Origin of the sequence: Gilliamella sp. CG35 (assembly GCF_046635745.1) — a bacterium.
GTDB classification, from domain to species: domain Bacteria; phylum Pseudomonadota; class Gammaproteobacteria; order Enterobacterales; family Orbaceae; genus Gilliamella; species Gilliamella apicola_I.
In genome coordinates, this window is sequence record NZ_JBIDFH010000003.1 from 57,672 (window position 1) to 115,342 (window position 57,671).

A 57,671-nucleotide genomic window follows, 5' to 3' on the forward strand; every position below is an offset into this window, starting at 1 on the left:
AATCTTAAATGCGCTTGGTTGTGATGTGATTACTGAAGATTCTGTATTAGGTGGCATTAACCGGTTATCACCAGAACTTCAAATTTGTTCACAATGGAGCTACCCGAATCGTTTATATGCTGCCGCTTCATTCGTTGCAGAGCAACCCAATTATATCCAATTTGTTCAACTTAATTCATTTGGTTGCGGGCCTGATGCTATTGTTACCGATGAGTGTAAAGCAATTTTAGAATCAAAAGGTAAAACTGGTACGATAATTCGTGTTGACGAAATTACCGCAACGGGTTCTGTCAGATTACGTTTACGTTCCATTATTGAATCGATACGAATGAATTATCAGCAACCGCTAAAAATAGTTGAACGTAAAAAAACGGCTATTTTTAGCAAGCAAGATAAGCAACGTCGAACCATTTTAGCACCGTTTATCTCCGATTTTTATTCTCCGCTTTTAACGCCAATTTTTGCGTTATCGGGTTATAAACTGGAAACATTACCTAAACCAGATAAGCGTTCAGTCGAATGGGGATTAAAATACTGCAATAACGAAATCTGTTATCCGGCAACAATTATTGTTGGGGATATTATTAAAGCACTGCGTTCAGGAAAATATGACCGTAATGATGTAGCAATAGGGATAACTCAAACGGGTGGACAGTGTCGAGCGAGTAGTTATTTATCGTTGATCAAAAAAGCGATGATCAGTAATGGTTTTGAAGATATTCCCATAATTTCACTTAGTACTGGAAATATTCATGAAATAGAACAACCTGGCTTTAAGCTAAATTGGTTTAAAACATTACCGATAACTTTTTTTGCGATGCTTTTTGCTGATTCACTATCAAAAATGTATTACGCCATTGCGCCAAGAGCGAAAGTTAAACAACAAGCTGATCAGCTTAAAGCGCTTTATATGCATAAATTGCAACAACTTATTCAACAAAAGCAAGGTAGAAAGGCCATCTTCGAACTATTAACGCAAGCCGTTGTACACTTTAATCAAATTGAAACACACCATAAAGATTGTCCACAAATCGGTATAGTGGGCGAAATTTACGTTAAATATAATAGTTTTGGTAATCAACACAGTGTTGAATGGTTAGTCGAGCAGGGTATTGAACCGGTTATTCCACCAATGATTGAGTTTTTTGCGCAATGTTTTGTTAATTATGATAGTAATGTCAATAATTATCTCTCATCAAAGAGTTATATCTCTTATCTAATATCCTTTTTTGAAAAGATTGCATATCGGTATATTGATAAAACAAATAAAATTTTGTCTCAATTTAAGTATTATCAACCTTTCCATAGTATACGTGATATGTCTAAAAAGGCTGAAGAAATCTTAAATCTGGCGAATCAATATGGTGAAGGTTGGTTGATTCCTGCTGGCATCATGACATTTGCTGAACAGGGAATTAACAATGTTATTAGCCTGCAACCGTTTGGATGTATTGCAAATCATGTTGTATCTAAAGGTGTTGAAAAACGAATGCGAGATCTTAATCCAAAACTTAACTTACTCTATTTAGACTTTGATGATGGTGCAGGTGAAGTTAATGTGCTTAATCGTTTGCATTTTATGGTAAGTTCATTAAAGTATACCCAGTTACAACGGATTGTTTAAATGTTAAAGTACATGACGATTCAGTGTAAGTAATAGTAAAAAGATAATTTATAAAAGGATTGTTTGTGTTATCAATTTATCAATTAAAATCCCGATTTCAATCGTTACTTCGTCCCTGCGTTGAGAAATTCTATAGTGCGAACATTACCGCTAATCAGGTCACTTTATTCGCTTGTATAGGCTCTATTTTTATCGCCTTGATTGTGAGTTATTTTGTTGAATATCTTTGGCTATTTTTCTTAATTCCAGTATGGATGTTTATTCGAATGGCGCTCAATGCCATTGATGGCATGTTAGCACGAGAGTATCATCAAAAATCTAATTTAGGCGCATATTTAAATGAAATAGCGGATGTTATTTCCGATTGTGCGCTATTATTAGTATTTATTCAGCTTCCAAGTGTCAATACTGGTTTAGTGATATTGATTGTGTTACTGTCTTTTTTAACTGAATATAGTGGTGTTTTAGGGTTACTAATTGGTGCATCCAGACGGTATGACGGTCCAATGGGAAAAAGCGATAGAGCTTTTATTTTTAGCTTAATCAGTTTAGGTATTGCTACCGGTTTGTTACCATTGAATTGGATAAATGCGTTATTAGGGATAATTATTTTTTTACTCATATGGACGACTGTGAATCGAATTCGAAAAGGTTTGCAAGAAGCTAAAATTTAACAAGGAGTTGTCGATGCGTCAACAGCAACAAAAAACATTCACAAGCCATGATGGTTGCCAAATATTTTATCGCTACTGGCCTGCAATAGATGCCGATATTCAACCTAATCAAGCGATTGTGCTTTTTCATCGTGGACATGAACATTCTGGTCGAATAGCGCATCTTGCCGACGAACTTGAATTACCTAATTTTCACATTTTTGCATGGGATGCCCGAGGTAATGGACAATCAGAAGGTGAACGAGGCGATGCCCCCAATTTTGCTACGCTGATCAAGGATGCGAATGCTTTTATTGAACACATTACCCAAGAATATAGTTTAAGACAACAAGATATTGCAATTATTGCACAAAGTGTGGGTGCCGTCATTGCGAGTGCTTGGGTGCATGATTATAACCCCAATATTCAAGCCTTAGTACTAGGAGCGCCTGCTTTTCGTGTAAAACTTTATGTTCCTTTGGCCGTGCCTGGTTTAAAATTATTATATAATCTGAAAGGTAATTTTTTTGTTAATAGTTACGTTAAATCTGGATTATTGACTCATGACAAACAACGAGCAGAATCATTTAATCAAGATCCATTAATCACTCGACCAATTTCAGTCAGATTGCTACTTGATTTATATTCTGTAGCTGATCGTATTGTTAAAGATGCTAATGCAATAACAGTGCCAACTCAAATACTTGTTTCTGGTTCTGATTTTGTTGTCAGACGCAAACCTCAGAAACAGTTTTATGAAAATTTAGGTACTACTCAAAAAGAATTTCATATCTTGCCTAATTTTTATCATGACACGTTTGGTGAACAAGAACGCCATATCGCTATTGAAAGAGCAAGGCGTTTTATTATAGGGTGCTTTGCAAATCAACCGAATATTCCTTCTTTGGTTAACGCAGACCTTGTTGGTTATACTAAGCAAGAAGCCGATAATTTATCATTGCCTGCTAAGGGAATAGTTAAACCTCTTTACTGGAAATTCATCAAAGCTAATTTAAAATATGCCAGTAAAATTTCTGATGGTATCAAACTTGGAGTTGAAACTGGGTTCGACTCAGGTAGCACATTGGATTATGTTTATCGTAATCAACCTTCAGGAAGCTCAAAATTAGGTCAGTTTTTTGACTATATTTATTTGCAATCAATGGGTTGGCGAGGAATTCGGCAACGTAAAATACACCTTGAAGAATTATTAAAATTAGCCATATCGCAATTACAAAAATACGATAATATCGTCAATATTGTTGATATAGCAGCAGGCCATGGACGTTATATTCTTGAGACAATTAATCAGTTAGCCAAGAAACCTGATTCAGTACTCCTTAGAGATTATAGCGATATTAATATTCGTGATGGTCAAAATTTGATTAATGAATTGGGCTTAAGTCACCTTGTACAGTTTAAAAAGGGCGATGCTTTTAACAGACAGCAGTTAGCTGACCTATCGCCTAAACCAACATTAGCTGTCGTTTCTGGTTTGTATGAATTGTTTAGTGATAATTCATTATTACGTGAATCTTTATCGGGTTTAGCGGATGCTATCCCCAAAGGTGGATATTTAATTTATACCAATCAACCTTGGCATCCTCAACTTGAGTTTATTGCCCGAGCATTAACTTCACATCGTGAAGGGCAACCATGGATAATGCGCAGACGGACACAGCTTGAAATGGATCAACTTGTCATGGCAGCAGGCTTTCGAAAAGTCACAATGCGTATTGATCAGTGGGGGATTTTTACGGTGTCATTAGCTCAGCGCATTGATTAATTGATTAACGCCATGATGAAGCAGTGTTCTATTCAATTAAGCATTAACAAATGTTTATGGCTTATCGGGTTAACGGTATTTTTCTTTGCTAGTTACAATTTTAGCAATGCATTCACAGCTGAACGTAATGATGTCAGTAGCATGGTTTTTGATTGGGAAACGATCATACCACTTTGGTCATGGACGATTGTGCCCTATTGGTCGATAGATTTAATGTATGGACTAGCTATATTACTAGCAAAATCGAATCAGTCATTAAAAATACTTTGCTTTAGATTATTAACCGCACAAATTATTTGTGTCTGTTGTTTTCTTCTTTTCCCTCTCAAATTCAGTTTTGATCGTCCTGCTATGGACGGATTTTTTGGTTTACTTTTTGATATTCTAATGGGATTTGATAAACCTTTTAATCAAGCCCCATCATTACATATCACATTACTTATTATTTTATGGCAGTTCTATGCCTGCTATTTTCAGACTATTTTCCGTTATATTTTGCATATTTGGTGTTTGTTAATTGCGCTATCGGTATTAACAACCTGGCAACATCATTTTTTTGATATCCCAACAGGTGTATGGGTAGGTTGTTTGTGTATTTGGTTATGGCCTAATAATGGAATATCGCCATTAAAATTCACGTCTTTATCAAAACAGTATCGTTGGGCTTTTATTTATTGTTGTTTAACTCTGTTAACCATGAGTTTGGCCATTTATATGAGGGGTTGGGGACTTTGGTTATTTTGGCTTTCTGGAGCATTTTTGTTGGTCGCGCTTAATTATTTATTGATAGGTGCAAAAGGATTTCAAAAACAATCTAACGGACATTTTTCACTCGTCGTTATTATATTATATTTGCCTTATTTTATCATTATGTGGATCAATTCACGTTTATGGACGTTTAAGCACCAACCAAACAATTTCATTGAGGATAACGTTTTTTTAGGTAGAATTCCTTCAACCTACAATCTGAAACACAATCAATTTACAACTATTGTTGATTTATGTGCAGAACTGCCGATAGGTCAATTTAAAGGTAATTATATGCTAATGCCAATTTTGGATATGACACCGCTCACGCAAGTGCAATGTCAAATGACGGCTGAAATCATTGAACAATATCGACTGCAAGGTCGATTGTTAGTTTGCTGTGCATTAGGCTATTCAAGAAGTGCGACAGCAGTTATCGCGTGGTTGTTGTGGACTCATCGAGCCAAGAATGTTGATGATGCCATAGCTAAGGTAAGAACATGTCGGCGTAATATTGTTATTTCAACTAGACAACGGTTAATATTAATAGAATGGAGCAGAAATCTACATGCTGAAATCTGATCATAATAGAAAACAGTTTCACATCAATCAAACTGAAATTGTGACATTGTGTAGTTTGCTTTCTTTAAGTAAGCAAATTAATATTTTTTCTGGGTTATTAACAATTTCTGCGTTGGTCATTGGTTTTATTTATTTGGCAATTAATGATTCAAATCTGATAAGTTTAATCTGTTTTTTTGTTTTTATTTTAGGTTTAATAAGTCAATATTATGCACTTAGGACTAATTTCGATATCAAACTTTTTGAATATTTGACGCCATATATTCATGAACCCTCAATAGTGTTGAAAGAGTTAGATCATGCGCTTGTAAAATTAGGTTTAATTAAATCTGATTTTTCTAAATCTCGAACAATGTATGAGCGCGAAAAAGGGACATTACGACTTTTCAAAATTCAAATAGTGACAGTGATGATACAACTTTTACTCTTTATAGGCGGATTTGCCAGTCGTATTATTTATAATTTATTGTAAAATGATTTCAACATTCATTTTTAAAGTATTAAAAGAATCAGCAATTTGAGGAAATAGATGTCTAACTATCAATACCATACTTTATTGTTATTTTTGGGCGTTACTCTATTTTTAATCGTTGCGTCGTTAATTGGACTCATGTTAAAACATCGAATTCGATCACCTAATCGGGTTATTGATAATTTAAATACTCGCATTAATGCGTGGTGGGTCATGGTGGCGATTTTAGGTACTGCTTTTTTGATCGGAAAATTAGCCGTCATTTTTTTATTTTTCGTGGTATCGGGTTTAGCATTACGAGAGTTTCTTAATCTGACCAGTATTAGCCGAGATGATTATTACGTTTTAATATTTGCTTTCGGAATAGCGTTGCCGGTGCAATATATTTTAGTCGCTGTTTCATGGTATGGTCTATTTAGCATATTCATTCCAGTTTACGGTTTTTTAATTTTATCGATTTTAGCCACAATTACCGGATCCTCATTTAAATTCTTAGACAGAACGGCCGAAGTACAATGGGGATTAGTCATCACCGTATATAATATCTCTTGTGTACCTGCCTTATTGTCACTCCAAATTGATAACTATCACGACCGAAATTTATTACTTATTGCTTTTTTGGTGTTAGTTGTTCAAATGTCAGATGTTTTGCAGTATGTCTTTGGTAAATTATTTGGTAAACATAAAATTAGCCCAAATCTATCACCATCAAAAACAGTGGAAGGATTTATTGGTGGCATAATTACAGCCAGTTTTATTGGTAGTTGTCTGTTTTGGATTACGCCATTTAGTTTTATTCAAGCTGGTTTAATTTCACTCATGATCACCTTGCTAGGATTTTTTGGCGGATTAGTTATGTCTGCCATAAAGCGTGATAGGGGGGTAAAAGATTGGGGTAACCTAATTGGCGGACATGGTGGTGTACTTGATCGTTTCGATTCAATCTGTTTTGCTGCGCCTGTTTTTTTTCATGTAGTTAGATATTATTGGGCATAAAATAGTATTAAGTTTAAATTAATAAAAAGCTTTGTATAAATTATAAAAATTTATATCTAAAAATGAGCAAAACAGATTATTTTATGATATAAATACTAGGTATTGTATTAACTTAAGATAGAAAGAAGGACTTAGTATGTTAAAAGAGCAAATGGTAGTAAAAAATTCAACCGGTCTTCATGCGCGCCCAGTAACGGCATTAGTTAAATTAGCCGGTCGCTATAAATCATCAATTGAGCTTGTTTATAACGACAAAGCGATTAAACTAAAAAGTATGATGGGGCTGCTAGGAGCTGGTGTAAAAGGTGGTTCAACTGTTGAAATCATCTGTGATGGAGAAGACGAGCAAGCTGCAATGGATGAAATCCGCGAATTATTTGCTACTGGTTTTGGTGAATAATTGATAAATCTTTATCAAAACAGAATGTTATAAACATATATATTCCGTCGACTTAGGTCGACGGAATGGTTTTAAAAGGGCGAGAACTGAATACTTTTAAGTAGAACTATTTAAAAAAATTAAGCTAATCTTTGATGATTGAATTTAATTCGTGTGGATCAATAGATGGCAATAATTTTGTAAAACCCTTAGTTAAATATATCAGATAGAAAAATCCAATAGCGAGCCAAATTAAACCAACTATCATGGCTGTCGCATCTAAACTAGTCCACAACCATAAAGAAAGTAAAACACCAATTGCCGGTAAAAGACCATATTTGATGATTAACGCGAATGTTTTGGTTTGACCTTCACCTAAATAGCTTTTAATTACACATAAATTGACAAAAGTAAATGCGACTAACGCCCCAAAGCTAATCATTGAAACAACCAATGTTAAACTTAACACCAACGATAATAATGAAAAACATGCTACAAATATTATAGATAAATAAGGTGTTCTAAAACGAGGGTGGATACGATAAAAGATCTGCTTTGGTAATACGCCTTCGCGACCCATTGCATAAAAGATCCGTGAAACACTGGTTTGTGCAGTCATTGCAGAGGCAAATACACCAGTTAAATAAGCCGCTTGGAAGAAGTTATACATAAACTCTCCACCTAACCGGCTAATATCGCCCACACGACGAACAACTTCTAAACTTGCGGTATCTTTATTTTCTGCAAAATCAGTCCAATTTGGATAGGCTAAATGAGCACAATAAGAAACGACTAAAAAGATACATCCAGCAATAAGGACAGTCCAGATAATTGCTCTTGGTAGCGATTTTTGGGCATCATTCGATTCTTCAGCTAATGTCGCAATAGCATCAAACCCTAAAAAAGCCAAACATAATATTGCTGCACCAGATAGTAATCCGCTAAAATCGCCAGCATTAACTGATAATGGTTTCATCATAGCATCAGGCGTTAAATTAACGTTTGTAAATGTCAAAAAGATAAATAAACCGATAAAAATCATTTGAATGATGATCAAAGTGAAATTAACCGAATTAATTAGTTTAATTCCCAAATAATTGAGTAAACTTACGCCAATTAAAGATCCTAAAACAAATACGGGTGCAGGAATCGCTGGAAACGCTTCGTTTAAATAAATACCTAAAACCAAATAATTTAAAATTGGTAAAAAAAGGTAATCTAAAATTTGAGCCCAACCAACCAAAAAACCGACTTTTCCACCAAAAGTACGTTGTACATACGAATAGGCTGAACCAGCAATTGGTAGCTTATTGGCCATACGGCAATAGCTCAATGCTGTGAAAAAGATCATTGCTAGAGTGATAATATAGGCTATAGGTAAGTGTCCATTACTTGTAACAGTGACTTCCCCATAAGTGGTAAAGATCCCCAAAGGAACCATATAAGCTAAACCAAATGCAATCAATGCAGGTGTGGTTAAAACTCGTTTCATTTTTATTGCGGACATGACTAACTTTGCTCCTCTGTCCCAAAAAACAATAAAAAACTACTAAGTATAGTTTTGCCTTTTTACCCGCTAAAAGCGGCAGGGAATTCTCCCATATTATTATAATTATGCAAGTTAATTTTTATTATATTGACATTAAATTATGCAAATTTTGAATTAGATCATTCAATATGAATTATTTCTAAACAAATCTTAATAAAAATAGATTATTTAAACTCGTAGGCGTGACCTAGATTTATGTTCAGCGTTCTATTATAGATAAGCATAGAAGGATAAGAAATTGAAAAAGGCAAGGTAATTTGTTCATAAAATCTATTGTATTTTAAATTAGAGAAAAAAGAGATTATTGTGGATTTGATATGAAGTAGTGAAAAAAATATTTATAGGAAAATTATTGTTCAAAGTTATTTCTAATAACAGTGATATTTTGGATGAATGTTTTAAAATGTAAGAAAATTTAAATCAAAAGTAATTTTGATTTTCCTTGTTACAGATATGCAACCAAAGCATTTACCATTATTCTTACTTTCAGTACTGATTGCTAATGTATATAGTAATTAAATTATTAAATCTAACAAGAAACTAATTATCCGTTCTAGGTGGGGAACAGCTTGCTTATCAGCTAACGTACCTATTATTCATATAAACGATAAAGACGCAATGACTAAACAAAAAAAAGCCAACAGTTAGGTTGGCTCTATTTTTCAAACTATCTAAAGCTATAGTTTTTACGAGTCTTGTTGATAAACTGTTTTACCACCAACAATAGTCGTTAATACTTTCACATTTTGCATATCGGTTGCTGGAATGGTAAATGGATTGCGATCTAAGATGATCAAATCAGCAAATTTACCTTTTTCAATTGAGCCAATATACTCATCTTGTTTTAGCACATAAGCAGCACCGATGGTTGCGCAGCGTAAAACTTCGGACACGGTTAAATTACGGTCACTGTTTAAACGTGGGTGCTGTGCATCAATTTGTCGAGTCATGGCTATTTGAAAATCATACCATTCATTTAATGGATCAATTGGCCAATCGCTACCAAAGGCGCAGTTGACACCTGCATCGATATATTGCCCGTGGGCTTCTAAACCGTTATAGCGTTTTTCGCCAAATAGTGTTTGGTATTGTTCAACCATGGCGTCGCTACAGCCAGCCCATTGGAATGAAAACACTACACAAGCATTTAATTGCTTATACCTTGCATATTGATGCGCAGCACTAAGTTCATTGTGCGCCGTGCTAGGGCGGATATCGGCATCAGGTAATGCTTGGCGCATTTTTTCGATTGCATCAAGCACTACTTCAATGGCACCTTCACCAACAGTATGCATATGAGGATGAAAACCGGCACGAGAGGACTCTAAAATTAAAGCATTTAGCATCTCAGTTGAATAGTACAAATCACCATAACGATCTTTTTCATCTTCAAGCTGATAAGGTTGCAATAGTCTTGCTGTCATTAATGGTGCTTGCATTACCCCGTCAACAAACAGTTTAGTGTGTGAAATTTTAATACCGGGCTTAGGTTGCCAATTTTTATCATCATAACGGTTTGCAAACTGTTTAACTTTTTCGAGTAATGCCGGAATAGCTTCAATGGATGTCACATCATCTGGCGGTAACTCTCGTGCACCAAATAACCGAATGGTAAGTTGATCTTGCTGTTGCAACTTTAAAAAGGCATCGGCTTGCGTTTCAGTTATCCGAGCGTCCATCACGGCTGTTACGCCTTGTTTGTTTAATTCTGCTTGTGCTAATTCAGCAATATGTGCGGCTTGTTCTTCCGTCAATTTTGATATGCTGTCAAAAGCTCGCATAGCCGGTGCATCTTCTAAAATGCCATTAAGTTCACCGTCTTGTGTTCTGCCAATTTTTCCATCTGTCGGTTCGGGTGTGTTTCTATCCAAACCAAATTTTTGCAACGCAATACTATTAGCAACTAACGTATGACAATCGTTAGAAAAAAGGATTACAGGTCGCTGAGTATTGAGTTTATCCAGATCGAAGCGGGTAATATCGGTACCAATTGGTAAAACTTCTTGCCTTAACCAGCCTCGAACTTGTAGCCATTGTGTGTTATTATTCTGACTGTCTTTATCCAAGTGTTTTTGAATAATTGCTAAAGTATCCTCAACGGTTAAACTTTGATAATTCAAATTACATGATGTCAATTGCATGCCACCCCAAAAAGTATGAAGGTGTGAGTCGATTATCCCCGGCATCATCGTTTTACCATGAAGATCGTAAATTGCTGTATCATTATCAACATAGTGATGGCTATTTATTTCATCTGTGGAGCCTGTTGCTATTATGTAACCATTTTTGATTGCTATCGCTTCACAAACTGTATCTTTTTTATCTGCTGTATAAATATAGCCATTAATATAAATAACATCAGCTTTAACCATTATTTTTGATTCCTTAAATAAAGAACGATATAAAAGGTGAACGATACCAGATTTATAAAAAATTTGTCAAATGCAATAATTTTCTTTATTGTGTAAAACGATTATGCTACATATAATCTCTATAGTTACAGCGTCACAAGGTGAACAAATGAAATATCAACAACTCGAAAACCTTGAATGTGGTTGGAAGTGGCACTATTTAGTAAAAAAACATCTAGAGGGCGAGCCAATAACTCGCTATATTGAAAAAAGTGCTGCTCAACATGCCGTAAATGAATTATTACTGTTAGAACATAATCCAACAAGCGTTGTTGATTGGATAAAATCGCATTTGAATCCCGATTTAGATAATCGCATGAAGCAGACTATACGGGCAAAACGAAAACGACATTTTAACGCAGAACAACAATATACACGGAAGAAGTCCATCGATTTGGAATTTTTAGTTTGGCAACGCTTAGCGAATTTAGCTAAACGCCGTGGTTGTACGTTGTCACAAACCATTACGCAACTAATTGAAGATGCTGAGCAAAAAGAACAATATGCGACAAAAGTATCAACAATTAAAGATGATTTACTGTCACTTCTTGATGTGAAGCGCAACAGTAAATAACACAAACTACAGGATAAATAGGTTTAATTATGGGAAAATCCCTTGTTATTGTGGAATCACCAGCTAAAGCAAAAACAATTAATAAATATCTTGGTAAAGAGTATGTTGTAAAATCAAGTGTGGGGCATATTCGAGATTTACCCGTTAGTGGTAGTAGCCAACGCGCTGAGAAAACGACTAAAGATAAAGCCGAGAAGAAAGTAAAACGCTCAGAAAAAGAAGCGTTAGTCAGTCGCATGAGCGTGGATCCTTATCATGGTTGGAAAGCACATTATGAGATTCTACCCGGTAAGGAACGTGTTGTATCAGAACTTAAAAAATTGGCTAAAGATGCCGATATGATTTACCTCGCAACCGACTTGGATAGAGAAGGGGAAGCTATCGCCTGGCATTTAAAAGATGTGATTGGTGGCGATGACAATAAGTACCGTCGTGTAGTATTTAACGAAATTACGAAAACAGCCATTAAAAATGCATTTAATAAACCATCTATGTTAGATATGGATCGGGTAAATGCTCAGCAGGCTCGTCGCTTTATGGATCGGGTTGTGGGCTTTATGCTTTCGCCATTACTTTGGAAAAAAGTGGCTCGAGGTTTATCCGCGGGGCGTGTCCAATCGGTTGCTGTTAGACTTGTCGTTGAACGTGAGCGTGAAATTCATGCCTTTATTCCCGAAGAGTATTGGGATCTGTATGCTGATTTAATGACGCAGAATAAAGCGCAATTAACGTTACAAGTGACACATTATAAAAATGAAGCATTTGAGCCAAAAGATAAAGTAGCGATCGATATTGCATTGGCTGAACTTAATAAAAGCCAGTACCATGTTACCAATATTGAAGAAAAACCAACCAAAAGCAATCCGACAGCACCCTTTATTACCTCCACTTTGCAACAGGCAGCAAGTACCCGTTTGGGGTTTGGTGTTAAAAAGACGATGATGTTAGCTCAGCGTCTTTATGAAGCAGGTTACATCACCTATATGCGTACGGATTCAACCAATTTAAGTCAAGATGCATTGACTATGGTGCGTGATTATATTGGTCAGAATTTTGGGGATAAATACCTGCCAAAATCTGCTAATGTTTACAGCAGTAAAAAGAATTCGCAAGAGGCGCATGAAGCCATTCGTCCATCAGATGTAACAATACTGGCTGATAAGCTTAGCGATGTTGACGCTGATGCGTGCAAACTCTATCAACTTATTTGGCGACAGTTTGTTGCTTGTCAAATGACCGCAGCCGAATACAATTCCACCACAATCACCGTAAAAGCGGGAGATTTTATTTTAAAAGCGAAGGGACGTACATTACGCTTTGATGGTTGGACAAAAGTGCAACCTCAATTATCAAAAAATAGTGACGATAAAATTTTACCGGCGGTTAATGTTAATGATAAATTGGATTTAATTAGCTTAAATCCGAATCAACACTTTACTAAACCACCTGCACGTTATAATGAAGCGTCATTAGTAAAAGAGCTTGAAAAGCGTGAAATAGGACGACCATCAACTTATGCAACGATCATTTCAACTATTCAAGATCGGGGCTATGTACGTTTAGATAATCGTCGTTTTTATGCTGAAAAGATTGGTGAAATTGTTACAGATCGCTTAAATGAGAATTTTAATGATCTTATGAGCTATGATTTCACGGCACGCATGGAAGATGCACTGGATGAAATTGCCAATAAAAAACAAGAATGGCGAGAAGTACTCGATCAGTTTTTTAGTGATTTTAGTAAACATCTGGAAATTGCTGAACAAACGCCAGACAAAGGAGGAATGCAACTAAATCCTTTAGTCTTAACGCCAGAAATAACCTGTCCAAATTGTGGACGTGAAATGGGCATTAAAACGGCTGGGACGGGGGTGTTTCTTGCTTGTTCCGGTTATGCATTACCGCCTAAAGAGCGTTGTAAGCAAACAATTAACTTAATCCCTGAACATGAAACCCTAAATATTTTAGAAGAGTCAGAAACAGCCGAAACTGATGCGTTAAGAGCCCGTAAGCGTTGTCCTAAATGTCACACGGCAATGGATAGTTATCTGCTTGATAATGAGCGAAAACTGCATATTTGTGGTAATAATCCAATTTGTGATGGATCGCTTGTTGAAAAAGGTAACTTCAAAGTCAAAAGCTATGAAGGCCCTATTATTGAATGTGAAAAATGTGGATCTGAAATGCATCTCAAATCAGGACGTTTTGGTCTATACATGGGATGTACCAATCCAGATTGTAAAAATACGCGTAAGATCTTAAAAAATGGCGATGTGGCTCCGCCAAAAGAAGATCCGGTCGATTTGCCTGAACTTAAATGTACTAAGTCAGATGCACACTTTGTACTACGTGATGGCGCATCAGGAATCTTCTTGGCTGCACACAATTTTCCAAAATCAAGGGAAACACGTGCACCATTGATTGAAGAGTTACAGCGTTTTAAAGATCGTTTACCCGAAAAATTTATGTATTTAACTGAAGCACCAAGTAAAGATCCTGATGGTAACCCATCAATTGTGCGTTTTAGTCGTAAAAGCAAACAGCAATATGTCACATCAGAAGTAAATGGCAAATCAACTGGTTGGGTAATGCAATACGTCGACGGCAAATGGATCAATAGTAAAAAATAGGTAAGAACGCCTGAATGATTGTTAATATCATTCAGGTTAAGTATACGTTTTAGTATAAAGTCGTGTGTTTGTTTGTGCTAAAGTGTGAAAGGAATTACCTTATAATTTCCCTCTTTTTTAATACGTATTAATCAAGAGGGAAGTGTATAGAGTTAAAGGAGCCTTTGTCATGAAATTGCAACAATTACGTTATATTGTCGAAGTGGTGAACAACGATCTCAATGTTTCGCTAACCTCCGAAAAACTTTATACATCGCAGCCTGGTATAAGCAAACAGATTAAATTATTAGAGGATGAATTAGGCGTCCAAATTTTTACCCGTGTAGGAAAACATCTTTCAGAAGTGACACCGGTAGGCGAAAAAATCATTGCATTAGCTAAAGAAATCCTCAATAAATCGAAAGATATCAAAATTATTGCTAAAGAGTTCAGTCAGCCAAATCAAGGTTCTTTAACCATCACAACAACCTATACGCAAGCCCGTTATACCTTGCCAGTTGTCATCCAAAAGTTTATGCAACAGTATCCTCATATTATTTTGCACATGGAGCAAGGATCGTCTCATCAATGTCTATTGCAAGCGCAAACCGGTCAAGCTGATTTTGCGATAATTACCGATCTTTCGCAGTTAAGTGATGATATGATCGCTTTACCTTGCTACCACTGGAATCAAGCTGTGATTGTCATGAAGGATCATCCTTTGGCTAAAAGTAATATGATTTCAATTGAAGAGTTATCAAAATATCCTTTAGTCAGCTATGATTTTTCTAATGATGGATCAGATTTAAATCAGGCGTTTATTAATGCCAAACAATTACCCAATATTGTATTTAGCACAACTGATGCGGATTTAATTAAAACTTATGTTAAATTGGGTGTTGGGGTCGGCATTGTGGCGAAAATGGCAGTCAATGAAAATATCGATAGCGATTTTGTTGTACTTAATGCTGGTCATATATTTCCTTATAGTACAACTTATATTGCCTTTGCTCGGTCACTCTTTTTACGTAGCTATATGTACGATTTCATCAGTCAATTTTCACCCCATTTAAATAGACAAACGGTTGATAGACTGATTCTTTGTGATAACAATGTTGAAGTACAAGCTATGTTTAATGGTGTAAAATTGCCAATTTGTTAGGTCATTGATGACTGACATTCGGTAAATTATTCCGAATAAATATTGAGTAAAGTGCGAGGTTTTCGCACTTTATTGTATCGTTTTATTTATGTCTAGCTTTTAGTATACCGATAACATCTTGAAGGGACAGATTTTGATCTTGTAATAAAACTAACAAATGATAGATCAGATCCGCTGACTCATTTTTGAGTTCTTCTCGGTCATGTACGGTGGCAGCCAGCGCGGTTTCAACGCCTTCTTCGCCCACCTTTTGTGCTATACGTTTGGTGCCATCATGATAAAGTTTAGCGGTATACGATGACTGAGGATCGGCATTTTTACGAGCAGCAAGCAACTGTTCTAATTGATATAAAAACCCCCATTCCGTTTTAGCCTTAGCAAAGCAACTGTTGCTACCGGTATGACACGTAGCGCCAATTGGATCAACTAAAATCAGTAGGGTATCGTTATCACAATCGGTTGAAATGCTTTTTACATTTAAAAAATGTCCTGAGGTTTCGCCTTTCGTCCATAGTCGATTTTTAGTTCGTGAATAGAAAGTTACTTTACCAGTAGTTTGGGTTTGTTTAAGGGCTTCTGGCGTCATGTAGCCAAGCATTAACACATCACCTGAAACATAGTGTTGAATAATAACAGGCATTAAGTTATTCACTTTTTGCCAATCAAGCTGACTTGCGTCTAATTGGTTGTCTGAATTGGAAACTAACATAATCGAATCTCTACTCCGTGGTTAGCTAAATACTGTTTAAGTTCTGCAATATTAATAATTTGTTTATGAAATACTGACGCTGCCAAAGCACCATCCACACCAGCATCTTGAAAAGCATCTAAAAAGTGCGCCATTGTGCCTGCACCACCTGAAGCAATTAATGGAACATGACAAATTTTGCGTATCGCTTTGAGTTGTTTAAGATCATACCCATGACGAACGCCATCTTGATTCATCATATTGAGTACGATTTCACCGGCGCCTCGTTTCTGCACTTCCTTAACCCAATCTAGGGTATTCCATTTGGTTGCAACGGTACGTTTTTCATCGCCCGTAAATTGATAGACATGGTAGTTGTCAGTTTCTTGGTCGTACCAAGTATCAATCCCAACTACAATACACTGCACACCATAACAATTGGCTAACTCCGTAATTAAATCGGGGTTAGCTAAAGCAGGGGAGTTAATCGATATTTTATCCGCACCAAAGGTTAATATTTGCCCAGCATCTTCGACGGTTTTAATACCGCCAGCCACACAAAAAGGAATATCAATCACTTCTGCAACTTTGGCAACCCAACTTTTATCGACCACACGCCCGTCAGAAGATGCTGTTATGTCATAAAAAACCAATTCGTCAGCACCTTCTTCAGCATATCTTTTGGCTAGAGGTACAATATCGCCGATGATCTCATGATTGCGAAACTGTACCCCTTTGACCACTTGACCGTCACGAACATCTAAACAAGGGATTATCCTTTTTGCCAGCATGAAATTGCCTCCTGAACTGTAAATTTACCTTCAAGCAATGCTCGACCGACAATCACACCGGCAACACCACTTTCTTGTAGTGCTTGTACGTCTGTTAATTGTCCGATTCCCCCCGATGCTTGAAACGCGATTTGTGGAAATTGTTGACTTATTTCTTGATAAAGTTTGACATTGGAACCACTAAGTGTCCCATCTTTAGATATATCGGTACAAAGCACATGTTTCAAACCATAAGGTAGATAACCGTCAATCACCTGCTCAAGTGTTTGATTCGAATTCTCTTGCCAACCATGAATAGCGACATATTTGTTACCTTGCTCATCAATCCGTACATCTAACGCTAATACTAATGCTTCAGCACCATAGGTGTTAAACCATTGCTTAACAAGTTGAGGTTGTTTAATGGCTGTTGAGCCGATTACTACTCGAGTGGCGCCTGCGGCAAGTAGGGCTTTGATATCCTCTTCTGTACGGATACCACCACCAACTTGAACAGGAACTTGTACACCCGCAATTAAGGTTTTAATTAAGGATATTTGGCGTGCATTGGGATCTTTTGCACCCGTTAAATCAACAAGATGTAATAATTTAGCACCTTGATTTTGATAATCTTGAAATCTTAACAATGGGTTATTCCCATAATCACGTTTAAGATCATAATCACCTTGATGTAATCGAACAACGGCGCCATCAATTAGATCCAGTGCAGGTATGATAGTAGGATAGGCACTCATGACTACATCTCCAGAAAGTTTTTGAGTAATTTTGCACCGGCTAAGCCAGAACGCTCGGGATGAAATTGTACACCGTAAAAGTTGTCTTTTTGCACGGCAGCGGTAAAGTTTTCGCCGTAATTGGTTTCTGCAATAGTTGCTGAGCATAATGGCATCGCGTATCCATGAACAAAGTAAAAATAAGCACCATCTGGAATATCTCGAAATAGATGATGTCCGGCTTTTGGGTAGACTTTATTCCACCCCATATGAGGCAGTGGTAGTCCACAATCGGGGATTTTAATCACTTTTTCGTTTATTATTCCCAATGTGTCAACATGACCTTCATTACTATACTGAGCCAATAATTGCATGCCAAGGCAAATGCCTAAAACAGGTTGGGTACACACTTTAATAAGCTCGACTAAGTTGCGTTCTTTTAATTTTTGCATTGCAGCAGAAGCTGAACCAACACCCGGTAAGAAAAGCTTATCAGAGTTAAGCACGACATCAGGTTCCAGACTGATAATAGGTTGGTATCCTAATCTTTCAATCGCATATTTAACCGAAGAAAGATTAGCGCAACCCGTATCTAAAATCACAATGTTCATTACAACACTCCTTTTGAACTGGGTAATCTGTCACTTTCGATTTTGATCGCTTGTTTTAACGTTCGGGCAAAAGCTTTAAATAGACTTTCCACTTTATGATGATCGTTATCGCCTTCGGTTTCGATATGTAAGGTAATACCCATGGCATAACTTATGGAGTAAAAAAAGTGTTCAACCATTTGCGTACTCATATCGCCCACTTTTTGATGATAAAATTGCGCATTGAATTTCAAATAAGGACGACCAGATATATCCATTGAACATTTCGCTAAACATTCATCCATAGGAATTACCGACGCATAGCGAGCAATACCTCGTTTATCGCCAAGGGCAATTTTCAACGCTTCGCCTAGAGCAAGTCCTGTGTCTTCAATAGTATGATGATCATCGACATGCAAATCACCTTTAACTTGGATATTAAGCTTAATTCCTCCATGGGTCGCAATTTGGTCAAGCATATGATCAAAAAAACCAATGCCAGTATTGATTTGCCTTCCACCTTGTCGGTCTAACCAAACTTCAACCAGTATGTTGGTTTCTTTGGTGTGTCGTGCAACTTTGGCATAACGATCGGCTGTTGTTAATCGTTGCGCAATCTCGTTCCAATTTAATTGTGTCGGGTGATAATGCAGTCCATTAATTCCCATATTTTCAGCGAGTTGTATATCTGTGACCCTGTCACCTATAACATAACTATTGGTTTTGTCTAATTTACCGCTAGACAAATAAGGTAGCACTAATTGAATTTTGGGTTTTCGACATTGGCAATTATCTTCAGGAAAATGCGGACAGATAAGTACTTCTTCAAAGTTCACGCCTTGTGATTGAAAGATTTGCATCATTAGATTATGTGGACCATCAAAATCAGCTTGTGGGTAGCGACAGGTTCCTAGTCCATCTTGATTGGTCACCATGACCAATTTAAAGCCTGCGGCTTGTAGTTTGAGTAACGCCGGTATGACATTAGGCTCAAAAGCAAGCTTTTCAAAACGATCAACTTGGAAATCAATAGGCGGTTCAGTAATTAAGGTACCATCCCGATCGATAAATAAATATTTTTGTAACATGATGACTCCTATTCTATCGTTTTAAGTGCTGTTATAACCGCATCACATTCAATTTGAGTACCAATGGAAATGCGTATAATGTTTTTTTGACCCATTGATTTACTTTGATCGCGTAAAATAATTCCTTGATTCCAAAGGTTATTAAAGACATCTTTATCATCTTGAAATTTAACACACAAATAGTTAGACCAGCTTGGGTAAACTTTTTCAACCAGGGATAATTGGGAGAGTTGATCGGCAAATTTCTGTTTTTGATTGTTAAGGTATTGAACATTTAACTTCATCGTATTGATACCGTCTTTACTCAGTGCTTGTGCTGCAATATCTGCTACAGGTGTGGCTAATGGATAAGGGGCAATGACTTTTTGAAGAGTATCAATGACGGGTTTGTTCGCAATCGTAAATCCACAGCGTAACCCTGCTAATGCAAATGCTTTAGATAAAGTCCGTAAAATCACTAAGTGTGGATAATTAGTTAGCCAACTGACTACCGATGATTGTGGTGAAAATTCAATATATGCTTCATCAATAACAACTAAAGCACGGTCTTGGGCCATATTAAGCAGGGATTTAATATCTTCAGCGTTGATTAAATTACCAGTTGGATTATTTGGTGAACAGACATATATTAACTTAACATTCTCAAGATTTTGTTCAATACCGTTAAGATCGAGTTGCCAATCTTTTGTTGTAGGAACGATCTTAGTTTTTATACCCAATGTTTCAGCACTAACTTGGTACATACCATATGTCGGCGGACAATATAAAATACTATCTTGTTCAGGCTCGCAAAATGCTCGCATCAAAAGTTCAATCGCTTCATCTGCTCCTCGACTGACAAGTAATTGATCGGGTTGTACACCGGCATATTGTGCATAGCCCCTAATCACTTGCTGTGGTTGCGGTTCCGGATAACGATTTAATGTTTGCTGTGTTAACTCAAAATGTGGCGCAACAGGGTATTCATTTGCATTAAGCCAAACATCACCTTGACCGCCAATACGTCTAGCGGATTGGTAGGGAGTTAATTTTTGTACGTTTTTTCTCACTAATTGATTAATATCCATTTGCTATACCTACCTTTGATTCGTTTGATTTAATACAGCTAAACGCAATGTAACCGCTTGTTTGTGTGCTGTGAGTTGTTCTGCTTGCGCCATTAGTTCTACTGCGTTACCAATGGCTTTTAACCCATCAGGTGTTAACTTTTGAACTGTCATCCGTTTTTGAAAGTCTGCTAATCCTAAACTGGAGTAGGTAGCAGTGTAACCATAAGTCGGTAATACATGGTTAGTACCCGACGCATAATCGCCAGCTGATTCAGGCGACCAGTCACCAAGAAAAATAGAGCCAGCACTGGTTATCTGCTCGACAAGTTCATCGGCATTTTGGGTTTGAATGATTAAATGTTCTGGCCCATAACGGTTACTGATTGCAACGCATTGTTCTAAATCTTGAGTGACAATAAGTCGACTTTCTTGTAACGCTTTCTCGGCAATAGCTTGACGTGATAATTGTGCAAGCTGCTTATCGACTTCTAATGATACTGCTTGAGCCATTTTTTCATCGGGAGTAAGGAGTACAACTTGTGAATCGGGGCCATGTTCAGCTTGTGATAACAAATCAGCAGCAATAAATGCAGGATTAGCTGAACTATCTGCAATAACGAGCACTTCGGATGGCCCCGCAGGCATATCAATTGCAGCACCATCAAGGCGTTGGCTAACCTGACGTTTTGCTTCTGTTACATAAGCATTACCGGGGCCAAAAATTTTGTCTACTTTAGGCACAGACACTGTACCAAATGCCATGGCAGCAATAGCTTGGGCACCACCTAGTTGATAAATTTCGGTAACGCCACACAGCTCAGCGGCAAATAAGATCTCATCCGCTATTGGTGGGGGTGAACACAGTATCACTTTGCGACAACCTGCAATATTAGCAGGTATGGCAAGCATCAATACGGTAGATAACAACGGCGCAGATCCCCCTGGAATATAGAGCCCAACTGAATTGATTGGTCGGGTTACAAGTTGACATGTAATGCCGGGCATTGTTTCAACAGTTACTGTCTGTTTAACCTGCGCTTGATGAAATTTTTTAATATTGCTAACGGCTAATTGCATAGCTTGTTTTAAATCAGGATTAACCCGATCGATTGCCATTTTAATTTCACTGTTGCTTAATTTAATCTGATTAATTTGAACTTTATCAAACTTGTTACTTAAGGCTTTTAACGCTTCGTCACCATATTGCTTAACTTGATTTAAAATATCTGCAACAGATTGACTAATTGAGTCTGATGCAGTCATAGCTGGACGAGTCAATAAAGCGGTTTGTTCTTGTTCTGAACATTGTTGCCAATAAGAGAGTTTCATACTTTACTCCATCATCTTTTCAATTGGTAATACAAGAATTGAGCTTGCACCTAATGCTTTTAGTTTTTCCATGGTTTCCCAAAATAGCGATTCACTACTAACCATATGTAACGCGACTCGATTTTGTTCGCCAGTTAGCGGTAATATTGTTGGATTTTCAGCACCCGGTAACAAGGCAACCACTTGATCTAATACCTGTGTTGGGGCATGCAACATGATATATTTGGATTCGCGAGCTTGTATTACCCCTTGAATACGTGTCATGACTTTATCAATCAGCGCTTGCTTAATTGGTGGCATTTCGCCTTGTCGTTGAATTAAACATGCTTTGGATTGATAGATAATTTCGATTTCTTGTAAACCATTCGCCTCAAGGGTGGCGCCACTTGAAACTAAATCACAAATAACATCAGCTAATCCTGCTCGAGGGGCAACTTCCACCGATCCGTTTAACAAACAAGTTTTAAATGTCACATTGTATTCAGCAAGATAACGACGAAGTAGGTGAGGATAAGTGGTGGCAATACGCAAATTATTTAAACATTCAGGGCCGGTATAATCGAAATCGCGAGGGGCAGCAATGGATAACCGACAACCGCCAAAATCTAAACGACGTAATTTTTTGTACTGAGGATTTTGCCCTTCCGCTTGTCTATCAAGTACTTCTTCTTCTAAAACATTTTCACCCACGATACCAATATCGACCACACCGTCGATAACCAGACCGGGAATATCGTCGTCACGAACACGTAAAATATCGATTGGCATATTTTCAGCAAATGCGATTAAGCGTTGTTCTTGAAGATTAATTTTAATGCCACACTGTGCCAGCAATTTTTTTGATTCATCACTTAAACGACCAGATTTTTGCATCGCAATGCGTAAACGCGAATTATCCAACATATTATTCTCCAACTTATCCAAAAAATTTATAAACCACAAACAAAAAACCCTCGGAAGTTTGATCTTCCGAGGGTTTTCTATTTGCTTTCGCGATATCACCGGAAGACCAAATGTCTTCCAGCACCAATCGCCCGAAGACTATTCAGGAATGATGGTGATGATGATGTTTAGTAATAAAAGCGCAAAAACAATTCATAAAATAAAAACCATTAAGTTGATTTATTAATCTAATTTCTGAACAAAATATAACATAAAAAGTCTGCTCGCAACTGTTTTTTTGTTTTTTTATTAAATTTTTGTAAATTTAAATTCTGTTTCAACAACGTATAAATTGTTTCTATCACAAAGCGATATCATCTTAATTTTTCGAAATTTATAGAGTATATTTTTCAGCGTGATTATGGGGTGATAATTTTTTCAACTACTGATTTACACCAAAAATTACAACAATACTCAGTCAAACAACTGGTCATTTGTGGCATGATGAGCCATATGTGTGTGGATTCAACTACCCGATGTGCCAATGAACTTGGTTATCAACCGATATTAATTCATGATGCATGTACAAACCGTGATCTTGAATTTAATGATGAAATCATCCCCGCTAAAAAAGTCCATTATAGCTTTATGTCAGCATTGGCAGGATTTGCAAACGTTATCAATTGTCATGAGTTCATACAAAAAAAGATAGATTAAATTTTGAAAAAACAGAATGATTTGATTGAATGTCAAAGGCGCTGGAAAGACTCTCTATTATTTAATACTGCCAACGAAATAAGTTTATTTTATTGATTATATTTCAGGAAGATATCGTTTATGTTTATGATATCTTCCTAATCAATTATTGCATCAATAAAAACAATTTATTCAAACGACTATTCAATAAGTTCAGAATATTTTTGACCTAAAACGCTATAACGACCATTGCCTAATAGTGCAAGACTAAAAGCGGTAATGACCATAAAAGCAGGGTATTCCCAACCACCACCGGTATTGCTGAATGTCCATCCATTATTAAAATGGATAACGGTGATAATGAGTAATTCAATAATGGCTAAAATAGCAATGACACGAGTTAATATACCAACTAACAGTAATGCACCGCCACCAATTTCAAAGACAATGGCGATATAACCAACAAAATCGGGAAATCCAAGCGATTCAAAATATTGTGCTGTACCAGATGGTGTAAAGACGAGTAACTTAGTGAAACCATGAACCAAAAACATCACACCTAAAGCAATACGTAAAAATAGAGCAGCCAGATCAGTTTGATTTTGTCTCATTTTTATTTTTCCTATATTAAGTTAGAAAATAACTTCAATTGATAATTGTAAAAAATTATAAACAATGCTATTACTTGGTTAAAAATAGGATAATACAACATAGATTGTCTCATAAACGGTAATAGTTAGTAAAGTTATACCTGTTCGATTTATAAAACATTATCTGAATGAAAAGATGAATTTGCTTTTTTCTGGCAAGCTCTACATAGACCAAATCGTTTATATTAAATCATTAATCAAATAGGTAAAAAATGTGATTATTTAAAATGTTAGTCAAAATACGCATTTTTAAATCAATGCGTTAATATTATTGATTACTAAAGTTATATTCGTGATGGTGTATTTCATCCTTAATTGTTATAAAACAATGAGCGGAATATTGTCATCGATTTAAACCTATATGGTGAAAACTTTATTCGCTGCGTTGCGTTATCATCGCAATAATACATTAAACTGTTAAATTGATAATGTAATGGTAAAAAGCGCAGTTTTATCTGAAAAGTTTGTGATACAATGCCTTAACTATACTTAATGATTCATTTCTAACGTTAAATAATTAATACTCTCTTTTCTAACTTTAAATATTTAATACGATTCCAGTCCTTTTAAAGATTACTATTTTATGCATATCGTTCAATAGATTATTGGAGTAATACTAAAATGAATTACTATGATTTTTTAGTCATTGCCTTAAAATTATTGGTGGTCTTTATTTGCATTATTTTGTTTTTAAAAATTACCGGAAAAACATCATTGTCTCAAATGTCGAGTATCGATTTTATTGGTAACATGATTTTGGGTGGTATTGCCGGCGGTATCATCTATAACCCTAAATTAACCGTTTATGATTTTTTAATTGTATTACTCATGTGGACGGCAATAATGTACACCTCGAATTATCTGAAAAAAAATAGCCAAAATGCCAAAGCCTTTATTGTTGGTAATCCGATCGTATTAATGGATAAAGGCAAAATAAAGTTGGATGCTTTCACATCAGTAAATCTGGATATATCAAGCTTTGCCGTACTATTGCGGATGAAAAATGTCTTTAATATCAATTCTGTTGAAAAAGCGATTTTGGAGCCTAATGGACAATTAACGGTCGTTAAAAAAGGGGATAAAGATATTTCAGCTATTGTCTTAGAAAATGAAAAACCAAGAAATGATGTTTTAGAGGATTTGGGTAAAAGTGAAGCATGGTTAAAATCGAGATTATCTCGGCAGGGGTATAAAACTTATCAAGGTTTGTACTGTGTTGAATATTATAATCGACGCTTATATGTGATTCCTAGTGATTCTGTGGATTAAATGATTCAGAACAATAATATTAAATCCCTTAACCATTTCGTTAAGGGTTAATAACCGTGAATGAATATCTTGATTTAATTGCTATAAAGCGGAGAATTGTTTAACGATTTAGTCACAAAACTTTTTACATCAAAGTCTATCAACGTATCTTGTAGCTTTTCGGCTTCTGCCTTTGATTGACATTGCGTAAAAACACAAGCGCCCGTGCCAGTTAATCGTGTTGGAGCAAATTGCGAAAGATGAGTAATGATTGCGTTTACTTTTGGATAACGCTTGCGCACCACCACTTCACAATCGTTACTAAATTGATCTAAGGATAGCAATTCATTAACGCTTCGAACAGGTGTACCTCGCTTAAGATCAGGATCGTTAAACACCTTGACTGTTGAGATTGCAATATTAGGGTAGGTGACCAAATACCAATATTCCGGAAATTCAACCGATTGCAACTGATCGCCAATTCCTTGTGCTAATGCTGTGTGACCATAGATAAAAATTGGTACATCGGCACCGATATTACGACCAATCTCGATCAATGTATGGCGTGATAAATTAAGATTCCATAATTGATTAAGTGCAACTAACGTCGTTGCGGCATTCGATGATGCGCCACCCAGCCCACCACCCATAGGAATTATTTTATCAATCGCAATATCAATCCCTAACTCATGTCGACCAGTATAAGATTTTAATCGTTGGGCTGCGAGAGTAATTAAATTTTTATCTGAAGGGATATCACTAAATTGAGTGACTAGATTAATTTTATCATCTTCACGACGATTGAAAGATAATCTGTCACTCATATCGATAAATTGAAATAGTGTTTGTAAATTATGATAATTATCAGGACGACGCCCAGTAATATATAAAAATAAATTTAATTTAGCGGGTGAAAGCCATTGATACATGAAAAATCCTTATTACCGTAAAATCCAATTATCAATTTTTAAGCGTACTCGTTCATTATCATGATTAAGTTCAATCATTGCGGGTAAATCTACCGATTTATTATTAAAAGTTTTCGTCATGTAATTCGATATTTTTAATAGCCACTTTTTGTCTTGTTGCAAAAATTCGGTTGATGCTAAACGCCCCGAATTATCGATTTTATCGTTGATACTGTCGTTAGAAAATCCCTTAAGCCAATTATTTAATGAATTTAAAGGCACATCGATCCTAGCGATTTTATTCATCAAACTTTCAACATTATAATCAGTATAATGCTTGCCATTTTTGTCGATCACTTCTGCATAATCCGGTTCTGCAATTAGTGTTAAAATGTTGGTTCCAACAGGTGTAGTAAGTTTGATTTCATAACGATCTATCGATTTTTGAACAATAAAAAAACGTCCATAACTTCGAGAGTTTTCACTAAAATGAGCAATACTTCCATTAACTTGAAAAGCATTTATTTGCTTAAGATCTTGTTGGTGAAGTTGCCATTGTTCTTCAATGGTTGCTGTGTCTTTATGTTTGGTAACTTGACAGGCTGTAAGTAACAAAGGCAGTAAGATCAAAGCGTATTTAAATTTAAACATAATTGCCTCTTCAATGTTAATCAATAATAGGTAAAACATTATAACTGATTATTAAAAGAATAAAAAAGGTAATGAGAAATTAACGTTTTCAAATTTTCATGTATAATAACCTGTTATAAAGGTGCTATAAATCGTCATATCTTACAAACAATTATATAAGAAAATTGCAATGTCAATCACTATATTAGGTGTCAATCATAAAACGGCACCCGTGTCGCTGAGAGAAAAACTCGCTTTTCCCAATGAAATTATTGATAAAGCATTATACAGCTTATATCAACACCCTTTAGTTGAAGGATGTGTGATCTTATCAACCTGTAATCGCACAGAAATTTATCTTAGCTTTGAGCACCAAATTGACTATTTAAGCTTAAAACAATCTGTAGAAAGCTGGCTAGGGCAGTTTCATCATATTGACATTCAACATTATCACGACATGCTTTATTGGAAACAAGGACAGCAGGCAGTTGAACACTTAATGTCTGTTGCATGTGGTATTGATTCAATGGTGCTTGGAGAACCCCAAATATTAGGTCAAGTTAAACAAGCTTATTGTTATGCCCAGCAAAATAATAGCTTGTCACTTAAATTAGAAAAGCTATTTCAAACGGTATTTCGTGTAGCGAAAATAGTACGAACAGAAACGAAAATAGGCTCAAATACGGCTTCCGTTGCTTATGCCGCCTGTCTTATAGCCCGAAATCTATTTAAAACAACGCAAAATTTAAATGTGATGTTAGTTGGGGCGGGTGACACAATTGAACTTATTGCTCGTTATTTAAAACCTCATCGATTCAATCATGTCATTGTAGCTAATCGAACTCGAGAAAAAGCCCTTAAACTAACCGCACTTATCGATGCCGAAATTATCTCTTTACCTGATATTGCAAATCGTCTTAAAGATGTAGATATTGTCATAAGTTCAACAGCGAGTCCGCTACCTATTATTGGTAAAGGAATGGTAGAGCGAAGTTTATTGGCAAGAAATAACCGTCAAATGCTGTTTATTGATTTAGCGGTTCCTCGAGATGTAGAAGAAGAGATCAGTAAACTTGACCATGTACATCTTTATTCGGTCGATGATTTGCAAAAAACAGTTGAAAACAATCTACAACAACGAATGGTAGCAGCTCAAGAAGCACAACACATTATTCGAGAGCAAGCCGAACATTTTTTAGATTGGTTAAAAACGCGTTCTGTGATTGATTATGTAAAACAGTATCGTCAAAATGCTGAAAGTATACAACGTGAACAAGAAGAAAAAGCTTTAAATGCATTTCGACAAGGTGAGAATATTGAAGATGTACTTGCTGAATTTTCACGTCGGCTAACCAACAAACTGATTCATGCACCAACCCAAACATTACTCAATGCATCAACACATGATTGTGATGACTGCTTTAAAATTCTGTGCAAAGGATTTGGTTTAAAAGGGCATTAACTAACATATATTATTTGTTTACAGGAAATATAACGTATTGGATCAGATTGAATTTTTTGATATACCCAGTCCATGTAAGCGTGTTTGTGAAACCGATAAACAAGGGTATTGTATAGGCTGTTATCGTTCAAGAGAAGAACGTTTCAGCTGGTTAAGCTATACTGATAAACAAAAAAAGGAAGTATTACGTTTGTGTCTACAACGTGCTTATAAGCGTCGTTATTTAGCCATGCTTCAGCAAAAATCTCAGTCTAAACAACGCTCATCACAAGTTGAGCTTGATTTAATAGAATAATTTTATGCGCTTTATCATACAATATCTTGTAATCTTGACTTAGTCAGAGTAGGATTTTTAGGCATTAGGTTAGGTAAGATTTAATCACAATAGTTAATTTAATCGAGATTTTAAAAATGAAAATGTGTATTGCATGTGGCATGCCAATGACTTCAATTGCTGATTATCCTTTGCATGATCTATCTAAAAGTTATTGTAAATATTGTGCCAATCAGGATGGTACCATGAAAACCTTTGACCAAAAATGGCATGAAGTGACTTTACGGTATGCCAATAACCATAATATTGACTATTCGATAGCAAAACAAACTGCTTATACTATTTTGAAAAAATTGCCGGCGTGGAAGCGTCGTTGGTAGTTGATTTTTTAGGCATTCAAAGCACATTATCATAATATCAGTTGCAGTTATTGCAAAGCTTAGTATAATTGCCAACGTTTACTTATTTACACTTCTAATGCCAGTGTGGCGAAATTGGTAGACGCAGCGGATTCAAAATCCGCCGCCCTTAAAAGCGTGTCGGTTCGAGTCCGACCACTGGCACCAATTCAATCCATAAACTCGTTCTTGCTACAACAGTTTTGACGATAACAGTTCCTGCGATAAATATTTGCAGCTGACTTTGACAGCGTTTTAAAAAATAAGCAAATATTACAAAAATAATTCATTTAATTTGAAAGCAATACTTTCCTAAAAAGTTAATCATACTTTTTAAATATCGTCGACTTATCCTTATATTCTCTTCTTATATCTTTATTCGCACACATGATAAGGAATATCTAAGTGATTTGGATTTTATTTTATCATGCCGATCTATCACCAAATCCAGAATATCGTGCCACAATGTCAGCTTATTTGCGTTTATTAAACTCTGTTATCTGTTATCATCGCTTAGATTAAGTCGCTAGGCTCTCGTTTTATTTTACTGTGAATAAAATAATGTTGATGTGTTAAAGAATAATAAGCATGCGTTTCATGACAGATAAATATCATCATTTGATATTTATCTGCCATGGTTAGTTAGTTGGCGCCGGCATTAAGATATTTTTGCATCTCCTCAGCTGGTACCATTCCGCCACCTGTTGCCCAAACCAGATGAGTAGCATGTTGTAGTTGTTGCGGTGTTAATTGCAGACGTTGCTGATACTGTAAATCGTGATTTACTATGATAGCGCCTTTCATACCAGCAAGAGCCGAAGGTTCTAATTGAATATTTTCGGTTTGATTGAGTAAAGATAATAAATCATACATCTCTTGGTCTGACAACGTATAATAACCGTCTAACAAACGTTCCATTGCACGACCGACAAAGCCTGATGCGCGTCCTACCGCCAGACCATCTGCCGCGGTTAGATTATCAATACCGATATCTTGCACTGAAATCTTATCGTGTAAGCCGGTATAAACACCTAAAAACATGCAAGGTGAGTGGGTGGGTTCAGCAAAGATACAATGGACATGATCACCAAACGCCATTTTTAAACCAAAAGCTACACCGCCAGGTCCGCCGCCTACACCACAAGGTAAATAAACAAATAAGGGATTTTCACGGTTAACGACAATGCCCATTTGGTCAAATTGTTGTTTTAGACGTTCGCCAGCAACGGAATAACCCAAAAAAAGGGTTTTAGAATTTTCATCATCGATAAAAAAACAGCTAGGATCCGACTCAGCGGCTTTGCGACCTTGCTCGACAGCGACGCTGTAGTCATCTTCATATTCGATCACATTTACACCATGAGAACGTAACTTCTGTTTTTTCCATTCTCTTGCATCAGCTGACATATGAACACTAACATTAAAACCCAATTTGGCGCTCATGATACCAATCGATAAGCCAAGATTACCCGTTGATCCTACCGCAATACTATATTGGTTGAAAAACTGTTTAAATTCATCAGAAAACAGTTTGCTGTAGTTATCTTCATAAGATAATAAACCTTGCTCAATGGCTAATTTTTCTGCATGCGTTAAAACCTCGTAAATACCTCCGCGTGCTTTTATTGAGCCGGAAATAGGTAAGTGGCTATCTTTTTTCAACAGTAATTTACCAGCAATATTTTGATTGTAACGTGCTTCTAAGGCTGTTTTCATATGATCTATTTCAACTACATCAGATTCAATAATGCCTTTTGTTGCTAAAGTTTCTGGAAAAGCAATGGCTAAATAAGGGGCAAATCGTTTTAAGCGATTGCTTGCCTCGGCAATATCTTGTTGATCAAGTCCCACATAATTTAATCCTATTTCTAATGTTGTAATATTAGGATTAAACCAGTAACAGGGTTCAAGTTTAATCAGTTTATCAACTAAAGGATTATCTTTGATAAGACATTCAATTTCGATTTGATTCATTTTGACTCCTTATGTTGAATGATTAAATCATACCTGATAATAAAAATGTGCAAAGTAACGCAACGACGGAAGCGATAAAAGTAGCACTGGTATAATATTTGAAGATTTCGGTCATTGTTGCGCCACAATATTGTTTAACCAGCCAAAATAATGAATCGGTCACAATTGTACAACCAATTGCACCTGAGCCAATTGCTAATGTGATAATTTCGGGACTGACATTAGGATACATGCTAAGCATAGGTGATACGATCGCTGTGGCTCCCATCATAGCAACCGTTGCAGAACCGACCGCAGCATGCAAAATAATGGCGACGAGCCAAGCTAATAAGATCGGATGCATATCTAATTGCGATAATATATTGGCTAAACTATCACTTAATCCACTGGTTTTTAAAATACTGTTAAATGCGCCTCCAGCTCCGATGATTAGCAGAATATTAGCAATAGATGAAAAGCAATTTTCGGTATGATTTAATAATTTACTCATCCCTATATTGCGTCTAAGACCTAATACATAATAAGCGACAAATGTACCAATAAACATTGCAGTAATAGGGTTTCCAATAAATTCCAGCGCTGCATACAAGGACGTAGTCTTATCAATATTTAACTCTGCTGTGGTTTTGATCAGCATTAATATTATGGGTAATAATACTGTAAACAGCGTGGCAGCTAAGGAAGGTAATTCGTCTTCGGTACGCACTTTTAAATCAGAAAACTCTTCAGGGACTTTTTTAAATGGCATCTTATTTTTAATGATTCGTAAAAAAATGGGCCCTCCCACTAATGAGGCAATAAGTCCAATTAATAAGCCATATAAAATCACACTACCAATATCTGCCCCTAAAGCATTAGTAACATATAATGCGGCGGGATGAGGAGGAACAATACAATGCACGGCCATTAAAGCGGTACATAATGGAATAGCTAACATTAATAGCGAAGTCTGCGTTTTTTTGGCTATTGAAAAAGCTAAAGGAATAAGAAGCACTACGCCTACTTCAACAAATAGGGTAATACCACAAATTAAACCCACTAATACCATGATGACTTCGGGAGATAACCAACGACATTTTTGCAAAGTTATCCCAATGCGTTCTGCTGCACCGGATACTTCCATCATTTTGCCTAGAATCGTACCTAAACCAATTACGGCAGCCAAAAAACCAAGTGTTCCACCGATACCATCTTCAATTGCACTTATCATTGTTAATGGTTTCATGCCCATTAATATGCCCACATAAAAACTCGATAATAGCAGGGCTAAAAAAGGATGAAGCTTCAATTTTACAATACTGATAACTATTAACAAAATACTACTAATCAACACACCTAAAACCCATATTTGTGAATCCATCAAGAGCTCCTGTTCAATTAAAAAGTAGGGGGGATATTAGATTTTATGCACTCACGGCTGACAAATGATAAATAATCATGTTTGCATGAGTTGAATTCAGTTGAAAAAGTAGTCTGTATAGTGAAATTAATGATTAACTAATTAAATTTAATTGATTAAATTTAATTAAGCAAATGACATAAATAAGTAAAGAAAGTGCATAAAATGTGCAATAATGATCATTACATTACTAAAAAATGAGTTGTTTTTGATTATATATTGATCTGATCAATAAGGTTGAGCATTTTAAACTGACGCTTATTTTATCATTAGTCTATTGACGTAATATGTTTATGACTTAAATAGGACAACAAATGGGTACAAGATGCATTATGGGATTGGATACCACAACTCATTGAATCATTCGTATTTCAATGCATTTAACACTAATTTAAATACATTTGAATGTCCTTTTCGGCTAGGGTAATAAATGTAAAAGGGTTCGTAAGTAATAGCAAATTCTGTTAATAATTCTATCAAACTACCTTCAGCTAGTTGTTTTTCAACATTGGGTCTACCTATCCAGGTAATGCCTAAACCATCTAATGCAGCCTGTTTGCGTAAATGATTGTTAATCGCAAATTGGGATGAAGGTTGGTACTTAATGATGTGTCCTTGATCTGTAAATTCCCATGTTAATTCTGTTGCGTGCTGGGCTGAAATGCGAAAACCAATTAGTTGATGCTGATCCAAATCTTTAATACATTTAGGAATCATTCTATTTTTAAGATAATTGGGACTTGCTACTAAAGCCATTGTTAAAGGTTCTGAAATTTTTACCGCAATCATTTCTTTAGGAAGATCATCACCAATACGACAACCCATATCAAATCCCTGCTTAACAATATCAACCCAATTGTTATCGCAAACAATTTCTATTTTTACTTGAGGATAATTTTTTAATAAAGGTATCAATTTAGGATAAATAATACTTTCAACCGCAAGGCTCGCGGCATTGATTCGAATTGTTCCGGAAGGTGTATTAAGAAACTGTCCTAATGCGCTGACTTCGTCATTAATTGATTGATATAATGGAGCTAATTGTTTGTAAAGCTGCTCACCAGCTTCCGTAAGAGACATACTGCGCGTGGTACGATTAAAAAGTCTTAAATTAAGGCGTGTTTCTAAATTTCGCATACTATGACTGAGTGCTGAGGATGAAACACCTAACGATTTAGCCGCTTTAACAAAACTCTTTGCTTCAGCGATAATAATAAAATAATTTAGCTCATTAAAGTTATGCATATTGACCGTATTGATGAATTTAATTCATGATACTATAAAAGAATCGCTGGTTTATCTCAATGACATTTCGTTTTAGAATAAATTTAACAATGTTCAATGCTCACTATTACAACTAGGTTGGGAAAAAGAGGGGATATGATGGAATATGTAAAACTAGGCAATACCGATATTGAAGTGTCACGATTTTGTTTGGGCTGTATGAGTTTTGGCGATCCTGCCAGTAAAATGCATGCATGGACACTTAATCCAAGTGAGAGTGAAGCGATCATTCAGCATGCGTTAAATTTGGGTATCAATTTTATTGATACAGCCAATATTTATTCAGCAGGAACCAGTGAAACGTATTTAGGTCAAGCAATCAAAAAAAATATTGCTCGTGATAAAGTTATTTTAGCCACCAAAGTCTATTTTAATGACGGTCACTTATCAAAAGGGGCAATTGAAAAAGAGATAGACGGATCACTTAAACGGTTAGGTACGGATTACATCGATTTATATATTATACATCGTTTTGACTATACCACACCAATTACAGAAACAATGGAAGCATTACATAAGTTGGTTCAAATTGGAAAAGTTCGAGCACTAGGTGCTTCTGCGATGTATGGCTACCAATTTTATAACATGCAACTTGCTGCTGAGCAAAACGGTTGGACGAAATTTGTCTCGATGCAAAATCACTATAATTTATTGTATCGTGAAGATGAAAGAGAATTAATTCCAATTTGTAAACAATTTAATGTTTCATTAACACCTTATAGTCCTTTAGCTGCTGGTCGTCTTGCTCGATTAGAGTGGACGACTGATACGTTACGTAGTAAAACAGATAAAACCGCTATCGAAAAATATGATAGTACCCAACAAACCGATACTAATATAGTAAAAAGAGTACATGAACTTGCTGAAAAATATGGCGTAACAATGACTCAAATAGCATTAGCATGGCAGTTTGCGAAAGGTGTTACCTCACCGATTATTGGTGCGACAAAAACGAAGTACTTAGATGATGCAGTTGGGTCGTTAAACGTCTTGTTAACCCCAGAGGATATCACTTATCTTGAAGAGTTATATATTCCTCATCGAATTGTAGGCGCATTATAAGTGAGCAAGTAGGTCAATTCTCCTTAATAGCATTATCCAGTATTAGGGAGAATCATATTAAATTAGCTTATTTGCACACTTTTAATAGTCAATTTTTCGTGAATTAAAATAAGTAAAATTCTCATTCATTTTTAAACAATATGACTTCGTCCAATCACCTTGTTCATTATATCCATAAAAGGAACATCTTTTTGTCTCTGTTGGTTTGGACTCTTTGTCATCAAAAAATTTAATGATAACTTTATCTAATTGATTTTTATCGTTATATAAAAATATCTTTTCTTCGCTTGACGTGTAAATATTGGCTAAATCCATTTTTAAGATATAAGTATTAACAATTCGAGAAATATTTCCATTTTCATACTGAATATCACTGATTGTCGATGGATTGGAAATACGCTCGATTTTTATTATTCTATTTTGATCATCATAAGTTGAAGACCATTCGATCTTTTTGGCTAAATCTTCTAAATGCAAAAGATTCTGCTTATCATCCAATTCCATATTTAAATCCAAATCATATTGATTATCTATCGAAAAATGGCTTTTTTTCGTCGCATAGTCGTTTGTGATCTTCACATGATCAATATCAACTGAGACAATGAAACCTCTATCATCTGATAGATATTGTTGGCGATCGCTGCCAATAATCTTTTGTTGCTTAATCAGTTTTGAATACGGAATATTCTCAACACTACTAAACAATAAATAGTTGTTAGTGAGCTCAACATTACTCAGTTTTTCATTTTTATTACAACCAAATAGAATGATTGATAAACCACATACGAAAATGATCCTTTTCATTGCTGTTTCCTTCATTAGTCATAGTATTCGAAAGAGCGTAAAATAAATCGCTTTGTTTCTTCTTGTTCGTCTAAACAATATAATTTTGTCCAATCACCATACTGGTTAGGATCATCGTAAACGCAGTTTAATTGCTCTGTGGGGATTAATTGATTGTGTTCATTGCTTTCATATTGACCATTTTGAGCAATAAAAGCATGTTCGACGCTATTAATGAGCTGCTTTTCTGTATTATAAAAGTATTGCTTTTTATTGAGGTAAAGTGGAACGATATTTGCTTCATCTGTTTTATCAAAAATTTCATAGTCTCTTTCAACAACTAATTCATTTTTATAAGTAATTTGATTAATAAATAGATAATTTGAACCACCAATAATGCTGTTTTCAAGTTTCACAACTCGTCCTTGTTCGTCATAGGTTGAGCGGATAACTTCGTTGCCGGATGAGTCAGTTATCGAAACAATATTTTGTTTATCATCAACATTAATTTTGTATTTTGAAAGTTCCTGATTTTTGATCATATATTGTGACTGCTGATAATCAAAATAGACTTTTTTATCGTTCAAATTGTAAAAGGTGATCAAACCATCTGCGTTCGTTTCAATCGTACCAAAATAACTTCCTTCAAACCGCTGCTTTTTAATCAGTTTTGAGTGAGGAGCAACATCATATTGACCATTATTAATATAATTATTGATGATAATTTTAGAATCGCTTTGCTTATTATCACATCCTAACAAAGTCAATAGTAAGCAACTATAGATGAGGGGGATTATATTTATTTTCATGCTTTTTAATCCTTTATATTTATTTGAACGTCCTGAATGACGAATATATTTAACCACAAATAGATCAGCGATTAAACAGAAAATTTATATATCTTAATCGAATAATGATATAAACTTTAAGTATTATCAAAATGAAAGCTTGATAATTATAATCCTAAATATCCTATCGTTATAAAAATAACACACATTAACAAAGAGTTATATTTTGTAAATATTGCAAACACAATCCAGAAGGAATGATAATGAAAAAATATTTATATTTACCTACCTTAATATTATTGGGGCTCGTGTTGATAGGTTGTGACACAGACAAAAGCAAGGACATAAAACAATCAGACAAAAAAGAGATCATAGTTGGATTACCCCCTAGTATGCACAACATTTTAATGGAGCGAGTGGTTAAGCCCGAATTAGAAAAAAAAGGCTACAGCGTCAAACTGGTCAATTTTAGTTCTTTGCGGGATGCCAATACCGCGCTGGTTGAAGGGAGTATTGATATGAATGCTGCACAGCATCAAGATTATCTTGACGTCTATAACAAAGAGACCCATAACGACCTTGTCTCATTAGTACACATTCCTTCCATATCTGCCGCTCTATTTTCACAGAAACATCATTCAATCAATGATATTGCATCCAATCAAATCATTGCTATCCCGAATGATCCCTCCAACACTTCTCGATCATTATTGTTGTTACAAAAAATAGGTTGGATCAAGCTTAAACCAGACACACAATCAGGCATAATCACCTTAAATGATATTATAGAAAACAGCTATAATTTAAAATTTAAAACGCTTTTATCAGAAATTATTCCGCGAGTACTTGGCGAAGTTGATTACGCAATTATGCCAGGCGGTGTGGCATGGTTGAGTAAAGTGCCAGCTGATAATATATTAATTCAAGAAGAATTATCGCCCAATTTAGAGCTAATGGTTGTCGTTAAAAAAGAAGATCTCAACACGGCATGGGCAAATGACGTTAAGCAACTTTACCAATCCGATAAACTTAAAAAATTTATTGAAGAAGATCCGGACGCTAAAGGTCGATTTATTTGGCCAAAATAGGATAGTTAAAAAACAACCAATATCTTTAGGTGGATAAAAGATATTGGTTTTATTATCAAATCTAATCATTTAATCTTATCAGCATTTGAAATTTACCTTCGCTCCATTTTGCTTTAAAGTTATTTTCAACCCATTAAATAACAGCTAATCATGCTATGTTAAGTTTTTTAGGGTTATAAAGTAACATTAGGTTCTATTAAACAAATCGTTATTTTTTTCACTTAACATTATTTAAATCTAAAAAATTTTTTTAATTTTTTATTAAGAATATTTATTCCAATATTTACAATTTTTTCTTTTTTTTAATTTATTTATCTTATTGATTATAAATGAAATATTTGTAATTTTTGCGTGGTGTTTATATATGATTGTGGTAAAATCGCAATCCCCAAAAAAGATAAAATGAAATAAAAGTAATGACTAAAATTAAATATTTTTTAATTGTTGTTTGCAGTTTGGCTTTAGTCGGCTGTTTTGTACCAAGTAAAATTCAAACTATGATCGATAATCCAACTTCGAACGAAATAAACGTAACCATTGATGGAACTGAACACGTTATTCCTCCAGTTTCAAAGATCGCTTACTCTTTTGAATTTGGTAAACATACTCTAGTTTATAACCAAGAAACTTTAAATATTCTGGTAAAACCCAATCGAAAGAATGAACTTAATATCATTAATCCAACATTAAATAATTACGTAATAATGAACTTCTATTTTATCGACGAAAAAATGAAACCTGCTGATTATGGTATGCTACTAATGTCCAAAAAATCAAGTATGACCACTGTATCAATAATGTATGATGGAAAGGTAAAGGAAATAGAGTTACCTCTTAGTGTGACAAATGACTTATTTATTGATCAAAGCGAATATTGGTGGAAATATGATCTTGACAAACCTGTACCAGAGAAAATAACGATCAGGGACTCTACCAAATTCTCGACGATAAAAAAAATATACCGGGAAGCGGAGTTTTGGAAAATTGCGCCAGAATATGTAGAAGAATTAGATGATTATGATATACCTTTAGATAGAGTACGTTTTGTTGAACGTACACCTGAATTAAACAAATTACCGGCGTTTTCTATTCCTGATATTGCTTTAAATTCTATCGCTTGTGAACAAGGACGTAATGATATTCAAGCAAAACTCAATAATTGGCAGCAAATTTTAACCTTAACAGGAAGTGATTTTAGTGAAGGTTATAAAGATTTTAAATCAACAATAATCGATGCCAACACCGAAGCTTTCAAAAATTGTGATGGTTATAGTGAAGCATTAAATGATATTGCTGATGCACTCGAATCAATTAGCGATTTGAATTTTGTTATCTTGCAAGAATAAAAGGAATTGAAGTGTTGATATAAGCATTAAACTTCGTCTTTTTTGTGTTAAGGCATAAAATAATTTTTACTCATTTTATGTCTTAATTTTCAAACAATAATCAATAAAAAATCTATTTTTATAAGGAATACTTCGTTGATTGCTGACTGATTCGTCATAAAAAACACTAACCTAGATAAAAATATATTGATATACATCACAAAAATCAGAAAAAAATATTTTTTTAAACCTCAATCAACCTCATACTAATAACCAATCTTAATTAAAAAAAGGTATATCATTATGATTAAAAGGAAATTAAAATTAGCAGCCATTATCAGTAGTTTTATCCTAAGTACTTCAACTGTTTTTGCTTCAATTGACGATGTGAAAGACCTTAAAATCATTAGTTACAATGTCTATAATGGTATGAAATTAGACGAAACAGACGGAAAACAGAAATTTATCGAATGGGCAAAAGCACAAGATGCCGATATTATTGCCTGGCAAGAAATGAATTTTTTTACTCGTGAAAAGGTTGAAAAATTTGCCGCAAGTTATGGACATAAATATGCGGTATTATTGAAAGAAAAACCTGATGATGCCGCTTTTTTCCCTGTCGCCATTACGTCAAAATATCCTATAGTCAATGTTGATAAAGTCGTGGATAATCTATGGCATGGTGCGCTGTATGCTGATATTGGCAACTATCATTTTGTTATTACCCATATGAATCCATTTTGGACAGAAAAAAGAATTGATGAAATGAACTTAATTATCGATTCTATCAAATATAGCCGTGATCCAAATGGTAAATGGATTATTGCTGGTGATTTAAACTCTTTTTCACCTGCGGATAAAGAAACCTACGATAAAAGTAATCTGTTAAACGATATCAAAGAAAAACAGAAACAAAGACCGATATTAGATAATCTTGTTAATGGACAATTAAGTTATACCGTTCAACAAAATTTATTGGATGCAGGGTTTATTGATGCGTTGAAAATTACAAATAAAGAATTTATTGCAACAGCGCCAACCAAAGTATTTTATGATCAAGCTTCAACACCGCTGCGTTATGATTATATTTATATATCCCCCCCATTAAAAAACGACGTTATTGAGGTTAAAGTCTTAAAAGACGATTTTACGGATAATTACTCTGATCATTATCCTGTACAAATGATTATTAAAAATAAATCATCACAACCATAATAGTGAAAGCCATGTATCATTGCATGGCTTTTATCAGTCATTTTTATATGACAGTATTTTCCAATGATAATCATCAAGTTGTGATTGTGATCGCAACATGTCCATTTAAATTCAATTAATATCAAAAAGAGCATCGAATAATCTAACTCGAATTGATGAAATCAAAAAAGTTGTAGGATAAAGATATGAAGAAAAATTGTTTAGTGCTGACTATAGTGGGTTTGTTTTCGTTATTTTCATATGCATTGGCAACAGAAGATTTAGTGATATCACAATATCAACATTCGCCGAATAAAGTGTATACCGATAAAGATCAACCAGAAATTACCATTGCAAATTTCAACATTGCAGGCGGGCTTAGAAAGCATAAGGTTAATTTAGATTTAGTTGCTAACGCGATTAAAGCAATGGATGCGGATATCATAACTCTTGAAGAAGTCGATCAAAATACCACACGTAGTGATGGCTTAGATCAAGCAAAAGTAATAGCAGAAAAAACGGGCATGTACTATCTGTTTGGCAAAGCAACGGACATGAAAGGCGGTAATTACGGTAATGCCATATTGTCTAAATATCCAATAGTAAAAAGTAAAACTTTTTTGTTACCCTCTGGTGATTTTGAACAACGATCCCTGATGTTAAGTCAAATTAATGTGCCGGGTTTTGATTCGCCAATTTATGTGTTTAATACTCATTTTGATTGGCATGAAGAAGATGAGGTAAGAATGTCACAAGCACGTTTTATTAATAGTATTGTGTTTGATGATCAGGACTTAGATGATGAATTTCCAAATTTAGTATCTGGAATTATGGTCTTATTAGGCGATTTTAATTCTGTTAAAAATGATAGAGTCATTAAAGAGCTTGAAAAATACTGGACATTGGTAAAACAAGAAAATGTCGATACTCGCACTTGGCCAGCAGGAAATCCTGGATTAGATTTAGATCATATTTTTACAAGTCGAAATCAAATATGGCAAGTTGAGCAATTCATTATTCCCAATGATGGCAATGAGTGGAATGGTATCAAATGGCCACTTGTAAGCGACCATATCCCAGTGATTGCTAAATTAAAATTGATTGAGCAATAAAAAAAGGAAATGGGCATATAGCCCATTGTCTTTTAGCATTCATTTTAGTTTAGCAATAACATAAATATAAACTAGCTCGCTGATTAATTCGATAAGTGTTTGTGTTACGATGATTGCCGGTAAAATGGGTATTGCATTAGGTATGGCTAACGCTAAAGGTAAAATGACTAGCGCATTTCGAGTACCGGCACTAAAAGCTATCGCTCGACTTCCTGCGACGGAAACATGAAAACAACGACCAATAAACCATCCAACTAAAGGGGCGACAATAGCAAAAATTATATAAAATGGAATAACGGATACTACGACTGATAAATTACCCTTCAGCTGAGGTAGAACTGCCAAAATAATGATAAAAAGCGTTAATGCCGTGGCTGGAACGGGTAACATATTTAACCCATATATCATTTTTTTGCCTGTGTGATTTCGTACAGCCCAGACTTGCATTAAGGTAGCTAAACAGAAAGGAATGACCATTAACCAAATAAAAGCATGGATAAAGGGTTGGAGGTGAATGAGCTGGTTGACCTGTTCGCCAATCATAAAAGTTAAGTATACAGGCAGTAAAAACATTTGTAACAACAATAATAAAGGTGTTGCCATCAATAATAAACGGGCATCTGCACGTCCAAGATGAGAAAAAGTGACAACATAATCAATACAAGGGGCAAGTAACACAAGTAATACGCCCAGTCTAATGAAAGGCTCGGAAGGTAGAAATAGCGCTAATAATCCAACCCCAACAGGTATAATAACAAAATTTGTTATAAGTAATGCCAATATAAATCGCTTATAAGACCAAAACGGTTTAATCTCAGTCACAGGAACTTGTAAAAAAGTGACAAATAACATGAATGCTAATACTGGATTGATAAACATGTCGAATATTGAGGTGTTGTCTAAACAAAATACCAGACCAATAGCTATCATTACCACAGAAAAATAAATAGCTATCTGATTTTTTTCTAAGTTATCTTTGATTTGTTGCATAGTGTCATTATTCATTAGGCAATAACGAACAGATAGCATATCAGAAATCAACAAATTTAAAGAATGTAATATTCATGCCATTGGATATAAACAGTTATCATTGTATTTCGGTTCAATTCAAATTATTTGATTAATTATTTAGTTCAAATAGCTAATTTTTTGACAGCATCTAAATGGAAAATACCTTGGATTTATTATCCATATCATTGTTTTGCTTAAATTTATCAATTAAAATCATTATAGCGTTGACAACAAATGAATTTTTGTTGAACTACGCATTCAAATTGGCAAGCATTTATCAAAAATGCGATCTTTGTCACATCAGATAATAAAAGCAAATTCGCTGTCTAATTATCAACGATCTTTCATTGTTGAACTCGGTACAAACAATCATATCTCTATTTTAGGGAAAAAATAGCATTGTATTTCAATATGAAGCCAAATTAGCTTTTCATTTTGAGACAAATAAAAGCTTTTTTTAACAATTTCAATCGACCTGTAATCTGTAACCAAGATCACAATTTATCATCATTCAAATACCTATACTGATATTTATATTTCGGTCAATTCTTTTGTCGAATTTTTATCAATCAGGAGGTCGTAATGAAAACGTATGTCAAAAAATGGATCACAATTGGGTTACTCAGCGCATTTGGTTTATCTGTTGATGCGGTGTGGGCTAAAGAATATCAATTAACAGGGCAGTATACCCAAATCACGCTATCTGATAGTGGCAATCAACAAAGCGTCACATCGTTTAATATTACTAATCCCGTAACTAATGATTCAATCACTGTTAATACGCTATTTGAGATCACGCTAAATTCGGGGCAAAAATTGACCGATAAAGATTTTCACTTAGATAATTTACAACAAAAAGACAATCAAATTTATTTAAATTTCAGTGGTCATGATATTGCGATTCAAACCCTATTGATTCTCAATGATGATAAACATTTTGCCAGTTATGAACTGCAAATCACCCCTAAAAAACAGGCACTTTCAATGTCAGACGTTTCTTTAATGCCGTTTCATTCTCAAGCGCCATTTGTTTACGGCTCCGTTGTCAGTTCGCCGATTATTAGTGATACCTTTTTTATCATTCCCGAAAATCCATTAACCAATACCGTTGCCTATGAAGGTGGTGTGTTGCAAAAAATTCCGCAAGCTATCCCGTTACAAGTCAATCACACCTTGAGTTACAAAACCTATATTGGCACTTATGAAAAAGGGCAATTAAGACGCCATGTAAATGAATTTATTAATCAAGTTCGCCTGCGACCATATAGCCCGTACTTACATTATAATTCTTGGCTAGATATCGGATTTTTTAATCCCTATACTGAAAAAGAAGCACTGTTACGAATCGAACAATATGGTCAAGAATTAGTTGAAAAACGTCATGTTACCCTAGATGGTTATCTGTTTGATGATGGTTGGGATAATTTAACGGGTAACTGGGGATTTGGTGATAATTTTCCGAGTGAATTTAAAAAATTAAAAACCGCATCAGAAAAATATCACGCCGCGCTGGGTATTTGGTTGTCACCTTGGGGTGGATACAATAAACCACGTGATACTCGTGTTGCCAATGCATTAAAACTGGGTTATGAAACCATGGATGGCAAACTCGCCTTATCAGGCCCTAAATACTATGCTAATTTTCATAAACGAATTTTAGAATTAATCCAAAATCAGAACATTACCATGTTCAAACTCGATGGAACAGGTAATGCAGATAAAGTGATCGCCGGCAGCCAATTTACCAGTGATTTTGATGCTGCGATTCATTTGATCCAAGATATGCGTAAAGCTAATGATCATTTATATATTAATCTAACAACTGGTACACAAGCGACGCCGTCTTGGTTATTTTATGCCGACTCTATCTGGCGAGGTGGCGATGATGTCAATTATTATGGACCCGGTAGTAAAGTTCAACAGTGGTTAACTTATCGTGATGCGGAAACCTATCGTTCTATTGTTTTAAAAGGTCCCTTGTTTCCATTAAATTCACTTATGCTGCATGGTATTGTATACGCTAAACAAGCAAAACATTTGCAACAAGAAACCGAAAATGACTTTGCTGATCAAGTTTGGAGTTACTTTGCAACAGGAACACAATTACAAGAAATGTACATTACGCCTGAACTGATGACAACAAACAATTGGGATACGTTAGCATCGGCTGCTAATTGGGCAAGAGATAACCAAAACGTCTTATTCGACACTCATTGGATTGGTAAAGATCCCACAAAATTAGGGGTATATGGTTGGGCGGGATGGACGCAAGATAAATCCATCATTACTTTACGCAATCCGTCAGATAAACCGCAAATTTATTATCTGGATTTACAAAATGATTTAGAGTTGCCGGCAAAGGCAAGTTCACATTTTAAAATCAACATTGATTATCACAGTGAAGCTTATGCGCAAAAACCAACGAGTGTGGAAAAAACGGCATTAATCACTCTTGAGCCTTTCGAAACAGTTGTCATGTCGCTAATTCCACAATAATTACAATATGCCTTGTCTGCAAATACAAGGCATAAAATTAGGCTCAAAATAGTCGTTTGAAATGTCAAAGTTTAAAACGGGCTTAAAACGAATGGAACAAAAAATAATCTAATGAAACTATTTACAATAGTAAAAAAGCTCATGTTGAACTGATATAATTTTTTCATTCAGGTTTCCTGCTTATCTGATAGGGAACCTGAAAATTAACATCAAATCGATACGACGTTTTTAACATCACTCTCCATTTCGTTGCTTTATTTTGATAATAAACATGAAAACACTAGGTTGTTTTAACCGTTAAATAAAAATAATTTTGTTAACGTTTTCAACCAAAATTTATACATATTTTTCTGTCTATTTTTTGACAAACCCAATATACTTGCCAAACCTATATTTGATAATGATTATCATTATTATTTGTAAGGTTAAATTTAGAGATGTGTTAAATGATTTAATTGTTTTTTATGAAGGAATGAAACATGAGTTATAAAAAGGTAAGTATCTTATTACTCTTTATGAGTTTTTCTTCACAAGCTGAGTCTGTGCTTGAAGATAAAGATACAAAGCAAAATATTGATAAACCGAATAAACCATTAACGAAGAACAATATGGTCAATCGTGACGATATAGACGATGTGATTACTGTCATTGCCGGCTCATCAACGCAAGATGAATTAAAAAAAATAAATAGTGTTATTGCGGGACGATCAACACTTTCATCAGGGCTAATAGAACAAAAACAGTCCGATAATGTTGCCGAATTGCTCAATACTTTACCCGGTGTGAGTGCTGCTGGTTCAGTTAGGCCAGGGGGGCAAACCTTAAATATATGGGGTTTTGGTAAAGTTGAAGATGTCAAAATTATTGTAGATGGTGCACAAAAAGGATTCCAAAAATATCAACAAGGATCGATTTTTGTTGAACCAGAACTTCTTAAACAAGTTGAAGTTAACAAAGGTCCACACGATGTGAAGTTTGGAAATGGCGGCTTTGGTGGCGTGATAAAAATGGAGACTAAAGACGCGATTGATCTGCTTGACCCCAATCAATACCTTGGCGCATTAATCAAATACAGTTTTCATTCAAACAATCATCAAAATATGGTGACTGGTGCAGTTTATGGTCGAACACAAGATGACATGTTTGATGGTCTTATTTATTACACCAACCGAGACAGCGGTAATTTTAAACGCCCTGATGGCTCGAGATTTGAGTTTTCAGAAGATGACATGGATTCCTACATGGCGAAACTCAATTTTAGACCCAATGAAGAACACACTTTCACTCTATCAGGTATACGTTCAAAACGAGATTCATGGCAACCTTGGGCTGCCAAATATGTCGAAAAAATGACACCTCCAACCGCTGCACAAATTAAAAAATATGGATATAAAGCAGCATGGTTAAGAAAATTGGTAAAACGTGATCAACAAGATGAATCCGCCCAATTTAAATGGAATTATCAGCCAACTTATAATCCGTTAATTAATTTGACGTTACACACCACTTATTCCAAAACCAAACAACATGATACTCGTCCTAATAAATACAATCCGGTGGCTTCATTAGGGACAATGGGTAACGAAAGTTGGGTTAGCTATGCCGATAAAACTATCGAGCTTGAAAATGTCAGTATTTTTAACACCGGCGCTATCGATAATGCATTAAAAATTGGATTACAAGCACATCTACATGATCGTGATACGTTAATGTATTACAAAAACTATGCTAAAAAGCCAAATTATCACAATGGTTATTTCCAACCGGCTTACATGCCTTCTGGTAAACAGCAAACTTATAGTTTTTATATTCAAGATGAACTTTCGATTAGTGATTTTGTCTTATCACCCAGCCTTCGATACGATTATGTCCGAAATCACGGTAAAAAGAATTATGCTTCAGCGTATAACGATCCCGATCCTCGTTATGGTCATGACTATTCACCCGTGACCTATTCAGGTTGGACACCACGCTTTGGATCCTATTGGCAAACCACCCAAAATGTCGGATTTTTTGGGGATATCAGTTATGCATGGCAAGCACCAACAATTGATGAAAGCTATGAAGTCCAGTTCACTCCTAAAAATGGAGGAAGCGGTAAAATTTCGGCAACCAGCCGTCATTTGAAAAAAGAGCGGAATTTATCAATTCGAATTGGGAATATTCTCGATTTTAATAATTTAATACTCGAAAATGATAAGTTACAAGTTCGTAGCACGTTATTTAGACAGCGTGTCACCGATGAGATTTTTGTTACTCGAGGATTCAATGGATCAATATGCGGTCCAGGCAAAGCGTGTCCGCTTGGGCAGGCAAATTATCGTAATATTCCAGGTAAAATGATTGTCAAAGGTTTTGAACTTGAAACGTTTTATGACAGTAAATATTGGTTTGCAAGTGCCACTTACTCAATTCAAAAAGGCGAACGAGATACAGCACCACAAGCACCATGGATGCATCATAAGACCTATGTCGCAACGATTGCACCACGCACCGCAACATTAACAACGGGGTTTAAAATTCCGGACTGGAATGTGAGAGCAGGGTGGAATGCCCAATTTGTACGAAAACAAGATCGCACAGGATTAGAAGATAGAAATCATGACGGATTAAATGATCTGGGCGCTTATGGATTAGGGCGATCGTCGGGGTATTCAATACACAATCTTTTTGCGAGTTGGCAACCGACTTTTCTGCCTAAAGCCGAAATTAAGCTAACCATTGATAATCTATTTAATAAAGATTATCGACTTTATTTAGGCGAAAACACTTATGGACTCGCCCGAAACTTTAAAGCAAGTGTTTCATACCGATTCTAAACTTCATTTAAATGTGAATACTGCCAGTTTACTGGCAGTTTCAATAAGTCATCAGTGCTGAATCTATCTACCATTTGCCTGCCGTTGAGCCACCGTCAACGACCATAATTGTACCGGTAACAAAATTAGAATCTGTTAAATACATGACGGCATTGATAATATCTTGAACCTGTCCAATCCGATTGACAGGAGCCATAGATTTTAACACTGCTTGAACTTCGGGATCGGTAGGATGCATTGGGGTCTCAATAATGCCAGGTGCAATACCGTTAACCATAACATGGCTTGATGCTAATTCTAATGCTAAACCTTTAATGGCACTATTAATACCGCCTTTGATCATAATCGGTAATAAAGCTGGTATAGTCAAATTAGGTTGCATAGCAATGGCAGCAGTAATATTAATGATATGTCCTGACTGATTGGCTATCATATGTTTAGCCGCTGTCTGAGCAGGGTAGAAAAACCCTTTAAGGTTGGTATCAATTAGAGTGTTTAGATCATCTTGCGTATACTCAACGGCGGGTTTAGATATAAATATGCCTGCATTATTCACTAAAATATCGACTTTACCAAATCTTGCAATAGCGTGTAAAAAAAGCAATTCTGCCGTTTGCGGCTTTGCAATGTCCCCAGCTACAAGTAATAAATTATCAGGTTCGCCTAATTTAATCGCTGCTTGTTCTAAACGAGCTTTATCTCGACCATTGGCAACGACATTGAAACCTCGCTCAAGATAGGCTTTCGCTATCGCAAAACCAATTCCACTTGAAGCACCAGTCACAATAACGGTTTTGTTTCCTTTATTCATCGAATTTTATTCCTGTTTTGTCTTTAAAAATACAAATAATTATATAAGAGTTGAATTGAAATAGAAATTCGATTGCAAAAAGTAAATTAATTGACAAAATTCTTTAGCAAACAACAAACAGCAAACAGAATGAATTCTATTTACTGCTGATTTGATTAAATCAACGCATAAGATATTGTTTCGATCGATTAATCCAAATCACTAAAAAGAGTGTGCGTCCTAAACTAAATAAAATATAGGAAAACCACAACCCGTTATTGCCCCATATTGGTACAAAAATAGATTGAGCGATTAACCAAAGTAAAAGGGCAAGGATCATAGAATCACGAATAGAAGATGTATAACTGATGCCTGAAAACACCCCGTAATAGATCAATCCACCAGCAACCACAACCGGAAAAATAACTAACCAATAATGGTATTGTAGACAAAGATTAATGATGTCATTTTGATTGGTTAATAATCGGATTATCGTGGTGTCAAAAGCAAACCAGATTGCAATTAATATCACCGGACAAATCACACACGCTTGCAGTGACCAACGCAAGGTTTGTTGGTATAACGCCATATTTTGGGTGCCTTTAGCTTTACCACTAAATACACTTGACGCATTAGCAAAACCATCAAATAAATACGCCATTAAGTAATGGATTTGAAACAGTACCGCATTGGCCGCCAATACTTCAGTACTAAAACTTGAACCAATCGAAATAAAATGATTCGTTACAACTAGCAGGCAAATAGTTCGAATCATTAAATTAGTATTAACTAAAATTACCCCTTTCAATGACTGCCAAGAAAGGATCGATTTCAAATCCGTTTTTTGTTGTGATTGGGGTAAATAGCGACCAATAAACCCGATCCCTAACAACGTACAAATCACTTGCGCACTGAGTGTTGCAAATGCCACGCCTTGAATATCCCAATGAAAACCCCAAACAAAAATGACTGCCATAATAATATTGAGTAAATTAATCAACACTTGCAAAAACAGCACGGCTTTTATTTTGGACATCCCCATTAACCAACCAACCAGCACATAGTTAATCAGTACAAACGGGGCTCCCCAAATTAAGATCGAAAAATAGATATCTGCGTAATGCCTAACTTCTTGATTCGGCTTGATGATTTGCATTGAAGCACCAAAAATAAATTGCTGAAAAACAATAAATAAAATGCCTAAAACAATCGCAATAAACAGGGGGCGAATTAACGAAGAACGCAGTAATAGAGGATCATCTAATGCTTGTGCCGCAAATCCGGTGGTACTCACACGTAAAAAACCAAATAACCAATAAATAGTATTAAAGATCACCGCACCAACGGCAATGCCTGCAATAAAAGCAGGATTGGGTAGATGACCGACCAACGCAGTATCAACCACGCCCAATAATGGGGTTGTAATAGTGGAAATAATAAAAGGGATAACCAATGCTAAATAATCGTTAAAACGATAACGTTTATTAACGGCGGATTGTGTTGTCATAGATTAAAAACCTAATATAGAGTCAAGAAGCTGTTTGGAATAATCATGACGGACATTACTCAATTGGGCAATATCGTCAACCTGTTCTACAATTCTTCCTTGATAAAAAAACATCACTCGATTGCACAAATACGTAATCGTGGTTAAATCATGAGTAATAAAAATACTGGTTAAATTTAACTGTTTTTGCAAATCAGCCAATAACGATAAAATCTGCGTTTGAACAGAAATATCTAACGAACTGACTGCTTCATCAAACAAAATAAATTGCGGATGACAGGCAATCGCTCTGGCTATGCAAATTCGTTGTAATTGACCGCCACTCATTTCATGAGCAAACCGCTGACAGAATGAATGATCTAATCCAACTTGTTCCAGTAATTGAGCTATTCGTTTTTTTCGTGCTGTCGATGATAGCTTTTCGTGAATATCAAGGGGTTCAGCAATAATATTAGCAGCCGTAAAATAAGGATTCACCGAGGCATTATAATCTTGAAATACAGCGCTAATATTGCGTCGCTGTGATGAGCATTTCCATGCTCGTTTCGCAATATCTTGCCCGTTAAATAGGATCTTACCCGTATCGGGTTTTTCTAAACCTAAAATAAGCTTTCCAAGTGTGCTTTTGCCACTGCCACTTTCACCAATAATACCCAGACATTCGCCCTGTTTTAACGAGAAAGAAACATCATTAATGACCTTGTTCTTCTTGCGACTAAACAGACCTTGATGAGGTTGTAAAAAGGATTTGCTTACCTGTTCAACTTGCAATAATGCAGACATTTAAGCACTCTCCAACGTCGGAATAAACATTTTAGGATAAACCACCGAATCAAATTTAGCTAATAACTGTTTGCGCGCGCTGATTAGATAACGGGTGTAATCATTTTCAGCATGATAAAAGATTTGATCTCGACAGCCTTGTTCAACAATTTTACCTTGTTGCATGACAACAATATGATCGGCAATACGATGTATCACGCCTAAATCGTGTGAAATAAAAATCATGGCGGTAGTTGATTGCTGCTTGATTTGTTCAAACATTTTCAAAATATGGAACTGACTAATCGAATCTAAAGCGGTTGTCGGTTCATCAGCAATGATCAATTCGGGTTTTAGCATTAATGCAATACCGATCATGATTCTTTGTAACATTCCACCACTCAATTGATGAGGATACTTATTATAAATCTGTTTGGGATCATTTAAACCGATTTCTTTAATCATGGTTAGTGTTTTGGCAACGGCATCTTTTTTGCTTAAGGGAAGGTGTGCTTGTAATGTTTCGATGACTTGTTTGCCTATACGATAAAGCGGATCGAAAGCACTCATTGGATGCTGTAAAATGATCGCGATAGTGTTACCCCGAATCTGACGCAGTGTGTCAGCTGATTGGGTTAAAAGATCGCCTTTCACTTGTCGATTCAACTGGGGTTGTCTAGGATTAAAAAGAATTTGACCTTCGACTTTAAAATAGGGTTCTAATAACCCCATGATCGCTTTACTGGTTAAACTTTTACCACTACCACTTTCGCCGACAATGCCTACGCATTGGTGATGTTCAACATTAAACGAAATGTTATCCAATAACGTTTGACCATTATCAAGGTTAACCGTGAGATTTTTAACCTCTAACAGGGGGTTACACATGTGTTTTTTCCTTCGGATCTAAAATATCTCGCAAACAGTCACCTAATAGATTAAAAGCCGCCACGACGACTAAAATAGCTATCCCCGGATAGACCATTTGCATTGGATGTTGAATCATTACATTCTTGGCTTCACTAAGCATTAATCCCCATTCGGCAGTCGGTGCTTGCACGCCCAATCCAATAAAAGAGAGCGCCGAAATATTCAAAATGACCCAGCCTGTATCGAGCGTGGCTAACACCACTAATTCCGACATAATATTGGGTAACAAATGACGGCGAATAATAAAGCTGTGTGGTGCACCAATGGCACGTGAAAATAAAATATAATTTTTTCGACTGTATTTAATCACTGAACTGCGGATCATTCGGCTGTACCATGCCCATTTCACCACGATATTAGCAATAATCACGTTTTCAATCCCCACACCTAGCACTCCGACAATCGCTAAAATCATGACTTGACTAGGGAAGGAGAGCATAATATCGCAAAGGCGCATAATAACTTCATCAAGTTTGCCTCGTTGGTAACCTGAAATTAGCCCGATGATTGAACCGACGATAATGGTAATTGTCATGGTTAATAAGGATAAAAAGAGGGTCGAACGGATTCCATAAAGTAAACGAGAAAAGATATCCCGACCTAAATGATCACAGCCTAGCCAATGTTCAGCTGAGATACTGGCATATTTGCGGACAATACGAACTTTATTTGGATCAAATGGGGCAATATAAGGCGCAAAAATACCCAAAAGAATGATGATGGAGATGATTATCAAACAGCATAATGCCATTTTATTTTTCATCAACTGTCTTGCTAAACTCATGCTAAATCCCCACTATTTTGTAATCGAGGATCCAGCCATTGATGCACCACATCAACAATAAAATTACACACGACAAATAAAATCGCCATAACTAAAATATAAGCTTGAATCACCGGATAGTCTCGATTCATGATAGCGGCTATACATAAGCGCCCAAGTCCCGGCCATGAAAAGATATATTCCACAACAAACGAACCGGCAATCAATTGTGGAATTGTCATACCCAGTGCGGTAATGGTGGTATGTAATGAATTAACTAAGACATGTTTTAAAATAATCGCCCGTTCCTTTAATCCTCGACTACGTGCATAAAATACAAAGTAATTCTGCATATTTTCCAGCATATTATTACGAATAAAGCGAATATAAGTAGCAATATAAACAAAAGATAAAGTTATTGTCGGTAAAATAAGATTTTGCCATGTGCCATAACCATTGGTTGGTAACAGATCTAAATAATTAGCAAAAAACCAAATACACAGCAAACCAAGCCAATAACTAGGCATGGCGGTACCAATAAAAATGAGGATTCGAACAACATGATCGAAGACTGAGTTAGCAAAAATAGCACATAACACGCCTAGCACTAAGCTAACGAATAAAGTAAGAACAAATGATGACACAGCCAAAAGTAAAGTTGGGGTTAAACAACGAATCATTTCATCCCAAACTAATCGATCCCGATGAACGAATGAACGTCCAAAATCCAGATGAAAAGCATGATATAACCAACTAAAATATCGAGACCAAAAGGGCTCATTTAATCCCAACTCTTGGCGCATACTTTCGATGGCTACAGGCGTTGGCATAATCTCATTTAAGCGTAAAGCAACTTCAGCAGGATCAGAAGGGGCAAGGTTGATCAGCAAAAAGGCAATAAACGAGATACCGATCAAAATCGGTATCATCATCAATAAACGTTTAAAAATATAATGTAACATTATGACTAACTAACTATAACGCAATTAATAGTGCATTTTCTCAAAAGGAATATCAAATTGTGATGGAGCAAACTCAATGCCTTTAAGAGATTTAATAGCAATAGCTCGATTGCGTTCATAAGTTAAAGGAATATAGACCGCTTGTTTATGCAATGTCTCAAGCACATAACGATATAGGGCTTGGCGTTCTTGCTCGTCTGTTGAAATCAATGCTTTGCTAATGCTGGCATCAATTTGAGGCTTTTCTTTTAAGCCTTGTTGTGCCATATAATCCCCATATACTGGTAATTTCATACCGGATAAAAAGGATTGTGGATCATAAGGCGTACCCCAAGAAATATCGAATACCATATCAAAATCACCCGCTTTTTGGCGGTCACGATAGCCTTGTTCTTCTTCACCATGAATATTCAGTTTTAATCCAACTTGTTCAAATTCATCTTGCATATATTGGGCGATGGTTTTTTGTGAAGCAGTATTACTATCATAATACAGTGTGATTTCGAACGGTTTGCCGTCTTTTTGGCGGTATTGTTGACCGTTGGCTTTTGTCCAACCTGCTTTATCCAAAAGTTGTTGTGCTAATTTAGTATCGTATTGATAAGGTTTTAATCCAATATTGGCATAAGGGATATTGGTCGCCATTAGAGTATCAGCCGGTGCTTCACTGTGATTAAAAATTCCTTCTGAAATATCATTTTTATTAATAATATGCTCAATTGCCTGACGCACATTAACATCACTCAATGCCGGGCGAGTCGTATTCATCAATACGATACGGCTTGAAACAGGTTTAGACATCAATGTCTGAAACTTATCCATTTTCGAAAAACGCTCGAAAGAATCGGCATCCACCATATTTTTGCCATAAATCAGATCGATTTCACCTTTTTCAAGTGCCATCAAACGGCTTTGATTATCCGCAATCACCTTCATAGTTACGGTTTTAAGTTGCGGTTTGTTCCCCCAATAAGTGGGATTGGCTGTAAAAATAGCATACTGATCTTTCTTATGTTCACTTAACACATAAGGCCCCGTACCAATATAAGAATTAACGCCATTTTTGGTTTCACCATTTTTCATGGCATTAGGCGATATAAAACGCATAGGGCGGGTGACGGCAATCTCAATCAAAAATGGATAGTAAGGTTCAGACAGATTGACTTGTAGGGTGTAATCATCAAGCGCTTTAATATCGGTAATTAAACGCACCATTTCAAGCCAAGTATGACGATCTTTATTTGAAAGTACGGCATCCCAATTTAATTTAGCGCTATGTGCATCGAATTTAGTACCGTCGCTAAATGTCACATCTTGTCGAAGTTTGAACGTATAGGTTTTTCCTTCATTACTGATTGTCCAGCTTTCCGCAAGCCAAGGTGAAAAAGAGCCATCTTCGTTATAATGGACTAAAGATTCATACAGCATATTTTGAGCCCACATCTCACCAGAATAGAGGTGAGGGTTAAGATCACGAATATCGCGAAAGTTAGCAAAAGTGATATCATCTTTAGCGAAACAATTAAGGCTAGCTGAGGCTAATGCGAAAACCATTAACCATTTTTTGGTGCGGTTGAAATGTACTATCATGGGCAATCCGTTATGCAAAAGTTTTTAAAAAATAATCATTGATGGAAATAGTGTCAAAAATGTTGTAAATACAACGATTTTTAGCGCAAGAATAGTAGCACAGATGCAAATGATAATAAATATCATCTAGTCTATTTTTTAGCAAAAAACTTACGAAATTTTGTTAAAACAAATCTTAACAGAACGATTTCATCGCAATCTTATTAACAGGGATAATAAATAATCAAACAAAAGTAATAGAATTGCTTTATAATAACTAACGAAAATTTAATTTTTGTTTATTTAGGAAACATTTCATGTCATTTGACTCTCTTGGTTTAGATGCCAAGATTTTAAAAGCACTACAAGAACAACACTACACTCAGCCTACCCCCATTCAACAGCAAGCCATTCCGGTAATCTTATCGGGAAAAGACCTTATGGCAAGTGCACAAACGGGCACTGGTAAAACGGCAGGTTTTGGTTTGCCAATTTTGCAAAAGCTGATTGAACAACAAGCCAAAACGGCAAATCGCCCCGAAACAAAAAAAAAGAAACGCCCCCTTTATGCGTTAATTTTAGCGCCAACTCGTGAACTTGCTGCACAAATTGGTGAAAACATTCGTGATTACAGCCGTCATTTAGCGATTCGTTCATTAGTGGTATTTGGTGGCGTAAGCATTAATCCCCAAATGATGAAGTTGCGTGGTGGTGTGGATATTCTGATCGCTACACCCGGACGGTTACTCGATTTAGTCCACCAAAATGCTGTTGATCTTGCAACGGTTAAAATGCTGGTTTTAGACGAAGCCGATCGCATGTTAGATATGGGTTTTATTCATGATATACGGCGAGTGATTGCAAAATTACCTAAAAAACGTCAAAATTTAATGTTTTCAGCAACGTTTTCAGATGAGATAAAAACACTGGCGGAAACGATTTTACATTCCCCTGAAACGGTTGCTGTTGCCAGAACCAACAGTACATCAAAACAAATTACCCAATATGTTCATCGAGTAGATAAACGTCGTAAACGGGAATTACTATCGTACTTAATTGGTAAAAACCAATGGCAACAAGTATTAATTTTTACTCGCACTAAGTACGGCGCTAACCATTTAGCTGAGCAACTCACTAAAGACGGGATTAAAGCTTCAGCTATTCATGGTAACAAAAGCCAAGGCGCCCGCACCAAAGCCTTAGCCGATTTTAAAACCGGACAAATTCGGGCACTAGTCGCCACCGACATTGCAGCCAGAGGATTGGATATTGAACTATTGCCTTATGTGGTTAATTATGAATTACCGCAGGTTGCTGAAGATTACGTGCATCGAATTGGTCGAACAGGGCGAGCGCAAAATCAAGGGCAGGCGATTTCATTAGTCTGTATTGACGAACTGCCACAATTAAAAGCCATTGAAAAGTTGATCAAAAAACCAATACCCGAAATCCATACCGATGGTTTTGCCGTTGACCCAACCATTAAAGCTGAGCCGAAAACAAAATCTTCACCTAAAAAACGGCTATCGAAAAACAATCACAACACGCAAAATCGGTCTAATCAACCCAATAAGCGTGGTGGTGTTAACCGAACAAAAAAACACGCTAACACAAATAATAAACAAAGTCATACTCATTAAAATAGAAGGATATTATCATGGTAAATCGCAGTCGACGTTTACGTAAAAAATTACATATTGAAGAGTTTAAAGAGTTAGGTTTTACTGTCAGTTGGTCTTTTGACGAAGGAACAAGTGAAGAAACCTTAGATAACATTGTTGATCAGTTCATTCTCGAAGCTATCCAACCAAATGGTTTAGCATATGAAGGAAGTGGCTATCTAAACTGGAAAGGCATTGTCTGTACTCAAAAACTCGGCAATTGTACCGAAGCGCATCGGGACATTGTGACAAAATGGTTGGAAAGTCATGGTTTAAAAAATATCAAAGTCAGCCCGTTAATTGATATTTGGTGGGATGAATTAGATTTCTAATCGATTTTAAACCATATTTGATTAAGTTAGCTTAATTATTCAATAGCCACAATTGTGGCTATTTGTTTGCAATTCATTTAACTAATTATTCGATTCCTTGACTACGTAAATAATCTTCATAATTACCGGTATAATCGATCACTTTTTCTGGTGTAATTTCAACAATACGAGTCGCTAACGAACTGACAAACTCACGGTCATGCGAAACAAAGAATAGGGTACCTTGATAAAGTTCTAATGCCATATTGAGCGACTCGATCGATTCCATATCTAAATGGTTTGTCGGTTCGTCCATGACAATGATATTGGGTTTTTGCATCATCAATTTACCAAATAGCATTCGTCCTTTTTCACCACCCGACAGCACTTTAACCTTCTTCTTAATATCATCTTGTGAAAATAATAAGCGACCCAAAACACTTCGTACTGCTTGTTCATCGTCAGTAGGTTGCTTCCATTGGCTCATCCAGTCGAATACGGTTAATTCTTCATCAAATTCGTATTCATGATCTTGAGCATAATAACCGATATTGGCATTTTCTGACCATTTAATCTCGCCTTGCTCTGGCGTTAGTTCTCCCATTAAGGTTTTAATTAAAGTGGTTTTACCAATTCCATTGGTACCTAAAATGGCGACCTTCTCGCCGACTTCAACCATTAAATTAAGATTATTAAACAAAGGGCCATTATCAAAGCCTTTGGTCAAATTCTCAACGACTAAGGCATTACGGAACAATTTTTTATCTTGCTCAAAGCGTATAAATGGATTTTGACGGCTAGATGCTTTCACTTCCTCCAGTTTAATTTTCTCAATTTGTCTGGCTCGAGATGTCGCTTGTTTAGACTTCGACGCATTGGCACTAAAACGACTAACAAAAGATTGCAGTTCACTGATTTGTGCTTTCTTCTTAGCGTTATCCGCTAATAAACGCTCTCGGGCTTGTGTTGATGCCGTCATATAATCATCGTAATTACCCGGATAAATACGCAATTCACCATAATCAAGATCTGCCATATGGGTACAAACCATATTTAAAAAATGGCGATCATGCGAAATAATAATCATGGTACTTTCACGCTCATTAAGCGTATCTTCTAACCAACGAATGGTATCAATATC

The 57,671-nt window shown here is 35.8% G+C and carries 51 protein-coding genes, 1 tRNA gene and 1 other annotated feature (2 of these 53 cut by a window edge); of the genes, 25 read left to right on the forward strand and 27 right to left on the reverse strand.

What is annotated here, in order from left to right; translation table 11 throughout:
• The 7 genes from ACGH4F_RS01655 to ACGH4F_RS01685 form a co-directional block, all read left to right on the forward strand.
• A protein-coding gene (locus ACGH4F_RS01655; RefSeq protein ID WP_411589737.1) for an acyl-CoA dehydratase activase-related protein crosses the window boundary here: on the forward strand, nt 1-1,624 show its final stretch. It extends 2,651 nt beyond the left edge of the window; the window shows 1,624 of its 4,275 coding nt (coding positions 2,652-4,275); the start codon falls outside the window, past its left edge; it ends in the stop codon at nt 1,622-1,624.
• 65 nt (nt 1,625-1,689) lie between these two features.
• Entirely contained in the window at nt 1,690-2,298 is a 609-nt protein-coding gene (locus ACGH4F_RS01660; RefSeq protein WP_411589738.1) for a CDP-alcohol phosphatidyltransferase family protein, read from the forward strand.
• Between the two features lie 13 nt (nt 2,299-2,311).
• Entirely contained in the window at nt 2,312-4,063 is a 1,752-nt protein-coding gene (locus ACGH4F_RS01665) for a bifunctional alpha/beta hydrolase/class I SAM-dependent methyltransferase (protein WP_411589739.1), read from the forward strand.
• Nucleotides 4,064-4,075: 12 nt separating this feature from the next.
• Entirely contained in the window at nt 4,076-5,392 is a 1,317-nt protein-coding gene (locus ACGH4F_RS01670; RefSeq protein ID WP_411589741.1) for a phosphatase PAP2/dual specificity phosphatase family protein, read from the forward strand.
• Entirely contained in the window at nt 5,379-5,864 is a 486-nt protein-coding gene (locus ACGH4F_RS01675) for a hypothetical protein (RefSeq protein ID WP_411589742.1), read from the forward strand. Before ACGH4F_RS01670 ends, ACGH4F_RS01675 begins: the two co-directional genes overlap by 14 nt.
• Before the next feature lie 57 nt (nt 5,865-5,921).
• Complete coding sequence (locus ACGH4F_RS01680) at nt 5,922-6,860, forward strand: phosphatidate cytidylyltransferase (RefSeq protein WP_411589744.1); 939 nt, start codon at nt 5,922-5,924, stop codon at nt 6,858-6,860.
• Nucleotides 6,861-6,996: 136 nt separating this feature from the next.
• Nucleotides 6,997-7,260 (forward strand): HPr family phosphocarrier protein, encoded by a 264-nt coding sequence (locus tag ACGH4F_RS01685; RefSeq protein WP_065558280.1) that lies wholly within the window; start codon nt 6,997-6,999, stop codon nt 7,258-7,260.
• Between the two features lie 124 nt (nt 7,261-7,384).
• Here ACGH4F_RS01685 and ACGH4F_RS01690 read toward each other — a convergent pair whose 3' ends face one another.
• On the reverse strand, nt 7,385-8,746 hold the full coding sequence (locus tag ACGH4F_RS01690) for an APC family permease (RefSeq protein WP_411589746.1): 1,362 nt from the start codon (nt 8,744-8,746) through the stop codon (nt 7,385-7,387).
• A 728-nt stretch (nt 8,747-9,474) separates the two neighbouring features.
• Nucleotides 9,475-11,160, reverse strand: coding sequence for an amidohydrolase (locus tag ACGH4F_RS01695; protein WP_411589748.1), 1,686 nt, complete (start codon nt 11,158-11,160; stop codon nt 9,475-9,477).
• Nucleotides 11,161-11,308: 148 nt separating this feature from the next.
• Here ACGH4F_RS01695 and matP point away from each other — a divergent pair, with 148 nt between their 5' ends.
• The 3 genes from matP (at nt 11,309) to cysB (ending at nt 15,544) form a co-directional block, all read left to right on the forward strand.
• Nucleotides 11,309-11,773, forward strand: coding sequence for a macrodomain Ter protein MatP (matP, locus tag ACGH4F_RS01700; RefSeq protein ID WP_220215114.1), 465 nt, complete (start codon nt 11,309-11,311; stop codon nt 11,771-11,773).
• 29 nt (nt 11,774-11,802) lie between these two features.
• A complete protein-coding gene (topA, locus tag ACGH4F_RS01705; RefSeq protein ID WP_267359913.1) occupies nt 11,803-14,403 on the forward strand; it encodes a type I DNA topoisomerase in 2,601 nt (866 codons plus the stop codon).
• A 169-nt stretch (nt 14,404-14,572) separates the two neighbouring features.
• On the forward strand, nt 14,573-15,544 hold the full coding sequence (gene cysB, locus ACGH4F_RS01710; RefSeq protein WP_411589750.1) for an HTH-type transcriptional regulator CysB: 972 nt from the start codon (nt 14,573-14,575) through the stop codon (nt 15,542-15,544).
• Nucleotides 15,545-15,626: 82 nt separating this feature from the next.
• Here the strand turns inward: cysB and hisIE are convergent, their stop codons facing one another.
• From hisIE to hisG, 8 genes are read right to left on the reverse strand one after another with little or no spacing between them, the layout of a single operon-like run.
• Complete coding sequence (gene hisIE / locus ACGH4F_RS01715) at nt 15,627-16,253, reverse strand: bifunctional phosphoribosyl-AMP cyclohydrolase/phosphoribosyl-ATP diphosphatase HisIE (RefSeq protein WP_267350795.1); 627 nt, start codon at nt 16,251-16,253, stop codon at nt 15,627-15,629.
• Nucleotides 16,247-17,023: an imidazole glycerol phosphate synthase subunit HisF gene (gene hisF / locus ACGH4F_RS01720; protein WP_411589751.1), complete on the reverse strand. Its 777-nt coding sequence runs from the start codon at nt 17,021-17,023 to the stop codon at nt 16,247-16,249. The genes hisIE and hisF overlap by 7 nt, the downstream gene beginning before the upstream one ends.
• Nucleotides 17,005-17,757 (reverse strand): 1-(5-phosphoribosyl)-5-[(5-phosphoribosylamino)methylideneamino]imidazole-4-carboxamide isomerase, encoded by a 753-nt coding sequence (hisA, locus tag ACGH4F_RS01725; protein WP_411589752.1) that lies wholly within the window; start codon nt 17,755-17,757, stop codon nt 17,005-17,007. Before hisA ends, hisF begins: the two co-directional genes overlap by 19 nt.
• Nucleotides 17,758-17,759: 2 nt before the next feature.
• The gene (gene hisH / locus ACGH4F_RS01730; RefSeq protein WP_411589754.1) at nt 17,760-18,347 is read right to left on the reverse strand and encodes an imidazole glycerol phosphate synthase subunit HisH; all 588 of its coding nucleotides are present in this window, start codon (nt 18,345-18,347) and stop codon (nt 17,760-17,762) included.
• Nucleotides 18,347-19,414, reverse strand: coding sequence for a bifunctional histidinol-phosphatase/imidazoleglycerol-phosphate dehydratase HisB (hisB, locus tag ACGH4F_RS01735; protein ID WP_411589756.1), 1,068 nt, complete (start codon nt 19,412-19,414; stop codon nt 18,347-18,349). Before hisB ends, hisH begins: the two co-directional genes overlap by 1 nt.
• A gap of 8 nt (nt 19,415-19,422) precedes the next feature.
• Nucleotides 19,423-20,481 (reverse strand): histidinol-phosphate transaminase, encoded by a 1,059-nt coding sequence (gene hisC / locus ACGH4F_RS01740; protein WP_411589758.1) that lies wholly within the window; start codon nt 20,479-20,481, stop codon nt 19,423-19,425.
• Between the two features lie 9 nt (nt 20,482-20,490).
• Complete coding sequence (gene hisD / locus ACGH4F_RS01745) at nt 20,491-21,792, reverse strand: histidinol dehydrogenase (RefSeq protein ID WP_267359924.1); 1,302 nt, start codon at nt 21,790-21,792, stop codon at nt 20,491-20,493.
• A gap of 3 nt (nt 21,793-21,795) precedes the next feature.
• A complete protein-coding gene (gene hisG, locus ACGH4F_RS01750) occupies nt 21,796-22,695 on the reverse strand; it encodes an ATP phosphoribosyltransferase (RefSeq protein ID WP_220215105.1) in 900 nt (299 codons plus the stop codon).
• Nucleotides 22,696-22,733: 38 nt separating this feature from the next.
• Nucleotides 22,734-22,859, reverse strand: a sequence feature (His leader region).
• Nucleotides 22,860-23,100: 241 nt separating this feature from the next.
• Here hisG and ACGH4F_RS01755 point away from each other — a divergent pair.
• A complete protein-coding gene (locus tag ACGH4F_RS01755) occupies nt 23,101-23,391 on the forward strand; it encodes an isochorismatase family protein (RefSeq protein WP_267359926.1) in 291 nt (96 codons plus the stop codon).
• A gap of 179 nt (nt 23,392-23,570) precedes the next feature.
• On the opposite strand, the gene ACGH4F_RS01760 is transcribed toward ACGH4F_RS01755, so the two are convergent.
• Nucleotides 23,571-23,981: a DoxX family protein gene (locus tag ACGH4F_RS01760; RefSeq protein WP_220215103.1), complete on the reverse strand. Its 411-nt coding sequence runs from the start codon at nt 23,979-23,981 to the stop codon at nt 23,571-23,573.
• Between the two features lie 660 nt (nt 23,982-24,641).
• Here ACGH4F_RS01760 and ACGH4F_RS01765 point away from each other — a divergent pair.
• Entirely contained in the window at nt 24,642-25,289 is a 648-nt protein-coding gene (locus tag ACGH4F_RS01765; RefSeq protein ID WP_220215102.1) for a DUF421 domain-containing protein, read from the forward strand.
• 74 nt (nt 25,290-25,363) lie between these two features.
• On the opposite strand, the gene ispE is transcribed toward ACGH4F_RS01765, so the two are convergent.
• Together ispE and lolB are read right to left on the reverse strand one after the other, a co-directional pair.
• A complete protein-coding gene (ispE, locus tag ACGH4F_RS01770) occupies nt 25,364-26,197 on the reverse strand; it encodes a 4-(cytidine 5'-diphospho)-2-C-methyl-D-erythritol kinase (protein ID WP_267359928.1) in 834 nt (277 codons plus the stop codon).
• 12 nt (nt 26,198-26,209) lie between these two features.
• Entirely contained in the window at nt 26,210-26,827 is a 618-nt protein-coding gene (lolB, locus tag ACGH4F_RS01775; protein WP_267359930.1) for a lipoprotein insertase outer membrane protein LolB, read from the reverse strand.
• A 169-nt stretch (nt 26,828-26,996) separates the two neighbouring features.
• On the opposite strand from lolB, the gene hemA reads away from it, so the two are divergent.
• The 4 genes from hemA to ACGH4F_RS01795 all read left to right on the forward strand — a co-directional run bounded on the left by hemA (nt 26,997) and on the right by ACGH4F_RS01795 (nt 29,108).
• On the forward strand, nt 26,997-28,268 hold the full coding sequence (gene hemA, locus ACGH4F_RS01780) for a glutamyl-tRNA reductase (protein WP_411589762.1): 1,272 nt from the start codon (nt 26,997-26,999) through the stop codon (nt 28,266-28,268).
• Nucleotides 28,269-28,305: 37 nt separating this feature from the next.
• Nucleotides 28,306-28,563: a DUF1289 domain-containing protein gene (locus tag ACGH4F_RS01785; RefSeq protein WP_267380314.1), complete on the forward strand. Its 258-nt coding sequence runs from the start codon at nt 28,306-28,308 to the stop codon at nt 28,561-28,563.
• A 116-nt stretch (nt 28,564-28,679) separates the two neighbouring features.
• On the forward strand, nt 28,680-28,922 hold the full coding sequence (locus ACGH4F_RS01790) for a zinc ribbon domain-containing protein (protein ID WP_267359936.1): 243 nt from the start codon (nt 28,680-28,682) through the stop codon (nt 28,920-28,922).
• A gap of 99 nt (nt 28,923-29,021) precedes the next feature.
• Nucleotides 29,022-29,108 (forward strand) — tRNA-Leu (locus ACGH4F_RS01795).
• A 474-nt stretch (nt 29,109-29,582) separates the two neighbouring features.
• Here ACGH4F_RS01795 and dsdA read toward each other — a convergent pair.
• The 3 genes from dsdA to ACGH4F_RS01810 all read right to left on the reverse strand — a co-directional run bounded on the left by dsdA (nt 29,583) and on the right by ACGH4F_RS01810 (nt 33,558).
• On the reverse strand, nt 29,583-30,914 hold the full coding sequence (gene dsdA, locus ACGH4F_RS01800; RefSeq protein ID WP_267350847.1) for a D-serine ammonia-lyase: 1,332 nt from the start codon (nt 30,912-30,914) through the stop codon (nt 29,583-29,585).
• Between the two features lie 22 nt (nt 30,915-30,936).
• Complete coding sequence (gene dsdX, locus ACGH4F_RS01805; protein ID WP_411589764.1) at nt 30,937-32,274, reverse strand: D-serine transporter DsdX; 1,338 nt, start codon at nt 32,272-32,274, stop codon at nt 30,937-30,939.
• Between the two features lie 399 nt (nt 32,275-32,673).
• Nucleotides 32,674-33,558, reverse strand: coding sequence for a LysR family transcriptional regulator (locus ACGH4F_RS01810; RefSeq protein ID WP_267359680.1), 885 nt, complete (start codon nt 33,556-33,558; stop codon nt 32,674-32,676).
• A 138-nt stretch (nt 33,559-33,696) separates the two neighbouring features.
• Between ACGH4F_RS01810 and ACGH4F_RS01815 the strand changes: the two genes are divergently transcribed.
• Nucleotides 33,697-34,659, forward strand: a complete 963-nt coding sequence (locus ACGH4F_RS01815) for an aldo/keto reductase (RefSeq protein ID WP_411589890.1) — start codon at nt 33,697-33,699, stop codon at nt 34,657-34,659.
• Between the two features lie 81 nt (nt 34,660-34,740).
• Here the strand turns inward: ACGH4F_RS01815 and ACGH4F_RS01820 are convergent, their stop codons facing one another.
• A complete protein-coding gene (locus tag ACGH4F_RS01820) occupies nt 34,741-35,463 on the reverse strand; it encodes a hypothetical protein (protein WP_267359682.1) in 723 nt (240 codons plus the stop codon).
• Nucleotides 35,464-35,477: 14 nt separating this feature from the next.
• Complete coding sequence (locus ACGH4F_RS01825; protein ID WP_411589767.1) at nt 35,478-36,251, reverse strand: hypothetical protein; 774 nt, start codon at nt 36,249-36,251, stop codon at nt 35,478-35,480.
• 242 nt (nt 36,252-36,493) lie between these two features.
• Here ACGH4F_RS01825 and ACGH4F_RS01830 point away from each other — a divergent pair, with 242 nt between their 5' ends.
• From ACGH4F_RS01830 to ACGH4F_RS01845, 4 genes are all read left to right on the forward strand, one after another.
• Entirely contained in the window at nt 36,494-37,318 is an 825-nt protein-coding gene (locus ACGH4F_RS01830) for a MetQ/NlpA family ABC transporter substrate-binding protein (RefSeq protein ID WP_267350859.1), read from the forward strand.
• Nucleotides 37,319-37,734: 416 nt separating this feature from the next.
• Complete coding sequence (locus tag ACGH4F_RS01835) at nt 37,735-38,664, forward strand: hypothetical protein (RefSeq protein WP_411589768.1); 930 nt, start codon at nt 37,735-37,737, stop codon at nt 38,662-38,664.
• Between the two features lie 282 nt (nt 38,665-38,946).
• Nucleotides 38,947-39,858 carry an endonuclease/exonuclease/phosphatase family protein gene (locus ACGH4F_RS01840; RefSeq protein ID WP_411589769.1) on the forward strand — a complete coding sequence of 304 codons (912 nt, stop codon included), beginning with the start codon at nt 38,947-38,949 and terminating at the stop codon, nt 39,856-39,858.
• A 185-nt stretch (nt 39,859-40,043) separates the two neighbouring features.
• A complete protein-coding gene (locus ACGH4F_RS01845; protein WP_411589771.1) occupies nt 40,044-40,949 on the forward strand; it encodes an endonuclease/exonuclease/phosphatase family protein in 906 nt (301 codons plus the stop codon).
• A gap of 39 nt (nt 40,950-40,988) precedes the next feature.
• On the opposite strand, the gene ACGH4F_RS01850 is transcribed toward ACGH4F_RS01845, so the two are convergent.
• A complete protein-coding gene (locus tag ACGH4F_RS01850) occupies nt 40,989-41,939 on the reverse strand; it encodes a hypothetical protein (RefSeq protein ID WP_267359690.1) in 951 nt (316 codons plus the stop codon).
• A gap of 603 nt (nt 41,940-42,542) precedes the next feature.
• Here ACGH4F_RS01850 and ACGH4F_RS01855 point away from each other — a divergent pair.
• Complete coding sequence (locus tag ACGH4F_RS01855) at nt 42,543-44,456, forward strand: enterotoxin (RefSeq protein WP_411589773.1); 1,914 nt, start codon at nt 42,543-42,545, stop codon at nt 44,454-44,456.
• A gap of 479 nt (nt 44,457-44,935) precedes the next feature.
• Complete coding sequence (locus tag ACGH4F_RS01860; RefSeq protein WP_411589775.1) at nt 44,936-47,275, forward strand: TonB-dependent hemoglobin/transferrin/lactoferrin family receptor; 2,340 nt, start codon at nt 44,936-44,938, stop codon at nt 47,273-47,275.
• 67 nt (nt 47,276-47,342) lie between these two features.
• Here ACGH4F_RS01860 and ACGH4F_RS01865 read toward each other — a convergent pair whose 3' ends face one another.
• From ACGH4F_RS01865 to nikA, 7 genes are all read right to left on the reverse strand, one after another.
• On the reverse strand, nt 47,343-48,086 hold the full coding sequence (locus tag ACGH4F_RS01865; protein WP_267359694.1) for an SDR family NAD(P)-dependent oxidoreductase: 744 nt from the start codon (nt 48,084-48,086) through the stop codon (nt 47,343-47,345).
• 160 nt (nt 48,087-48,246) lie between these two features.
• Nucleotides 48,247-49,572 carry an MATE family efflux transporter gene (locus ACGH4F_RS01870; RefSeq protein ID WP_267359695.1) on the reverse strand — a complete coding sequence of 442 codons (1,326 nt, stop codon included), beginning with the start codon at nt 49,570-49,572 and terminating at the stop codon, nt 48,247-48,249.
• A gap of 3 nt (nt 49,573-49,575) precedes the next feature.
• Nucleotides 49,576-50,355 (reverse strand): ABC transporter ATP-binding protein, encoded by a 780-nt coding sequence (locus tag ACGH4F_RS01875; protein WP_411589777.1) that lies wholly within the window; start codon nt 50,353-50,355, stop codon nt 49,576-49,578.
• The gene (locus tag ACGH4F_RS01880) at nt 50,356-51,222 is read right to left on the reverse strand and encodes an ABC transporter ATP-binding protein (protein WP_411589779.1); all 867 of its coding nucleotides are present in this window, start codon (nt 51,220-51,222) and stop codon (nt 50,356-50,358) included.
• Entirely contained in the window at nt 51,215-52,048 is an 834-nt protein-coding gene (gene opp1C, locus ACGH4F_RS01885) for a nickel/cobalt ABC transporter permease (RefSeq protein WP_411589781.1), read from the reverse strand. Before opp1C ends, ACGH4F_RS01880 begins: the two co-directional genes overlap by 8 nt.
• Complete coding sequence (gene opp1B / locus ACGH4F_RS01890) at nt 52,045-52,989, reverse strand: nickel/cobalt ABC transporter permease (protein WP_220217247.1); 945 nt, start codon at nt 52,987-52,989, stop codon at nt 52,045-52,047. Before opp1B ends, opp1C begins: the two co-directional genes overlap by 4 nt.
• 24 nt (nt 52,990-53,013) lie before the next feature.
• A complete protein-coding gene (gene nikA / locus ACGH4F_RS01895) occupies nt 53,014-54,579 on the reverse strand; it encodes a nickel ABC transporter substrate-binding protein (protein WP_411589782.1) in 1,566 nt (521 codons plus the stop codon).
• A gap of 296 nt (nt 54,580-54,875) precedes the next feature.
• Between nikA and ACGH4F_RS01900 the strand changes: the two genes are divergently transcribed.
• Both ACGH4F_RS01900 and ACGH4F_RS01905 read left to right on the forward strand, forming a co-directional pair.
• Entirely contained in the window at nt 54,876-56,198 is a 1,323-nt protein-coding gene (locus tag ACGH4F_RS01900) for a DEAD/DEAH box helicase (protein ID WP_411589783.1), read from the forward strand.
• Nucleotides 56,199-56,212: 14 nt separating this feature from the next.
• Entirely contained in the window at nt 56,213-56,551 is a 339-nt protein-coding gene (locus ACGH4F_RS01905; RefSeq protein ID WP_267351012.1) for a YggL family protein, read from the forward strand.
• An 85-nt stretch (nt 56,552-56,636) separates the two neighbouring features.
• On the opposite strand, the gene ACGH4F_RS01910 is transcribed toward ACGH4F_RS01905, so the two are convergent.
• Nucleotides 56,637-57,671, reverse strand: the 3' portion of a protein-coding gene (locus ACGH4F_RS01910; protein ID WP_267359707.1) for an ABC-F family ATPase. It continues 558 nt past the right edge of the window; only the last 1,035 of its 1,593 coding nucleotides appear in the window; its start codon lies beyond the right edge, outside the window; its stop codon occupies nt 56,637-56,639.

Coding starts and splice junctions, on each gene's coding strand:
- ACGH4F_RS01875 (WP_411589777.1), bottom strand. CDS start 50,355: ATGTCTGCATTATTGCAAGTTGAACAGGTAAGCAAATCCTTTTTACAA.
- hisF (WP_411589751.1), bottom strand. CDS start 17,023: ATGCTGGCAAAAAGGATAATCCCTTGTTTAGATGTTCGTGACGGTCAA.
- ACGH4F_RS01675 (WP_411589742.1), top strand. CDS start 5,379: ATGCTGAAATCTGATCATAATAGAAAACAGTTTCACATCAATCAAACT.
- ACGH4F_RS01880 (WP_411589779.1), bottom strand. CDS start 51,222: ATGTGTAACCCCCTGTTAGAGGTTAAAAATCTCACGGTTAACCTTGAT.
- ACGH4F_RS01815 (WP_411589890.1), top strand. CDS start 33,697: ATGGAATATGTAAAACTAGGCAATACCGATATTGAAGTGTCACGATTT.
- hisC (WP_411589758.1), bottom strand. CDS start 20,481: ATGGATATTAATCAATTAGTGAGAAAAAACGTACAAAAATTAACTCCC.
- ACGH4F_RS01690 (WP_411589746.1), bottom strand. CDS start 8,746: ATGTCCGCAATAAAAATGAAACGAGTTTTAACCACACCTGCATTGATT.
- ACGH4F_RS01860 (WP_411589775.1), top strand. CDS start 44,936: ATGAGTTATAAAAAGGTAAGTATCTTATTACTCTTTATGAGTTTTTCT.
- ACGH4F_RS01855 (WP_411589773.1), top strand. CDS start 42,543: ATGAAAACGTATGTCAAAAAATGGATCACAATTGGGTTACTCAGCGCA.
- ACGH4F_RS01865 (WP_267359694.1), bottom strand. CDS start 48,086: ATGAATAAAGGAAACAAAACCGTTATTGTGACTGGTGCTTCAAGTGGA.
- hisG (WP_220215105.1), bottom strand. CDS start 22,695: ATGTTGGATAATTCGCGTTTACGCATTGCGATGCAAAAATCTGGTCGT.
- hisB (WP_411589756.1), bottom strand. CDS start 19,414: ATGTTACAAAAATATTTATTTATCGATCGGGATGGTACCTTAATTACT.
- hemA (WP_411589762.1), top strand. CDS start 26,997: ATGTCAATCACTATATTAGGTGTCAATCATAAAACGGCACCCGTGTCG.
- ACGH4F_RS01680 (WP_411589744.1), top strand. CDS start 5,922: ATGTCTAACTATCAATACCATACTTTATTGTTATTTTTGGGCGTTACT.
- ispE (WP_267359928.1), bottom strand. CDS start 26,197: ATGTATCAATGGCTTTCACCCGCTAAATTAAATTTATTTTTATATATT.
- opp1C (WP_411589781.1), bottom strand. CDS start 52,048: ATGAGTTTAGCAAGACAGTTGATGAAAAATAAAATGGCATTATGCTGT.
- ACGH4F_RS01840 (WP_411589769.1), top strand. CDS start 38,947: ATGATTAAAAGGAAATTAAAATTAGCAGCCATTATCAGTAGTTTTATC.
- opp1B (WP_220217247.1), bottom strand. CDS start 52,989: ATGTTACATTATATTTTTAAACGTTTATTGATGATGATACCGATTTTG.
- ACGH4F_RS01790 (WP_267359936.1), top strand. CDS start 28,680: ATGAAAATGTGTATTGCATGTGGCATGCCAATGACTTCAATTGCTGAT.
- ACGH4F_RS01825 (WP_411589767.1), bottom strand. CDS start 36,251: ATGAAAATAAATATAATCCCCCTCATCTATAGTTGCTTACTATTGACT.
- ACGH4F_RS01765 (WP_220215102.1), top strand. CDS start 24,642: ATGAATTACTATGATTTTTTAGTCATTGCCTTAAAATTATTGGTGGTC.
- hisH (WP_411589754.1), bottom strand. CDS start 18,347: ATGAACATTGTGATTTTAGATACGGGTTGCGCTAATCTTTCTTCGGTT.
- ACGH4F_RS01835 (WP_411589768.1), top strand. CDS start 37,735: ATGACTAAAATTAAATATTTTTTAATTGTTGTTTGCAGTTTGGCTTTA.
- ACGH4F_RS01845 (WP_411589771.1), top strand. CDS start 40,044: ATGAAGAAAAATTGTTTAGTGCTGACTATAGTGGGTTTGTTTTCGTTA.
- hisA (WP_411589752.1), bottom strand. CDS start 17,757: ATGAGTGCCTATCCTACTATCATACCTGCACTGGATCTAATTGATGGC.
- nikA (WP_411589782.1), bottom strand. CDS start 54,579: ATGATAGTACATTTCAACCGCACCAAAAAATGGTTAATGGTTTTCGCA.
- ACGH4F_RS01870 (WP_267359695.1), bottom strand. CDS start 49,572: ATGACAACACAATCCGCCGTTAATAAACGTTATCGTTTTAACGATTAT.
- ACGH4F_RS01900 (WP_411589783.1), top strand. CDS start 54,876: ATGTCATTTGACTCTCTTGGTTTAGATGCCAAGATTTTAAAAGCACTA.
- topA (WP_267359913.1), top strand. CDS start 11,803: ATGGGAAAATCCCTTGTTATTGTGGAATCACCAGCTAAAGCAAAAACA.
- ACGH4F_RS01810 (WP_267359680.1), bottom strand. CDS start 33,558: ATGCATAACTTTAATGAGCTAAATTATTTTATTATTATCGCTGAAGCA.
- ACGH4F_RS01820 (WP_267359682.1), bottom strand. CDS start 35,463: ATGAAAAGGATCATTTTCGTATGTGGTTTATCAATCATTCTATTTGGT.
- cysB (WP_411589750.1), top strand. CDS start 14,573: ATGAAATTGCAACAATTACGTTATATTGTCGAAGTGGTGAACAACGAT.
- dsdA (WP_267350847.1), bottom strand. CDS start 30,914: ATGAATCAAATCGAAATTGAATGTCTTATCAAAGATAATCCTTTAGTT.
- ACGH4F_RS01685 (WP_065558280.1), top strand. CDS start 6,997: ATGTTAAAAGAGCAAATGGTAGTAAAAAATTCAACCGGTCTTCATGCG.
- ACGH4F_RS01830 (WP_267350859.1), top strand. CDS start 36,494: ATGAAAAAATATTTATATTTACCTACCTTAATATTATTGGGGCTCGTG.
- ACGH4F_RS01670 (WP_411589741.1), top strand. CDS start 4,076: ATGATGAAGCAGTGTTCTATTCAATTAAGCATTAACAAATGTTTATGG.
- dsdX (WP_411589764.1), bottom strand. CDS start 32,274: ATGGATTCACAAATATGGGTTTTAGGTGTGTTGATTAGTAGTATTTTG.
- matP (WP_220215114.1), top strand. CDS start 11,309: ATGAAATATCAACAACTCGAAAACCTTGAATGTGGTTGGAAGTGGCAC.
- lolB (WP_267359930.1), bottom strand. CDS start 26,827: ATGTTTAAATTTAAATACGCTTTGATCTTACTGCCTTTGTTACTTACA.
- ACGH4F_RS01665 (WP_411589739.1), top strand. CDS start 2,312: ATGCGTCAACAGCAACAAAAAACATTCACAAGCCATGATGGTTGCCAA.
- ACGH4F_RS01760 (WP_220215103.1), bottom strand. CDS start 23,981: ATGAGACAAAATCAAACTGATCTGGCTGCTCTATTTTTACGTATTGCT.
- ACGH4F_RS01850 (WP_267359690.1), bottom strand. CDS start 41,939: ATGCAACAAATCAAAGATAACTTAGAAAAAAATCAGATAGCTATTTAT.
- hisIE (WP_267350795.1), bottom strand. CDS start 16,253: ATGTTAGTTTCCAATTCAGACAACCAATTAGACGCAAGTCAGCTTGAT.
- ACGH4F_RS01695 (WP_411589748.1), bottom strand. CDS start 11,160: ATGGTTAAAGCTGATGTTATTTATATTAATGGCTATATTTATACAGCA.
- hisD (WP_267359924.1), bottom strand. CDS start 21,792: ATGAAACTCTCTTATTGGCAACAATGTTCAGAACAAGAACAAACCGCT.